This is a genomic window from Dietzia sp. 179-F 9C3 NHS (assembly GCF_045369825.1).
Classification (GTDB): Bacteria; Actinomycetota; Actinomycetes; order Mycobacteriales; family Mycobacteriaceae; genus Dietzia.
The window spans coordinates 1-54,597 of record NZ_JBIQES010000014.1 but is presented as its reverse complement, the minus strand read 5'-3'; the positions used below and the strand labels follow the sequence as shown (position 1 = coordinate 54,597).

The following is a 54,597-nucleotide window of genomic DNA, read 5'->3' as shown; positions in this document are numbered from 1 at the left end:
CAACCCGCTGCGCGGGGCGCCCCACACCGCCGAGAGCGTCTCCGCCGACGAGTGGGAGCACGCCTACCCGCGTAGCGTGGCCGGCTATCCGCTCGGTTCGTCGTGGCGGCCCAAGGTGTGGCCCGCGGTGCGCCGGATCGACGGTGCCTACGGCGACCGCAACCTCGTGTGCTCGTGTCCGCCGCCGGAGGCGTTCGAGTAGGGCCTCCGGCCTCGGGCCGCGGATCGTGTCGTACCCCTGTGCCATGGTGCGGGGCATGACGACGATCGGAGCACGACCAGTCCCGGCCCTGCCCGCGGCCTGCCTCGAGTGGTGTCGCGCCCAGCCCCCGGCGCTGCTGGTGGCGGACGAGTACGTGGAGGTCGACCTCGACCTGTGGAACCTCCGCCTGGCGGAGCGGGGGATCGACCTCCGCCTGCGCGCGGGCGGACCGGACGGCGGGGTCGTCGAATCCGGGCGCGGCTTCCTGCGTCGCAGCGACCTGTGGGCCGCCGGCCGGCGTGCCCGGGGCAGCCTCGAGGAGTCGGTGATCGCTCTGTACATGTGCGCCGCCTGGCTCGCCGGGCACCCGCAGCGGTCCGGGATCCGGCGTGGCCTGCCGGACTTCCGGGTCCCCGAACGTGACCGGCCCGCATGGCACTCGGTGTCCGCACACGGGTTCCCGCTCGTCCTGCACGACGTGGTGGATTGGCTGGACTCCCCGTCGGACGCGATGAGCCTGCTCCGCAACGGGGCGCCGCACGGCTGCGTCGGTCGTGGGGTGCCCGACCTCGGCTACCCGCTGGCGTCGCTGTACCTGTCGTCCCTGGCCATGGCGTGGTCGGAGGAGGAGATCGTCCCCGTCGACCCGGCGGGCCTGGCCTCACTCGTCCACGCGGGCTGGACCGAGGTGGAGTCGATCGCGCGGATGACGCCGCGCCGGTACGAGCGCTACCTCGACGTCGTCTCGACGTGGGCGCGGCACGCGGCGGTTGACCCGCTCGTCGTGGAGATGTGGTTGGTGCGGGACTGGCACGACCGGCGGTGCGGCGACGTCCCGGCCGACGGCACCGGCGCCGACTCGCCGCCAGGCGGGACCCGGCGGCGCTGAGCGCCGCGAGCGGCTAGGGTCCGCCTCATGGAACCCCGCAGCCTGACCGTCCCCGTCGACGTGGGCACGCTGGACGTGCTCGACTGGTCCCCGGACGCGGCGCCCCGCGCGACGGTGCTGGCGCTGCATGGCTTCCCCGAGACCCCGTGGGCGTGGGGCCCGGTCGCCGAGCGGCTCGTGCCCCGCGGGGTGCGTGTGGTGGCGCCCGCACAGCGCGGATACTCGCCGGGCGCCAGGCCCGCCGGGGTGGACGCCTACGCTTTGGAACACCTCGGTGCCGATGCGCTCGAGGTTCTCGACCGCCTGGGCCTTGACGGCGCGCACGTCGCCGGCCACGACTGGGGCGCCTCGGTGGCGTGGTGGCTCGCGGTGCACCACCCGGGCAGGGTGGAGGCGCTCACGGCCGTCTCGGTGCCGCACCTGACCGCCTTTGCCGACGCGATCCTCACCGACCCGGTCCAGCAGGAAAAGTCCGCGTACTTCGGGCTCTTCCGGCAGGAGGGCCGTGCCGAGGACGTCCTCCTGGAGGAGGGGGCGCACCGCCTGAGGGCGCTGTTCGGCGAGGATGTGCCCGCGTACCTCGTCGACGCTCACCTCGCGGTCCTCGGCAACCGGGACACGCTCACCGCGGCGCTCAACTGGTACCGGGCGATGCGTCGCAGCGACCTGCCGGACGTCACCGTGCCCACTACTTACGTGTGGGGCGAGGAGGACATGGCGATCGGCAGGACGGCAGCGGAAGGCTGCGCTGCCCGCGTCGCGGGCGACTACCGCTACGTCGCCCTGCCCGGCGTGGGCCACTGGGTGCCCGAGCAGGCCGCGGACGCGGTGGCAGAGGAGATCCTCGCGCGTATCGGCTGACCGGCCCGCGCGGGATCGAGATCCTCCGTGGTGGCGGTGGGGTAGGGGCACGTCGCGACCTGGGTGGGCCGGAGCGCGACGAGGCGTCGGCGGCGCCGGAGGAGGGGGCGGGGCACAACCCGGGCCGGTACCGCGCGCTACCTCCGCAGCTCGCGCTTGAGCAGCTTGCCCGACTGGTTCCGAGGGAGCTCGTCCACGAACACGATCCGCTTGGGCACCTTGAACGGTGCGAGGTGACCCCGGGTACCGTCGATGATCTCCGCCTCCGTGGCCTCGGCGCCGTCCTTGAGCACGACCACCGCGGTGACGGCCTCGATCCACTTGTCGTCCGGGGTGCCGATCACCGCGACCTCGGCGACGCGCTCATCCTGGTAGACGGCGTCCTCGACCTCGCGGGAGGCGACGAGTACGCCGCCGGTGTTGATGACGTCCTTGATCCTGTCGACGACCTCGATGTAGCCCTCGTCGTCCTGCACCACGAGATCCCCGGAGTGGAACCAGCCGTCGCGGAAGGCCTCCTCGGTGGCCTCGGGCTTGTTCCAGTAGCCGCGGCACAGCTGCGGGGAGCGGTAGACGATCTCTCCGCGCTCGCCCGGCGCGACCTCGGCGCCGGTCTCGTCCACGACCCGGGTCTCGACGAAGAACGCGGCCCGGCCGGCGCTCGCGGGGCGCGCATCGTGCTCCTCGGGCCGCAGGACGCAGGCCAGCGGCCCGATCTCGGACTGCCCGAAGCAGTTGTAGAAGCCGAGCTCCGGGTACCGGCCACGGAGCCGCTGGAGCACGGTCACCGGCATGATCGATGCGCCGTACTGCGCCTTGCGCAGGCTCGACAGGTCCCGGGTCTCCAGGTCCGGGTGCGAGGCCAGCGGGACCCACACGGTGGGGGCGAGGAAGAGCGACCCGATCCGGTCGGCCTCGACCCTCCGGAGGATCTCAGGGATGTCGGGCGCGGCCATGAGGTGCACCGTCGCTCCGAGGGACAGGTACGGCAGCGCGAACACGTGCATCGCCGCCGAGTGGTAGAGCGGCATCGTCACCAGCGGCTCGTCGTCCGCGGCGAGGTCCAGGGTGAGGATGCAGCTCACGTACTCGTGTACGAGCGCCGAGTGGGTCATCATGGCGCCCTTGGGGCGGGACGTGGTGCCCGAGGTGTAGAGGAGCTGCGCCAGCGCGTCGCCGTCCGCGGGGGAGGTCACGGACTCACCCTCGACGGGGGACAGGGCGATGTCGAGGATGCTGTCGCCCGCCGGGGCGTCGCTGGGCGGCAGGAGGTCGATGGACTCGATCCCCGGCAGGCGCTCGACGACGGGGTCGAGTGTGGTGCGCTGCGCCGGGTCCACGAGGACGAGCGAGGCACCCGAGTCGGTGAGGAGGTACTCGAGCTCCTCGCCGGTGAGGGCGTAGTTGACGGGAACGTGGGTGTAGCCGGCGCGGGAGACGCTGAGAAACGCGACGAGGTAGGCGTCGGAGTTCACGCCGTACGCGGCCACCCGGGAGCCGTCCTCGAGGCCCAGGTCGCGGATCGCGGCGGCCACCCTGTCGACGGCCGCGTCCAGCTCGGCGTAGGTCCACCGGCGGCCTGCGAAGGTGAGCGCGGTGCGCTCCGGGAAACGGGCCGCGCTCCGGCGCAGCACGGCGTCGACGGTGCCGCCGCGCGTCGCGGGGGCGGGGCCGGTATGAGGGGTAGACGTCATGGGTCCACCCTAGGGGTCCGCGTCCTCCGGGGCCTCCGCCCGGCGGATCGCGAGGATGTCCGGGGGGACGGCGCCGTCCCGGTCGCGCGGGGTCCAGTGCTCGCCCGGCACCCATTGCGAGCCGCAGCCGCGGCAGGCGAACATCGCCTCGCCGCGGCGCTCGACCGGGGTGCGGTGCCACGAGCACAGGTCCCGGCACGGGCGCACGCGCAGCGGAGCCAGGTCGACGCGGGTCGTGGTGTCGCGGGAACGGGTCGGGCGGAAGAGCGTCATGTCCCGCCCCAGGGTAGTGCCCGGCGCGTCTACGGTGGAGCCATGGCACCCCCCGCACCTGCCGCGGCGTTGCTCAGCCTCAAGGTGAGGCTGGCCGACGCCCGGCCCCCTGTCTGGCGCAGGCTCGAGGTGGCGGGGGACCTCACGGTGGAGGACCTCGTCGACGTGCTCCTCGCGGCCATGGGCTGGCACAACCTGCACCGCCACCGGATCATCGTGCTGCCCGACGGCGACGGGGCCACGGACGGCGAGCCGGGTCCGAACGACGAGTGGGCGGTGCCCGTGGCTGACCTGCTCGGACGCGTGGGCGACCGGATCGACTTCCGATACGACCTGGTCGCGCGGTGGGACCACGAGGTCGAGACGACGGCCGTGGAAGCCCTTCCCCCGGACCATCCGGGGGCGACGCTGCGGGACGGGCGCGGGCCCTGCCCCGTCGACGTCGAACCCGGGAAGGCCCCGACCGGCGAGCCGCGGCGGTTCCGGGTGGCGGAGCGGGACGCCGCGGTGCGGGCCGCGATCCACCTGCCGCACGGTCGCCGGGACATCGCCCGGCGTGAGGCGGAGATCATGGCCTGGTTCGTCCGTTGGGTGGGCAGCGGCCGCGCGCTCACGATGTCCGGTCGGCTCACCAAGTCGGCCGTGACCGAGATCCTCGTCGCCCGCCGCTGGACAGACCCCGGGCACACTGCGGGCGCGCACCGGCCGGTCGGCGTCCCGGAGGCGCTGGCCTACCCGGTGCTCGTGCTGGATTCCCGTGCCCGGGCGCTCGGCCTGGTGGAGGGACAGGCGGACCGGCTCGTCGCCACGGTGAAAGGGCGGGAGCTGGTGGACGACGCCGACCGGCTCGCCGAGGAGATCGTCCGCGCCTACCCGCGATCGGTGCTCTGGGGCAGCGCCCCGCGGGGCTGGAGCGCGCGGCGATGAGGGCGTGCCCCTGCGGCAGCGGACGCGGCCTGGACGCCTGTTGTGGTCCGCTGGTGCTGGACGGCCTTCCCGCGGAAACCGCGGAGGCGCTGATGCGGTCCCGGTACACGGCCTTCGTCCTCGGCGAGACCGAGCACCTGTGGCGGACGTGGCACCCGCGGACCAGGCCTGCGACCGTGGACAGCGGCGGCGTGACGTGGACGGGTCTGCGGGTACTCGAGGTGTCCGGCGGCGGCCCGGACGAGGCGACCGGAGTCGTGGAGTTCGAGGCCCGCTTCACCGTCGACGGCGCCGCGGACGTGCACCGCGAGCGGTCGACGTTCGAACGCCGGGGCGGGCGCTGGACCTACGTGACGGGTTGAGTCGACGTCGCCTGCGGGTCCGCCGGCTGGCGGGTGACGGTCAACGAACCGATCGTCCCCGGTGTCACCAGCTCGATGCGGCCGACGCGGGAGCCGGGCGGCATGGTCCACGCGACCATGCCGCGGACCTCTTCACCGGGGGTGGCCATGACCGATCGGATGAGCGGGTCCTCGACTGTGCCGGCGGGGTTGTCGATCCGCTCGAGCTGGCGCCCTGAGGGGTCGAAGGCCCGGAGGTCGGAGGGCTCGATGACGGGCTGGCCGGAGGCCTGGACGGCGCGCACGTCCACCGCCACCACGGTGTCGGAGTAGACCGACGAGGGCACGATCCGGAGGTTGGAGACGGTGACGGTGGCGTCCCAGCCGTCCCCGGTCACCGGGAAGGGGCGGTCGAACTGCTGGGAGGTTGCCACGGGCCCCGAGGCCGTCGTGGTGGGGACGGCGGTGCCGGGCCCCTCGTCCTCGGACGAACACGCGGCAAGCGACAGCGCTAGGGCCGCGATCACGGCGGCGGGGGCGGCGCGACGCATGAGGTACTCCTCGGGGGCACACGGGCAGGTGCCGGGGCCGTCCCGGCGGTGCCAGATTACTGCTCGGGTGACCCGCGCTCGTCCGCGGCACGCAGGTCGGACCAGCGTTTCCCGGACACCCTGCGGGCCAGGTCCTGGTCGACGTCGTCGAGTTCGGCCGCCATCTCGATGAGCTGGATCTTGAAGTTGACGGGGACGAACACGCGGTCGACGAGCTCCGACTCCGCGTAGATCGTCTCGCCGTCGAACACGTACCGGCACCACAGGGAGTCCCGGTTGAGGATCGCCACTTCGGTCTCCGCGGCGGCGACGTCCCGCACCGACGAGACCAGTGGGCTGCGGAAGATCACGAGGGGAAGCGAGCGGTGGACGCGGACGAAGAGCAGCGCGCTCCCCGCGGGGACGGCGAACACGTCGTGCTCGTCGGCGGGGACGTCCCGCTCGTAGATCTCGGCCAGCGCGGTCCCCACGGCCCGGGTGGCCTCGTCGGGGCTGCCGATGGGCAGGGCGACGAAGTCCGGGTGCTCCGGAGGGGACGCGTCGGGGGTCGCACGCTCGGGCCGGGTGGGGCCCGTCGCGTCGTGGAGGAACACGGGGTGCGGGATGCCGAAGACGCGCTCGAGGGTCGCCGCGACGAGGCGTGCTGCCTCGTCCGCCGCCCCGGTGCGGACCCGGACGTGCGGACCCACGGTGTCCTCCGCAGGGCCCTCCCACCCCAGCGCGCCCAGGTGGGCCAGGCGCGTGGGGCGGAGCCCGTCCCCGTCCTCCTGCCCTCCGGAGATCTCGACGCGGACGGTCCCCGGATCTGTCACGGTGAACCGCACGAACGGGGTGCGCGAGGAGGGTGAGCCGAGTACGGGGACGGCGATGTCGAACGTGCCGCCCGGCGCCAGTTCGCGCATCAGCTCAGCGAGGTGGGCGGCGAAGCGGTCCCACCCGGCGGCGATCGACGCGTCGACGTCGAACTCGTACTGCGGCATGCCTCGCAGTCAACCACCGGTCCGCGGGCCCGTCAGGCGTTCGCGCGTCGCCGGCCTGCGCCGCCCCCGTCGTGCTGCGCACGTCCGGGGGCATCGTGCGTCCCGTGGGGACGGGCGCGGCTCAGCGGTCGCTGCTCGGGCGCCCCGCATCGTGGTCGGCCCAGTAGTCGTCCGAGCCGTCGAACAGCACACGCAGGCGCCCGTCCCGCTCCACCACCTCGGGTTCGATCGGCGAGATGCGGGGCTCGGCGGCCATCGCCGACGCGACGTCCGGGAACCCGGCGAGGTGGGTGAGCTGTACCCATGTGGGCGGCAGCAGCATCGAGCGACCGGCGCGGAAGTCGGCGAGCAGATCCACCGGCCGCGCCCACATGGTGAGGTCCACCTCGGAGGTGAGGTCGTCCGCCTCCTGCCCCTCGGGCAGGGCGGCCAGGAAGAAGCGGGTGTCGTACCGCTTGGGCTCGACTTCCGGGGTGATCCAGTGGTCGAAGGGGCGCAGCCGGCCCGCCGCGAGGGAGAGATCGGCCTCGGCGAGGAACTCGCTGAACGCCAGGCGGTGCGCCTCCAGGTCCTCGCGGCGCGCGTGGTAGCGGCCGACGTCGGCGACCGGTGCGCCGTCGAGGTGATCGGCGAGCAGGACGCCGCACTCCTCGAACGTCTCGCGGGCCGCGGCGCAGACCAGCCGTCGGGCCCGGTCGACGTCGCAGTCGAGCCGCTCGGCCCACCACTCGGGGGCGGGCCCGGTCCAGGCGACGTCCGGGTCGTCGTCGGCGGCGTCAACCCCGCCGCCGGGGAACACCGTCATGCCCCCCGCGAACGCCATGCCACGCACGCGGCGCACCGCGAACACCTCGGGTCCACGGTCGGTGTCGCGGAGAACCATCACGGTGGAGGCGTCCTTGACGGGCTTCGGGGAGGGGTGGGGCTGTCCGGTCATGAGGGACAGTCTGGCGCGGCGGACGCGGGAGCTGGACCGCGGGGTGGCGCAACCGCCCCGATCAGGGGACAGGGCCGACGTCCGGGAGCACGCCGTGCAGGACCCGGTGGACGTGCCCGCGCAGCCCCGCCCGATGGTCCCGCTCCGCGTCCGCGGCGATCCCGGCCCGGACCAGCTCCATGTAGATCACGTCGAAGACGGTCTGGGCCGGCTCGTCGAGCGCGGCCTCGTCGACCCCGTCGCCGGCGTGGCGGGCGAGGACGAGCGCGATGAGGTCCCGCAGCCCCGTGAGGATGCGCAGGGCCTCGGTCCGGTGGGGCCCCCGCTCACCGAAGAGGGTCTCCCGGTGGTAGGCCACGACGTTCTCGGGCTGACGCTTGAGGGCGAGGATCACCGGGTCGCAGAGGACGAGCAGGTCCTCCACCGGATCGCCGGTGTCCGGCACCGCGTCGAACATGGGGCGGAAGTCGTTGTTGGCCACCATGCACAGCAGCTCGCCCTTGGACTGGGCGTAGCGGAACAGGGTGCCGGTGCCGACGTCCGCCAGTCGCGCGACCTCCTGGGTGGTGACCGAGGAGAACCCGCGGGTCGAGAAGAGCTCGCGGGCCGCGGCCTCGATGCGGCGTCGCTTGTCGGCCTTGTTGCGCTCGCGGCGGCCCGGCTCCCGGACCGCGGACGCGTCGGAGGTGGTCACGAGAACCATTCGGTCGGTTTGCCGGCCCACAGCAGGAGCGTGAAGACCACGGCCACCACGACGAGGGTGACGAGCAGCGCCACGACCGGGGAGCGCACGGCGAACGCCAGGAGGCGCTCCGGCAGCGTGCGCGGTGCCTCCCCACCGGGCGCCAGGCGCCACGGGCCGTCGAGCAGGCCCCGACGCTCCACCGACCGCTCGAAGGGCACGGTGGCGTAGGGGATGACGGCCGAGGCCAGGCCGAGGATGCCGGTGCCGGCGGACCACTTCTTGTCCGTCCACACCGCCAGCGTGGCCACCACGTAGCAGAGGAACACGAAGCCGTGGATGCTACCGCCGACGAGTGTGGCCCACTCCAGGCCGAACCCGTACTTGCCGATCATGCCGAGGATCAGCAGGGTCCAGGTGACGACCTCGGCAAAGGCGAGTCGCAGATAGAGCGTGCGGGGTGACACGGGGTTCTCCTCGAGGCTGTTCTCGGTGTTCGTACTCCGGCGGCCATGGTACGGGCGACGGATCGCGGGAGGTCCGGGACCTCCGGCCCGGTCAGCCGGACAGGGTGAGAGAGGCGAAGCGGACCTCGCCGGCGTCGTCGCTGGCCGCCAGGTCCACGACGCCCTCCACGGCCCAGCCGTGGTCACCGTCCGGGTCCTCGAGTACCTGCCGCACGCGCCAGGTTCCGGGCTCCACTCCGTCGCCGGTCTCGGTGACGGTGAACAGTGCGGGGCCGCGGGCGGACGGACCGGTCCCGATCGCGTCGTACTCGTCCCAGTACGGGTCGATCTCGGCGTCCCAGTCCGGGTGGTCGGGCACGTCGGCGTCCAGTTCCACGAGGCGCTCGATGTCCTCCCGGGCCAGCAGCTCCACTCGCCGGAACATGGCGTTGCGGACCATCACCCGGAACGCCCGGTGGTTGGCGGTCACCGGTCTCGAGGTGCCCGCCGACTCGCCGAACGCCAGCTCGGCGACCCGCTCGGGGGTGGTGTCGGGGTCGGTGAGGACCTCCCACTCGTCGAGCAGGCTGGAATCGACCTGGCGGACCAGCTCGCCGAGCCACTCCACGAGGTCGTCGAACTCCTCGGTCCGCAGGTCGGCCGGCACGGTCTGGCGCAGCGCGCGGTAGGCGTCGGTGAGATAGCGCAGGACCGCACCTTCGGAACGGCCGAGCCCGTAGGCGGAGACGAGGTCGGAGAACGTCATACCGCGCTCGACCATCTCGCGCACCACGGACTTGGGGGATGGCTCGAACTCCGACACCCACGGGTGGCCGGCGCGGTAGGCGTCGTAGGCGTCGGCGAGGAGGTCGTCCAGCGGCTTGGGCCAGGTGATGCCCTCGATGATCTCCATCCGCTCCGAGTACTCGACGCCGTCGGCCTTGAGCGCCCCGATCGCCTCGCCCCGGGCCTGGCGCTGCTGGGCGTAGAGGACCGGCCGCGGGTCGTCGAGGACCGCCTCGATCACCGACACCAGGTCCAGTGTGGGGGTGGGAGAGTCCGGGTCGAGGACCTCCATCGCGGCGAGCGCGAACGGGGAGAGGGGCTGGTTGAGCGCGAAGTCCCGCTGAAGGTCGACGACGAGGCGGACGTGTCTCCCCTCGTCGTCGGGCTCGGAGAGCCGCTCCACGATCCCGGCGGTCTCCAGGCCGCGGAACAGCTCGATCGCACGCAGGACGTGGTGCCGGGTCCGGGCCCGAGTCTCGTGCGAGCCGAGCAGCAGGTGTCGCATGTGGTCATAGCAGTTCCCGGGCCGCGAGATCACGTTGAGCAGCATCGCGTTGCTCACCTCGAACCGGCTGGTGAGTTGCTCGGGCCGGGCGTCGACGAGCTTGTCGAAGGTGGCGCGGGACCAGTTGACGAACCCTTCCGGGGGCTTCTTCTTGGCGAGCCTGGCCTTCTTCTTGGGGTTGGCGGCGACCTTGGCCGCGGCCTTGGCGTTCTCGATCTCGTGCTCGGGGGCCTGAACCACCACCAGACCCTCGGTGTCGAATCCGGCGCGACCGGCGCGGCCGGCGATCTGGTGGAACTCGCGGGCGCGCAGGACCCGCTGGCGGCGCCCGTCGAACTTGGTGAGTCCGGTGAACAGCACGGTGCGGATGGGCACGTTGATCCCCACCCCGAGCGTGTCTGTACCGCAGATGACGGTGAGGAGGCCGTCCTGCGCGAGGCGTTCGACGAGTCGCCGGTACTTGGGAAGCATGCCGGCGTGGTGGACGCCGATGCCGTGCAGGAGGAGCTTGCGCAGTGTGCGACCGAAGGCGGTGGTGAAGCGGAACGCCCCGATCTCCTCGGAGATCGCCGCCTTGCGTTCCCTGGTGGCCACGGCCAGCGACGTGAGCGCCTGCGCCTGTTCCAGGGCGGCGGCCTGGGTGAAGTGGACGATGTAGACGGGCGCCTTTCCGTCCCGGACGAGTAGTTCGACGGACTCGTGGACCCCGGTGAGGACGTAGTCGAAGCTCAGCGGCACGGGTCGCTCCGAGCCGCCCACGTAGGTGCACTCGCGCCCGGTGCGGGTGCGCAGGTCCTCGAGCAGCCAGTCCACGTCGCCGAGCGTGGCGGACATGAGTAGGAACTGTGTGTCGGGCAGCTCGATGAGCGGCACCTGCCAGGCCCAGCCACGGTCCGGCTCGGAGTAGTAGTGGAACTCGTCCATCACCACCTGGCCGATGTCCGCGGCCGCGCCCTCGCGCAGGGCGATGTTGGCCACGATCTCGGCGGTGGCGCAGACGATCGGGGCGTCGGCGTTGACCGCGGCGTCGCCGGTGAGCATGCCCACGTTCTCGGCGCCGAACACCTCGCACAGGGCGAAGAACTTCTCGCTGACGAGTGCCTTGATGGGGGCGGTGTAGTAGCTGCGGCGCCCTGTGGCCATCGCGGCGAAGTGGGCGCCGAGCGCGACGAGCGACTTGCCGGAACCGGTGGGGGTGGCCAGGACGACGTGGCTGCCGGTCGCGACTTCGAGGACCGCTTCCTCCTGCGCGGGATAGAGGGTCAGCCCGCGTTCGCCGGCCCAGGCGACGAACGCATCGAACACCGCCTCGTCGAGGAGGTCGGACGGGACGTCGTCGAGGTCGGCGAGGAGATCGGGCAGCTGCACCCGGCCGAGCCTAGTCGTCCTGCTCGTCTCCGGACTGTTCGGCGAGGAAGCGCTCGAACTCGGCGCCGATCTCCTCTCCGGACGGCAGCGGCTTGCCGCCCGGGGTGAGCGAGTCGGAGCCGTGGTGGGACTCCATGAACTGGTCGTACTGCTTCTCCATCATCTCCACGGCCGTCCGGATCTCCGGGCTGTCCGCGATCTGGGCCGTGACCTGCTCGGTGAAGTCCTCGGCGGCGGACTCGAGCTCGCCCGTGGGCAGGTCCAGACCGGAGACCTTCGCCACGTCCCCGACCAGGCCGAGGACGGCCGCGGGGTATGGGGTCTGGGAGAGGTACTGCGGCACGTGGACGGTGAAGCCCAGGGACGGGATCCCGTGCTCGGACATGCGTAGCTCGAGCAGCGAACCGGCGTTGCCCGGGACCGAGAACTCGCCCGGCCAGGCGGAGAAGCCGCGGATGAGGTCTACGTCGCTCGAGTGCGCGCTGGACTGGGTGGGCCGGGTGTGCGGCACCCCGAGCGGCAGGGAGCCGAGTCCGACGGACATCCGTACGCCGAACGTCCCGCACAGGTCGATGACCGACTCGGTGAAGCGGTCCCAGCGCAGGTCCGGTTCGAGGCCGGAGAGCAGGAGGAACGGCGTTCCGGAGGAGTCCTCGATCTTGTGGATCTGGATCCGGGGCTCGGTGTAGCCGGCGAAGTGGTCGAACGAGTAGCGCAGGCGCGGGCGGCGCGACCGGTAGTCGACCAGCTCGTCCGCATCGAACTCCACGAGCAGCTGCGCGTCGAGCGAGTCCCGGAGGTGGCTGGTGGTGCCCTGGACGGCGTGCCCGGCGTCCGAGAAGCCCTCGAGGCCGTGCACGAGCACCGGTCCCTCGCTCGACGCGGACCGCAGGTCGGGGAGGGGTTCGATGAGGCGATAGAGGTCGCTGTGCCTGGCCATGTCGGCTCCTTTCGTCACGTCCCGGGTTCCGGGCCGCCGAGGGGGCCTTCGGTCGTGGATTCGACCCGGGGTCTCACCCACTCCACAACGATAACGAGGTCCGGATGATTCCCACAGACCGCCGGGCCACTCCACAGGAGAGGGTCGCGAGCGGCCGTCGGGGCGGATCAACGTGTCAGCGGTGCCCGAGGGTGGAGACCGGTGCACGGCACCCGCGGACCGGGGCCAGAGGGGGCGGCGGACGCGCGACGAGGGGGAGCGAGATGGACGCGATCGACGAGGGGTACGACGGCGGAGCGCGGGAGACGGTGGTGATCCGGTCCCCGGAGGACCTCATCGCGTCGGTGCCGTCAATGATCGGCTTCACGCCTGGCAGCGGGTCGGTGGTCGTGGTGTGCGGGGAACGCGCGGGGGGCCGGACGGGGCCCGTCGTCCGGCTCGACGCCCACGGAATGCTCGGGATCGACGACGGGTTCGGGCCGGTCGGGACGATCGACGAGGGGCCCGCGCGGGGGATGGCGGCCTATTGCCGCCGAGAGGGCGTGCGGGACGCCCACCTGGTCGTCGTCCACGAGAACTGCGCGGACGACCCCGTGGCCGAGCGACAGGCCGCGGACGCGGCCGACGCGTTCGAGTACTGGCTCGGGTGTGCGGGCACCGAGATCAAGGGTGCGTTCGGGGTGGGCGGGTTCGCCCGCGGCGCCCGCTGGGTGGACCTCCGGGGCCTGGCCGGTGGTACCCAAGGCGACCCCGACGCCTCGGAGATCGCGGCCCGGCACGCGGTGGGCGGCCGTGTCCGCGCCGCGGACCGGGCCGAGATCGAGGCGCTGTACGCCGACCGGGACCCCGACGCCTGCGACATCGACCCCCACCCCGGCGGCGCTCCGCTCGTCGGCGGGAAGCGGGCCGTGCGTCGAGCCGTCGCACTGCACGACGAGACGGCCCTGGCGATGTCGACGGGCGACGAGGCCGGCGGCGGGGTCGACGACGAGGTCCTCGCCGAGGTGGGGACCTCGCTGCGCGACATCGCGGTTCGGGACGCCGTCTACGAGCACCTCGCCGGGGCCCCGCTCACCGTTCACGACGGGCGCCGGTCCCTGTGGTGGGCGTTGGCCCGTCGGAGGCCGGCCCCTGAGCGGGCGAGGGGCCTCCTGCTCCTGGGGGCCGCGGCCTACTTCGCCGGCAGTGGGGTGCACGCCCGTGCAGCGCTCGACGCGGCCGTCGAGGCGGATCCCCACGACGGCCTGGCGCCGCTGCTACTCGAGGGTCTGGACCGCGGCATCTCGCCGGACGACATCCGCGGTCTCGCGGTGGCGTGACCACACGCCACCGCGAGACCGCGGGCCGCGGGGACGGCGTGTGGGCTCCGCGGGGCGCCGGTGGATCAGGCGAGGGCGGAGTGCGCGCGGGCGCCGAGGGCGGAGGTAAAGGCCCAGGCGTCTTCGACGACCGTACGCAGGTCGTTCCGCGACGGCCGCCAGCCGAGCTCCCGGACGGCCTTCTCGCTGGAAGCGACGAGCACCGCCGGGTCGCCGGCGCGGCGCGGGGCTACGACGTCGGGGATCGGGTGCCCGGTGACCTCCCGGCACACGTCGATCACCTCGCGCACCGAGAAGCCCTCGCCACTGCCGAGGTTGAGGATCCGGTGGACCCCGGGACGGTTGGACTCGAGTGCGAGGAGGTGCGCGTCGGCCAGGTCCGCGACATGGATGTAGTCGCGGACGCAGGTGCCGTCCGGGGTGGGCCAGTCGTCGCCGAACACCTTGATGTCCGACCGGTGGCCGAGCGCCACCTGGAGTACGAGCGGGATGAGGTGGGTCTCGACGACCCGGTTCTCCCCTGCGGTGCCGTACGCGCCGGCCACGTTGAAGTAGCGCAGGCTCGTGGCCGCGAGGTCGTGGGCCACCGCGTACGAGGTGATGGCGTGGTCGATCGCCAGCTTGGTGGCGCCGTAGGTGTTGGTGGGCCGGGTGGGCATGTCCTCGGTGATGGGGACCTGCTCGGGCTCGCCGTAGGTGGCGGCGGTGGAGGAGAAGACGAGGTTGGTCACGCCCGCGGCCCGCATCGCGTCGAGCAGCGCGAGCGAGGTGACGACGTTGTCCTGCCAGTACTCCTCGGGCCGCTCGACGGACTCGCCCACGAGCGAGCGGGCCGCGAAGTGCAGGACCCCGTCGAACGACGGGTCCAGCACCTGGCCCGCCAGTCGCGCCACGTCGCCCTCGACGAACGTCGCGCCCACCGGGACCCCGTCCCGGTTGCCGGTGGACAGGTCGTCGAGCACCACGACCTCGTGCCCGCGCTCGAGCAGCACAGTGGCGCACACCCCGCCGACGTAGCCGGCGCCCCCGGTGACGAGGAGCTTCATGAGAGGATCTCCACCTGGATTGCGTGGGCGCGGTCACCGTCGACCTCGACGATCGCGCCGTCGGTGGAGGTGAGCTCGACGAGGTGGCCGCGGCGCGTGGCGGTGACGACCCCATGCGGCTCCACGCCCACGGCGCGGAACTCGGAGATGAGCTCCTCGTCCACCTGGACGTTCTCGCCCAGGGCACGGATCCGGACATCGCGCGGCGTCTCGTCGTCGAGCTCGGACAGCCGGATGAGGTCGGCGGTGACGGCGGAAGTGGGTGCGTAACCGATCCGGTCCAGGCCGGGGATCGGGTTTCCGTACGGAGACGTGGTGGGGTCGGCGAGCACCTCGACGAGGCGCCGCTCGACGTCGTCGCTCATGACGTGCTCCCATCGGCAGGCCTCGGCGTGCACCTTCTCGAGCTCCAGTCCGATGACGTCCACGAGGAGCCGCTCGGCGAGCCGGTGCTTGCGCATCACGTCCACGGCGAGCTCACGGCCGGCCTCGGTGAGCTGCAGATGCCGGTCAACGGCGACTCGGACCAGGCCGTCGCGTTCCATTCGGGCGACCGTCTGGCTCACGGTGGGGCCGCTCTGCTCGAGGCGCTCGGCGATCCGCGCCCGGAGGGGGATGACGCCCTCCTCCTCGAGCTCGTAGATCGTGCGGAGGTACATCTCGGTGGTGTCCACCAGGTCCTTCACGTTTCGTCCTCCACGTCGGGTCGACACTCGCGCTAGTCGCCGGAACCCCGGCATCTCGCGCCGATCCTACCGGCGGCCCTCGAAACGGGGTGCCAGGTGCGGATTCCCGCGGCGTCGGACCGCCCCGCCGCGTAGCGTCGCGGGTGACGCACACCACGTGTCGCACGTGGGGGAGCGCCGGGCACGGCCCGGCAGGACGGGAGGGCGGAGATGGCCGCGATCAGGGACGGCGTACCGGCGGCCGTGGTGTGGAGCCCGTCGCTGCTGGAGTACCGCCACTCCGCAGAGCACCCGATGAGCCCCCGCCGGCTGGATCTGACGATGTCGCTGGCCACCGAGCTGGGCGTGCTGGACGGCGTGGAGATGCTCGACCCGGGTAGCGCCACCGACGAGGAGCTGCTGAGAGTCCACACCACCCGGTACCTCGACGCGGTCAAGGCGGCCGGGGACCTGCCGCCGGGGGAGCACTTCGGGATGAGTCACGGCCTGGGGACGGCCGACAACCCGACGTTCCCCGCGATGCACGAGGCCAGCGCCGCGGTGGCGGGCGGCACCCTGACGGCCGCCCGGGCCATCGCGAGCGGCGCCGCCACGCGGGCGATCTCGGTGGCCGGCGGCATGCACCACGCCATGCCTGCCGCCGCCGCGGGCTTCTGTGTGTACAACGACGCGGCGGTCGCGATCAGCTGGCTGCTCGACAACGGCTACGAGCGCATCGCGTACGTGGACATCGACGTCCACCACGGCGACGGGGTGCAGACGGCGTTCTACGAGGACCCCCGGGTCCTCACCGTCTCCCTCCACCAGCACCCGGCCACGCTCTGGCCCTCGACCGGCTGGGCCTCTGAGACGGGCGTGGGCCGGGCCGAGGGGACCTCCGTGAACCTGGCCTTCCTACCCGCCGTCACCGACGAGCTCTGGCTCCGCGGGTTCCACGCGGTGGTGCCCGGCGTCCTGCGGGCGTTCGAACCGCAGATCATCGTCCTGCAGGCCGGCTGTGACTCCCACCGGGAGGATCCGCTCGCCGACCTCTCGCTCACCGTCGACGGCCACCGCGCCTCCTACCTGGAGATGATCACGCTCGCCGACGAGATCTGCGAGGGCCGGATCATCGCGATCGGCGGCGGGGGATACGAGTTGGTGCGGGTGGTGCCCCGGTCCTGGACCCACCTGCTCTCCGTGATGCTCGGCGACCCGGTGCACCCGTCCACGCCGGTCCCGGACGAGTGGAAGGCGGTGGCGTCGCGCCTCACCGTCCCCGACCGCGTGCCGCAGTCGATGGGCGACGGTGGCGACGTCACGTACACCGCGTGGGAGCCGGCGGGCGCCGACCGCGGCGTGGAGATCGATCGTTCGCTTGCCCGCCTGGACCAGTCGATCCTCGACACGCGCCGATCCGTCTATCCCCTGCTCGGGCTCGACCCCGACGATCCGCGAGACTGAGAGCCGGGCACCGCGACCCCGCCCCTGCCGAGACGAGTCCGACGAAAGGGCACCCATGCCGGAGCACGGAGACGAGATCCCCGACGCCGTCGACGACGGGACCACCGATACCGCCGTCGATCCGCCGGAACACGCGTCCACAGACACCACCGTGGACACCTATCCGGAGGGGTACCCGCACGAATGGGCGGCCGACGTTCTCGGCTCGGACGGACGCGCCGTCCGGATCCGCCCGATCCTGCCCTCCGACGCGGAGAAGATATCCCGGTTCCACACCTCGCTCTCTGAGCGGACCCGCTACCTGCGCTACTTCGGCTCCCACGACGTCCTCACGGACCGGGAGCTGCGCCACATGACCCACGTGGACTACCGCGACCGGATGGCGTTCGTCGCCGAGCTCGGCTCTGAGATCATCGGCATATCGCTGTACGAGCGGCTGCCCTCGAGCACCAACGCCGAGGTCGCGTTCACGATCTCGGACCAGCACCAGGGCCGGGGGCTCGGCTCGATCTTCCTCGAGCACCTCGCCGGGGCGGCCGCGGAGTGCGGCATCGACCACTTCGAGGCCGAGGTGCTCTCGGAGAACCGCTCGATGATCCAGGTGTTCCGCCGCGCCGGCTACGAGATCTCGCGGTCGTTCGACGGCTCGACCCTGCACCTGGAGTTCGCGATCGACCCCACCGAGGCGCTCACCAACGTGCGCAACTCGCGGGAGACCGCCGCCGAGGCCCGCAGCGTGGCCCGCGTCCTCACCCCGGGCTCGGTGGCTGTCATCGGCGCCTCGGACCAGGTGGGCAAGATCGGCCACACGGTGCTGCGCAACCTCATCGGAAACGGGTTCACCGGGCCCGTGTACCCCGTCAACGCGGACGCCACCTCCGTCCAGTCCGTCCGGGCCTACGCGAGTGTGCGCGACATCCCGGACCCGGTCGACCTCGCCGTCGTCGCCGTCCCCGCCGCCTCGATGTCCGAGGTCCTGGACGACTGCCTCACCAAGGGCGTGTCGACGCTCGTCGTGATCTCGGCGGGCTTCTCCGACGTAGGCAGCGAGGGCGTGGTGTCCGAGCGCCGGCTCGTGAGCGCGGCCCGGGCCCACGGCATGCGCGTCGTGGGGCCCAACGCGCTCGGCGTGATCAACACCTCGACCGACGTCCAGCTCAACGCCACCCTCGCCGAGGTCGTCCCCGGGCCCGGACGCGCCGGGTTCTTCTGCCAGTCCGGCGCGCTCGGCATCACGATCCTCGCGGCCGCAGCGCGGCGCGGGCTCGGACTGTCGACCTTCGTCTCCGCAGGCAACCGCGCCGACGTCTCCGGCAACGACCTGCTCCAGTACTGGGACACCGACACCAGCACCGAGGTGGTCCTGCTCTACCTGGAGAGCTTCGGTAACGCGCGCAAGTTCTCCCGCATCGCACGGAGGGTGGCGCGCAACAAGCCGGTGATCGTGGTGCGCCGCGCCGCGGACGACATCGACTCCGGGGTGCAGGGTCTGACAGGCGCCGCGATCCGTGGCCTGTTCCGCGACTCCGGACTCATCCAGGTGGACTCGATCACCGACATGTTCGACACGGCCTCGCTGCTCGCGCACCAGCCGCTCCCCGCGGGACGGCGTCTGGCGATCGTCGGCAACTCGACGGCGGTGGCCCGACTGGGCGCGGACTCCGCCCGACTGCAGGGCTTCACCGTGACGCACACCCTGGACCTCGGCGCGGCGGCCGACCCCGAGAAGTTCCGCACGGCGATCGCCGACGCCCTGGCCCGCGACGAGGTGGACTCGGTGCTCACGGTATTCGTGCCCCCGGTCGCCACCGAGCCGGACGCCTACGCCGAGGCGATACGCGCCGCGGCCGCCGACTGCTCCAAGCCGGTGGTGAGTACGTTCCTCGCCGGGGAGGGGCTGCCGGAGGGGCTCATCGTCTCCGACGAGTCGGGGGAAGCGCTGCGCGGTTCCATCCCCTCCTACCCGTACCCCGAGCGGGCGGTGTCGGCGCTCGTGCGGGCGCGGACCTACGCCGAGTGGCTGGACCGCCCCGCCGAGGAGCCGATGGAGTTCGACGACATCGATCGCGGCCGGGCCCGCGAGCTCGTCGACTCGTTGTGCCACTCCAACCTGGGCGCCGAGTCCTTCGAGCTCACGCAGGGGCAGGTCCGGGCGCTGCTGGAGTGCTACGGCATCGGGATCGTCGATTACCGCGTGGTCACCGACGCCGGGCAGGCCGTCATGGCGGCCGAAGAGCTCGGCTACCCGGTGGCGGTCAAGGCGATGGGCGAGCAGTGGCGGACGCGCAGCGACCAGTCCGGGGTTCGGCTCGACCTGACGGACGGCGGCCACGTGCGCCGGGCGTTCGACGACCTCAAGGGGGCCACCGACTCCGCCTCGCTGCACGTGCAGAAGATGGCGACCAAGGGCGTGGCCGCGACGATCCGGGTGGCGGACCACCCGATCTTCGGCTCGCTCATCTCGTTCGGCCTGTCGGGGATGCTCTCGGACCTGCTGGCCGACCGCGCCTTCAGCACGTTGCCGGTCTCGCGTACCGAGGCCGAGGCCCTGCTGGACCGCCCCCGGGCGGCCCCGATCCTCGGCGGCTATGCCGGCGACACCCCGGTGGACCGCGACGCGCTCGTTGACCTCATGGGCCGCATGTCGTGCCTGGTCGAGGACATCCCCGAGCTGCGGCGGCTGTCCATCGACCCGGCGCTCGCCGCCCCTGACGGGGTCGCGGTGCTCTTCGCCCAGGTCGATCTGGGGCCGCAGCCCCGCCGCAGCGTCGACGCCGGCCCGCGGCGCTTGCGCTAGGCGCGCTCCCAGAGCTCGGCCCGGCCGAACGACGCCGGCCCGGGACCCCTCTCTCGTGGGAGGGAACCCGGGCCGGCGACGTCGGGGCGCGTGGGGGAGGCGCTCAGTCGGCGTACGAGCGGAGCTTGTCGGCGCGGCGGCCCTCGCGGAGCTTGGCCATGACCTCGCGCTCGATCTGGCGGACGCGCTCACGGGAGAGTCCGAAGCGCTTGCCGATCTGGTCGAGGGTGCGCGGCTGGCCGTCGTCGAGGCCGAAGCGCAGGGTGATGACCTGCTGCTCGCGCTCCTCGAGGGTGGCGAGCACGGCCCGGACGTCGGAGTGCATGACGTTGGAGACGACCGTGTTCTCGGCGCTGATCGCCTCGGCGTCCTCGATGAAGTCGCCCAGGGGCGCCTCCTCGTCGGCGCCGACCGGCATGTCCAGGCTCACCGGGTCCCTCGAGTGGTCGAGCAGCTCCTCGATCTTGTGGGCCGGGATACCCGACTCCTCGGCGAGCTCCTCGAGCGTGGCCTCGCGCCCCAGCTGCTGGTGCAGCTCGCGCTTGATCCGGGCGAGCTTGTTGACCTGCTCGACCAGGTGCACGGGGAGGCGGATGGTGCGGGACTGGTCTGCCATGCCGCGGGTGATGGCCTGACGGATCCACCACGTGGCGTAGGTCGAGAACTTGAAGCCCTTGGCGTAGTCGAACTTCTCCATGGCCCGGATGAGCCCGAGGTTGCCCTCTTGGATGAGGTCGAGCAGTGGCATCCCGCGGCCCGTGTAGCGCTTGGCCAGCGAGACGACCAGGCGGAGGTTGGCCTCGAGCAGGTGGGCGCGGGCGGCTTCGCCCTCCGCGACGACCACCTTGAGGTCCGCCTTGCGTACGGGACCGATACGCTTGCGGGTGGCCAGGAGGTGCTTGGCGTAGAGGCCGGCCTCGATCCGCTTGGAGAGTTCGACCTCCTGCTCCGCATTGAGCAGGGCGGTCTTGCCGATCCCGTTGAGGTAGACGCGCACCAGGTCCGCGCTCGGGCCCTGACCGTCCGTATCCGCCTCCGTCCGTCGGTCCGATCGGGTGGTGGCTGACGTCATGTCTCCTCCTCCTGCCGCTCCCGGGAGCACCGGGCGGGCGTTCGGTCGTGGGTGGGCGGATCCCCGGCGTGGCCGGGTGGCGGTCACGTACGTGTACAACGGCCCGGGGCGTCGGAATGTTCCCGGGACCATGAGATCGGTCACAGGGTGCGACCTGCGGCGATGGATCAGATGGTCTGAGAAGTCACTGAGAGGTGCGGGGTGCGGGAGAACGGGTCTCGACGAGGACGGTGAACGGGCCGTCGCCCACCGAGTGCACGCGCATCATCGCGCCGAAGACGCCGGTGGCCACCTCCAGCCCGCGGCCACGCAGCCCGTCGACGACGGCCGCGACAAGAGGCTCGGCCGTCTCGGGCCGGGCCGCGCGAGTCCACGACGGGCGTCGGCCCTTGGCGGTGGAGCCCATCAGGGTGAACTGGCTGACGACGAGGACCGGCGCACCGATGTCGACGGCCCCCACCTCGTCCCGCAGGATCCGCAGCTCGGCGATCTTGCGCACCATCGTCGCGACGTCGGCCTCGTCGTCGTCCACCGACACCCCGAGCAACACGAGCAGCCCCGGGCGGTCCAGGGCGCCCACCACCTCGCCGTTGACGGTCACTGACGCCTCGGTGACCCGGGAGATCACGGCGCGCACGCTCAGACCTCCCCTTCGGGCGCGCCCGCGGCGGCGTGGGGCGGCACCAGTCCGGGGACCCCGGCGGGGACCACGACGCCGTGGAGGAACAGGTCGGCGACCACCCGTCGCATGGCCGGGGCCAGGGCGTCAGGGTCCAGGCCCGCGCCGGCCGCCGCGAGCACGACGAGGTCCTCCAGCGGCAGCGCGCCCATCCGGGCGCCGCGCAGGACCGTCGCGGTGAGGTCGTCGATCTCGTGCCGCCACCGGGCGCCCGTGACGCGCTCGACCACCACAGTGCGGCCCGACCCGGGGTCGTCCGCGCCCGGCGCCAGCGACTCCGAGACGTGCAGCCGGACGTCGGGGGAGAGGGTGAACACGGTGGCGTCGAGGGCCTGGGCCTCGCCGTCGTGCTGGTCGGCCGCCCCGCGCAGCCACGCGGTGCGGGCGAAGTGCGCCTCGGCCTCGTCGCCGAGACCGGAGTCGAAGGGATGGGTGAGGTCCTCGCAGAGCACCGACGACGGGCCGTCGATCCGCCGGAGGTAGACGTAGCCGAAGCCGACCCCCGCCACCTCGTGCTCGGCGAAGTGGTCGAGCCACGCGTCGGCGGCACGCGCCGTGGCCTCGTCCCGCGGGTCCATCCCCTCGTCGGTGAGCCACGTCCACACGTAGAGCTCGGGGTCCGAGACGTCACGCCGCAGGATCCACGCCTCCACGCCCTCGGCCGGCACCCAGGACGCCACGCGCGAGCGCCAGTCCACCCCCGCCTGCTCGACCCACGACGCGAGTATGACCGCGGTCCCCCCGGGCGCGAGGTGCTCCGGCGCACCGGCGACGACGGTGCGGCTCGCCCCGTCGAGGTGCAGGCCGGACTCCCGGTAGGAGTGCCCCACCTCGGCCGGGCCCACGACGAACGGGGGGTTGGCGACGATCCGGTCGAAGAGCCGCCCGGCCACCGGCTCGTACCAGGGGCCGGCGAGCAGCTCGGCCTCCAGCCCGTTGACGGCGAGGGTGGCGGCCGCCAGGTCGAGGCACCGGGGGGTGATGTCCGTCCCGGTCGCGGACCGGGCGGTGGCCAGCGCGTGGACCAGCTGGACCCCGCACCCGGTGCCGAGGTCGAGGACCGAGACTGCAGGTGTCGTGGGTGTGATCGACAGCAGCGAGAGGGTCGCCTGGCCCACCCCGAGCACGTGATCCGGGCGGGTGGTGGTGTGGACCATCGACCCGTCGGCATCCGAGAACACCCACCGGGTCCCGTGGCCGGAGTCCACGGGGCGCAGGTCGAGAGGGGACCGCAGCCCGGGTGAGCCGTCGGCGGTCGCCGCGCGGGCCCAGAGCCCGGCGGCTACGCCGCCGTCGACCGGCACGTCGGCGAGCACCGCCGTCACGGCCGGCTCGGGCAGCACGTCGCCGAGCACGAACAGGCGGACGAGCAGGCCGACGGGACCGGCATCGACGGCCGCCCGGCGCAGCGCCGGGGCGTCGGAGCGGCCGAGCGCGGCGATCGCGGCCGGGCCGAGGGCGCGCTCGACACCGGGCACGGTGTAGTCGTGCCGCCGGAACGCCGCAGCGAGGTCGGGGGCGAGGTCGACGAGAGTGGGGGAGGGTGTCACCGGCGGGGCTCACTCCCGTCGGTGCCGCCCCGGTCGGCGTCCGGGGCGTCGGTGGTCGGCGCCGCCGGTTCGGTCGGCTCGTCGGTCGGCCGCGTGGCCCCCGTGACGCCCGGCGGCAGGGCGATCTGCGTGTTCCGCGAGATCGCGCCCGCCACATAGCGATTGCGATGCTCTTTGGGCAGTGGCGGCCGGTCGTTGGCGCCGATCACGGCGATCCACGGGATGGGGATCGAGCCCACGACGATCGCGAACGCGATCCACGGGTTGTTCCAGAGGTACATGGCCCCGGCCGCGAGGAACAGCGCCGGGATCCGGATGCTCATGAGGAGGAAGTAGCGACTCTTCCGTGCCGCGAGCTCGTCCTGATAGGAGGCGCGGGCACCGGTGATGACGACGGGCCTCGACGTGTCGTCGGAGTCCGACGACCGCCTGCGCAGAAAGCCGCGTGCCATGCACCACACGGTACTCCCGTCGGTGGCCGGCCCGGGAGGGGCGCCTCCCCCGGCGACGCCCCTCCCCGGGGGTTGGCACCCGGGCCATGAGGTGCGGCATCATGAAGGGGTGAGCACCACCCGGACCAAGACCATCGAGCGTCCCGAGGTCACCACGACTGACGAGACGCAGGACGACGCGCCCAAGTTCTTCCACTACGTGGACAAGAGCAAGATCGCCGAGAGCGCGGTCATGGGCACCTACGTCATCGCCCTGTGCGGCGAGGTGTTTCCGGTGACCCGCTCGGCGAAGCCCGGATCGCCGGTGTGCCCGGAGTGCAAGCGCGTCTACGAGACCCTGAAGCCTGGTGAGTGACCCCGGAGCGGTCCCGGGCCTCACGGAGACGACCGCAGACCAGACCGCCGGGTCCGCCCCCGCCGCCGGGGGCGCGCCGCTGCGCGCCTGGCAGCGGACCGCGCTGCGCAAGTACCTCATGGCCCGGCCGAGGGACTTCCTCGCCGTGGCCACCCCCGGCGCCGGCAAGACCACGTTCGGCCTACGCGTGGCCTCCGAGCTGCTGGCCGACCGGACGGTCGACGCCGTGACGGTGGTCGCCCCCACCGAGCACCTCAAGTACCAGTGGGCGGCCGCGGCCGCCCGGTCGGGGATCCTCCTCGACCCCGAGTTCTCCAACTCCTCGGGCGCCCTCGCCCCCGAGTTCCACGGCGTGGTGGTGACGTACGCCCAGGTCGCCTCGCACCCGTTCAAGCACCGGCAGCGCACCGTCGCCCGCCGGACCCTCGTGATCCTCGACGAGATCCACCACGGCGGCGACGCCAAGAGCTGGGGCGACGGCATCCGGGAGGCGTTCGAGGACGCCGAACGCCGCCTCTCGCTCACCGGCACCCCGTTCCGGTCGGACGACAGCCCGATCCCGTTCGTCACCTACGAGCCCGACGGCCAGGGCCACCAGCGTTCAAAGGCCGACCACACCTACGGCTACGCCGACGCGCTCGCCGACGGCGTGGTCCGGCCGGTGGTGTTTCTCGCGTACTCCGGAGAAGCCCGCTGGCGCACCAACGCCGGCGAGGAGTTCTCCGCGCGCCTCGGCGAACCGCTCAGCGCCGACCAGACCTCGCGCGCGTGGCGGGTCGCACTGGACCCGCACGGTGACTGGATGCCCGCCGTCCTGCAGGCCGCGCACACCCGGCTCCAGCAGATCCGCGCCGGCGGGGTGCCGGACGCCGGCGGACTGGTGATCGCCACCGACCAGGAGCGCGCTCGGGAGTACGCCGCGTTGCTCACCGAGATCACCGGGCGAGCCCCCGTCGTCGTCCTCTCCGACGACCCCACCGCCTCGAGCCGCATCGGCACCTTCTCCGGATCCACCGACGAGTGGATGGTCGCGGTCCGCATGGTCTCCGAGGGCGTGGACGTGCCGCGCCTGTGCGTGGGCGTGTACGCCACCAGCGCCTCGACCCCGTTGTACTTCGCCCAGGCCATCGGCCGCTTCGTGCGCTCGCGTCGGCCCGGGGAGACCGCCTCGGTCTTCCTGCCCTCGGCCCCCGTGCTGCTGCAGCTCGCCTCGCAGATGGAGGTCCAACGCGACCACGTCCTGGGCAAGCCGCACCGCGAGGACGGCCTCGAGGACGAACTGCTCGCGCAGGCCAATCAGCAGCAGGACGAGCCGGACACCGCCGACGACGAGGAGAAGGGTTTCCACTCCCTGGGCGCCGACGCCGAGCTCGACCAGATCGTCTACGAGGGCTCCTCCTACGGCACCGCGACGTTCGCGGGCAGCGATGAAGAAGCCGACTACATCGGCCTGCCCGGGCTCCTGGGGGCCGACGACGTCAAAGCACTCCTGCGCCAGCGGGAGAAGGAGCAGGTCAAGCGGGCTTCCGCCGAGGCCTCCGCAGCGCCTGGATCCGTGGCCGTGGTGGGCGCCGACCCGGCGATGGCCGGCACCACGCTGCCCGGCAACGCCGCCGGACCGGGCGCGCACGCCGGTGCCGCGGGCGCCTCGTCGGAGGCGGCCGCCGAGCGGGTGGCGAGCGCCGCCGAACTCAAGGCGCTGCGCCGCGACCTCAACACGCTCGTGTCGGTGTACTCAGGCCGGCTGGGCAAATCGCACGGCGCGATCCACACGCAGCTGCGCAACGCCTGCGGCGGCCCTCCGGTGCCGATGGCCTCGGCGGACCAGATCCGGGAGCGGATCTCCCTGCTGCGCAGCTGGTAACGGGTGTGCGGTGTGTCTCTCGTGATCACGAGAGACACACCGCACACCGGCGCGGAGCGCCCTCTTCTAGTCGAGGTAGTCGCGTAGGACCTGCGAGCGCGACGGGTGACGCAGCTTCGACATGGTCTTGGACTCGATCTGGCGGATGCGCTCGCGTGTGACGCCGTAGACCTGGCCGATCTCGTCGAGAGTGCGTGGCATGCCGTCGGTGAGACCGAACCGCAGGCGTACGACGCCGGCCTCACGCTCGGAGAGCGTGTCGAGCACGGAGCGGAGCTGGTCCTGCAGGAGCGTGAAGCTCACCGCGTCCACGGCCACCACGGCCTCGGAGTCCTCGATGAAGTCGCCGAGCTGGCTGTCGCCCTCGTCGCCGATGGTCTGGTCGAGCGAGATGGGCTCCCGGGCGTACTGCTGGATCTCCAGCACCTTCTCCGGGGTGATGTCCATCTCCTTGGCCAGCTCCTCCGGGGTGGGCTCGCGGCCCAGGTCCTGGAGCAACTCGCGCTGGATACGTCCGAGCTTGTTGATGACCTCCACCATGTGCACCGGGATACGGATGGTGCGGGCCTGGTCGGCCATGGCGCGGGTGATGGCCTGGCGGATCCACCACGTGGCGTACGTGGAGAACTTGTAGCCCTTGGTGTAGTCGAACTTCTCGACCGCGCGGATGAGACCGAGGTTGCCCTCCTGGATGAGGTCCAGGAACGCCATGCCACGACCGGTGTAGCGCTTGGCCAGCGACACCACGAGGCGAAGGTTGGCCTCGAGGAGGTGGTTCTTGGCGCGGACGCCGTCCCGCTCGATCCAGCGGAAGTCGCGTCGCTGCGCGGTGGTGAGCTTCTCGCCACGCTCGGCGACCTGCGCCATGTGCCAGGTGGCGTAGAGCCCCGCCTCGATGCGCTTGGCCAGCTCCACCTCCTCCTCGGCGTTGAGGAGCGCGACCTTGCCGATCTGCTTGAGGTAGGCGCGGACCGAGTCGGCCGAGGCGGTGAGCTCGGCGTCCTTGCGCGCCTGGCGCAGGGCCTCGGACTCCTCCTCGTCCCAGACGAAGTCGCCGGAGGCCTTGTCCTTGGCGGACGGCTCCTCCTCGGTCTCCTCGTCGGCCTCGGGATCCTCGACGGCCTCCGCCTCGGCCTCGACCTCGGTGGCCTCGGCCTCGACGTCCTCGAGCTCCGTGGTGTCGGGCTCGGTGTCGAAGGTCTCGGGCTCGGCGGCGTCGTCCGCCTGCGTCTCGTCGACGGGGGCCTCGGTGGCCTTGCTCGCGGTCTTCTTGGCCGGGGTCTTCTTGGCGGCCGTCTTCTTGGCCGCGGTCTTCTTGGCAGCGGTTTTCTTGGCCGCGGTCTTCTTGGCAGCGGTTTTCTTGGCGGCCGTCTTCTTGGCAGCGGTTTTCTTGGCGGCCGTCTTCTTGGCGGGGGCCCGGCCCGTGACCTCGGTCTCCGCCGGATCCCCGGCCGTCGCGGAATCCGACTTGGTGGTCTTCGTGGCTGCCACAAACGCCCCTTCACAACCGGTGACTCGATGGAGACGGGGAGAGCTACCGCGCCGTCACTCGGCGCATGGGCCGTCCGCCGTGCGGCACCGGGCCCATCCCCGGCCGGAGCGTGAGCCCGGCCTGTGCCATTGTAACGAGGAACGCGCCGGGAGGTCGCATCCGGCGGGGACCGGCAGGGGTTAGCCGCGGTGCCGGGAGAGCACCTCGCCGAGGTCGAGCAAGCCGGCGTCGGCGGCGGCGTACGTCGCCGCCCCGATGATCCCCGCGTCGTTGAGGCGGACCGCCGCGAGCACGGGGGTCCGGTTTTCCAGCAGGGGAAACCACTCGTCGGCTGCCTCACTCACCCCGCCGCCGAGGACGAAGGCGCGGGGCCACAGCAGGTCCTCGATGTTGCGCAGGACGTTGGAGACGTGGGGGGCCCACTCGGCGAAGCTCAGCTCGTCGCGGGCGCGCACGGACGCCGAGGCCAGGTGCTCGGTCTCGTCGAACCCGCGCCCCGCGATGTCCTCCACCATGAGGTGGCCGAACTCGGTGTTGGGGATGAGTCGTCCGTCGAAGAGCAACGCCGAACCGATGCCGGTACCAAAGGTGAGGAGGATGACGAGGCCGTCGAGTCCCGCCGCCGCGCCGAACTGCACCTCGGTCAGCCCGGCCGCGTCGGCGTCGTTGAGCATCACCACGCGCCGACCCGGCAGGTGGCGTTCGAAGAGGTCCACCACGGCGCAGCCGATCCACGAGGTGTCGATGTTGTGGGCGATACGCGCCACCCCCTCGTGGATGACGCTGGGCAGCGCCACGCCCACCGGACCGTCGGCGCCGAGCTCGTCGACCATCTCCCGGATGGTCTCGGCGATGGCGTCCGGCGTGGCCGGCTGCGGCGTGTCACGGACCAGTCGGTCGCCGATGAGCTCGCCGCGCTCGAGGTCGACCAGTCCCGCCTTGATCCCGGTCCCGCCGACGTCGACGCCCACCCCTGTCCGGGCGCCGTGCGCGGGTTCGGGTGTGGCAGGGGTGGCGGTGGTCATCTCGGCTCCCACGGGGTTCGCTGGATCAGTCACTACGGTGGCGGTGAGGGCATCGACCGCCGGGCCGCGAGGGCGCCGGACGGCTCGGCGTCAGCGTATCCGCCCGCGCCCGCGGGTGGCCCGGGCCACACGGGTGATGACGACGAAGGGATCGACATGACGGACGGCACGATCGCGCGGGGCGCAGAGGGCTCGGGGCCGCGGAGGTCGACGGCCGGGTGGTGGCCGGGGCCGTGCACAACATCGTCACGGGCGAGACCTGGTCTGCGGGCCGTGGTGGGGGAGCGACGCTCGAGCGCCCGGACGGGGCCGTCGTCGACCTGGCGGCATCCGGGTGCCGAGACCTCGCCATGGCGCTGGTGGGTACCGGCTTCGCCTACGACGCCGCGATCCGTGCCGAACAGGGGGCCGTCGTCGCCGCCCTGCTGCCCCGCGTGCGGGACATCCGCCGCTGTGGTTCCGCTGCGCTGGACCTGTGCATGGTCGCCACCGGGCGCCTCGACGCCTATTACGAACGGGGTCTCAAGCCGTGGGACCACGCGGCGGGCGCGCTCATCGCTGAGGAGGCCGGCGCCGTCGTCGCCTCGTCCTCCGACGACGCGGTGCCGACGACGGCCGCGGCCCCCGGCGTCGTCGCCGGCTTCCTCGCCGCACTGGGGGAGTGCGGAGGACTCAGCAGCTGACCGCGCGCGCGGTCTCGAGGTCCGTCGCGGACGGCTGGCGGCCCACCTTGAGTTCGTCCAGCGCGCCGACGGCGGCTGAGGAGTCCGTCAGCCGGGAGAAGATGGTGCCGAGCACCAGGTCCACGGTCTCGTCCTCGCGGCCGTCGGAGACCAACTGCATGCAGGGTGCCACCAGCGAGACTGAGCGCGCGGCGGCCCGTCCGTTCTCGCCGAAGCGGATCTGGCCGTGGCAGTCCAGTTCCTGACCGTAGATCGGGTCGTTCCCGGTCGCGTCGGCTCCGGCGGGACTGAACCCGCGCTCGGCGAGCTGGGCGGCGACCGCGCCGGCCTGGCCGACCTCGCCGTTGGCGTTGAGCACGCGGACCCGGGTGTCGCCGAGTAGCGCCGGTTCCGTGTCGTCGAGGGCGGTCGCCGGCTGCTCTTCCAGGCCGGCGCCCGCGGCGGTCTCGGTGATCGGGCACGCGGCGGCCCTGGTCGCCTCGTCGGAGCCGGACAGCGCCACGGTCCAGACGATGCCTCCGATCACGAGCGCCGCCACCACGAGCAGGACGTACGGGGTGGCCAGCCGACGCATCCCGCGCGGAGGGCTGGCACCGGGCCTGGCCTGGCTGCTGAGGTGGGTGACCATTGGGGTCCTTCCTGCGTGCGTGGTGGGCGCGGTCCACGCGTGGGGTCCACCGCCCCACTGTAGGCCTACCGGCCCCCGCGAACGGGTGGGGACACGACCCACGGTCGGGTGTGACACACCCGTGAGCATCCGCTACTATGCGGGCGCCGGTCGGTCAAGAACCGACTAGTACGCCCTCGTCACCAGACCGCAGAAATGAGACTCATGGCAACCGACTACGACGCCCCCCGCCGGACCGAGGCCGACGAGCTCGCCGGTGATTCGCTGGAGGAGCTCAAGGCCCGACGGGCCGAAGGCGCCACCGGCGAGGTCGACGTGGACGAGACCGATACCGCCGAGTCGTACGAGCTCCCCGGGGCGGACCTGTCCGGCGAGGAACTGTCGGTGCGGGTGGTCCCCGAGCAGGAGAACGAGTTCACCTGTGCCGAGTGCTTCCTCGTCCACCACCGCAGCCGCTTCGCCGAGATGCGCGACGGGATGCCCGTCTGCGTGGACTGCGCGGGCTGACGGGTCCAGCGCGGTCCTCGGGTCAGGTGTAGTCGTTGTCCGGGAGGGCGGCGGCGAGCCCCTCGGGGTCGCGGGTGCTGATGAGCCAATAGGGCGTCGGATCCTGCGGGTCGTCGAGGACGACGATCACCATCGCGGGCACGTAGCCGCGGTGGACCACGTAGGCCTCGGGATCGAGCTGGCGCCCCATGGCCGCCTGCTTGGCCGTCGCGGGCACGACCGCCGTCCGGGAGATCGCGTCGAAGGGCAGGCGGGCGCGGCCCGCGTAGAGCGTCCCGCCGCCCTGGCCGTCGGCCTCGACCTCGATCCGCTCCGAGCCCACGGTCACGAAGAGCCACGCGAGCAGCAGCGGGAGTACCACGACGAGGAGCCAGAGCCACCACTGGGCGCCCACGATGACGGCTTGGGCCGCCACGATGGCGGTGACGGCGACGAGGACGATCCACCACCACACCGGCACCCGGAGCCGTTCGGAGTGGACGAGCCGCGGAGCGCGGTCGGGGGACGGTCGGAGATCCTCATCGGTCACGCAGACAAGACTATCGAGAACCCGGCCAGGGCTCAGAAGGAGGGCGCAGAGGTGAACGACTACTGGACGGGTGGTGACCCGGGGACGGGTGTCCTGCGGGTACGGAGGCTCGACCCGGGGCTGCCGCTCCCGGTCCGGGCCCACGCCGGCGACGCCGGCATCGATCTGCACGCTGCGGAGGACGTGGTCCTGGAACCCGGGCACCGGGCGCTGGTCGGCACCGGGCTGGCCGTCGCCGTCCCCCACGGTTACGTGGGCCTCGTGCACCCCCGTTCCGGGCTCGCGGCGCGGGCGGGGATCTCGGTGGTCAACGCCCCCGGCACCGTGGACGCCGGCTACCGGGGGGAGATCAAGGTCAACCTCGTCAACCTCGACCCGAACGAGGCGTTCCATGTCGAGCGCGGGGACCGGATCGCCCAACTGCTCGTCCAGCGCGTCGAGCTGTGGGACGTGGTGGAGGTGGACCGACTCGACGAGACCGACCGGGGCGCCGGCGGGCACGGGTCCACGGGCGGCCACCGTCGACTGACCGGCCCCGGCCACTGAGTGGTTCGGTAGCGTCGACGTCGTCGGCCCCGGTCGGGGCCGGAGCGTACGCGGAGAGGACTCGAGCATGTTCAGACGCAAGAAGTCGGTGACGGGTGACCGCGACGCCGCCTCCTCCCTGGACGTGGTGGACACCTCGGCACCGATGGAGGGGCCCCACGACCGGTCCGTGGTCGACGACCTGGCGGGCTACTACGGCGAGCTGGGCTTCGGCCACATCGACCTCGGATCCCTCGTGATCGGAGTGCCGCGCGGCCGGGACCTCAACGTGGCCCTGGACCAGCAGGGCCGTCCAGAATTCCACGTGGTCACCCAGGTGTCCCGCGTGATCCCGCGCGCCTTCGCCGCGCCCAAGACGGCCGGGCAGTGGCGGACCATGGTCACGGAGATGAGGGACCAACTGGAACAGCAGGGCGCCGACGCGTCGATCGTGGACGGGCCGTGGGGCCGCGAACTCGTCGCCGAGCTGCCCAACGCGACGTTCCGGGCGATCGGGGTCGACGGTGCCCGGTGGACCGCGGAGATCCGGGTCATGAGCACGCCGGATCTGGCCGACCAGGCCGCGGAGGAGGGCCGGGAGGTCTTCCGTCACCTACTGGTCAACCGTGGCGAGGGGCCGATGCCTGCCCGCGAGCAGCTGCCGCTCACGGTGCCGGACGAGATCCAGAATGCTCTCGCGCAGGCCCAGTCGCAGCTCGCGGCCCAGCAGCAGGCGCAGGCCTACCAGCAGCAGATGGCGGCCGGGGGAGCGTCGGCCGGGGCGGGGCAGCCGCCCGCCCAGCAGCAGCCGACGCCGCAGCAGCCCGCGCCGCAGGCCCAGCAACAGGTACCTCAGGCTGCGCCCGACCGGCCGCGACGCGACGGTAGCGCGATGGACCGGCTCCGCGGCGACGACGACCTGTAGGCCGCGCCTCACCGCGAAGGGGAGACAGACGTGCCGAGTCCCGGGTTCCTGAGCAGGATGACGGCCCGGCTCACCAAATCGCCGGACGATCTCGACGCCGTGGACCTGGCCGATCGGGTCCGGAGCACGGGGTGTTGCCGCGTTGCCGATGCACGCCGGGGCGACCTGGTCACCCTGACCGGCCGGATCCGCACCGTACAGTCGGGGGGCGGCGAGGACTGCCTGGGCGTGACGGCCGAGGTGTTCGACGGGACCGGCGCGCTCGATGTGTGCTGGCTCGGAAGACGGTCCCTGCCGGGGATCGACACGGGCCGGTTCCTCGTCCTCACCGGACGGGTCGGGACGAGGGCCGGCCACAAGATCATGTTCAATCCCCGCTACGTGCTCCTCGAGGGGCCACCGGGCGGCGATCCCGAGGAGAAGCGTGGAAGAGTCTGACCCGACCACGGGGGCAAGCGCCGAGAAGAAGGCGTGGCCCGCACGGAAGTCGGCATTCGGGGATCCGGACGCCTCCCTGCTCGAGCAGATGGGAGGTGTGCGGGGGTTGGTGTTCTCGTCCGTCCCCGTCCTCGCCTTTGTCCCCGTCAACGCGATCTGGGGTCTCGACGTGGCGATCTGGTCGGCGCTGGGTGTGGCCACCGCCATGTTGCTGTGGTCGCTGGTGCGGCGGGATAACCCGCAGCCGGCGATCTCCGGCTTCCTCGGCGTGGCCATCTGTGTGTTCATCGCGTGGCGCACGGGCAGCGCGAAGGGCTACTTCCTCTACGGGATCATCACGCAGGCCGTGTACGGTGCCGCGTTCGCCGTGTCGGCGCTGGCCCGCTGGCCACTTGTCGGTGTGATCTGGGGATTCCTCGACGGAAAGGGGATGGCCTGGCGGCGGATCCCGGCGGCGCGGCGGTGGTACGCCGTGGCCACGTGGTTCTGGGCGGCGCTGTTCGGCCTCCGCGCGGCCCTGCAGTACGCGCTCTACCTCAACAACGAGGTCAACTGGCTGGGCGCCGCACGTATCGGCATGGGCTGGCCGCTTGCTCTGGTGGCGTTCGCCGGCACGATCTGGGCGGTCCGCAAGGGGATGCAGTACGAGTCGGACCCGGAAAGGACCGAGGAGGCCCCCACCGGGTCCGACCGCTGAGTCCTCTCAGTACCCCTGCTGGGGCATCGTTGCGGGATCCGTGGTGGCCCGCCGCGAGAAGTCGCTGGGCCCGGTGATGACGCGGTAGGCGTACGTAGAGGCGAGGGTGGCCACCGGGATCGCGACGAAGAGGCCCACGAAGAGGGCGAGGGCTCCGGCGATCACGATGAGGACGTTGAGGGCGGCCAGGGCCAGGAGGTTGCCGCCGTCGGATTTGATCGCGTTGAAGCTGGACTTCATGGCATCGGTCGCGGTCATGTTGCGGTCGATGACGAAGAGGTCGGTCCAGTAGAGGAAGAAGCTCACCACGAGTGCGCCGATGAGCAGCGCAAAGAGACCGACGAAGACGGCGATGCCCACGAGGATCGCGGCGACGACGAACCAGCCGAAGTTGTGCAGCTTGAAGAAGTCGCCGATCGACGGCTTGTGCCCGTCCACCTCGAGCAGGGCTCCGCGGATTGTGACGGCCTGGACAAGGAGACCGACGACGAACGAGATCAGGGTGCTCACGATGCCGAGCTGATTGGTGGTGGTCTCCAGCGTCTCGGGATCGAACTCGATCGGCTGTCCCAGAAAGCTCGTCGCCCCGCTCGCGAGGAGGGAGATGAGGACGATGAGTATCCACGGAAGCGGATTGCCGGTGAACAGGCGCCACGCGGCCCCGACCACCTCGGGCGCCGAGATCCTGCCGCGCTGCGAGAGCTGACCGGGCGGCATGGGCTCGCCGTAGCCGGGGTTCGGGTAAGAGGCGCCGTAGCTCCCGTAGCCGTACGGTTCTCCGTGGGGCTGCGCGCCGTACGAGGAGCCGCCGTAGGGCTGCTCCCCATACGACTGCTCGCCGTAGCCCCCGTAGCCCCGGTCGCCGTGATAGCCGTGGTGCTGGTCGGGCCGGTCGGTGCGGTCGCCGTCTCCGTTGGTCATGTGCTCCTCCTCGATGTCGGGCACGCGAGTGGGCGGATCGCCCCACGCTCGTCACCGAATCTACGTGTGTCGCACCGGATCGGGGGCGGGGTGGTGCCTCGGGGTCGCCCCTTGGTGGTGACGTGACGACGGGACCCCGCCGACGAAGGCGTCGGCGGGGTCCCGGGATTCAGCGTGGCCGTAGCCTGGATGTCAGATGGCGGCGTCGATCTCGACGGCCTGCGCGACACCGGCGACGGTGGCGGCGATCTTGACGGCCTCCCAGGCCTGCTCCTTGGTGACGCCCTCCTTGCGGATGACGTCGTCGTGGGCGGCGGTGCAGTTCTCGCACCCGTTGATGGTGGACACGGCCATCGACCACATCTCGAAGTCGGCCTTCTCCACGCCCGGGTTGGCGATGATGTTCATCCGCAGGCCCATGCGGACCTGGGTGTAGTCGTCACCGAGGAACTCCTTGGCCCGGTAGGCCACGTTGTTCATGCCCATGATGGTGGCGGCGCCCAGCGCGGCGTTGAACGCCTCGTCCGACAGGTGCTCGCGCGCCTCGTCGGCGATCTCGGAGAGAACGGTGGCCGACTTGGTGGCGGCGGCACAGGCCAGGAAGGTGCCCCAGAGCTGCTGCTCGGACAGCTCGGTGGAACGCGCCAGGGACCCGAGGTTGAGCTTGAGATCCTTGGCGAACTCCGGGAGACCGGACTTCAGGTTCTCGATGCTCACTTGATGCCCTCCTGCAGCATTTCCATCTTGTTGAGGTTCTTGGTCGGGTCGTTCTTCTGCCAGTTACAGGCGCAGACCTCGGACGACTGGAGGGCGTCGAGGACGCGGAGGACCTCGTCCACGTTGCGGCCGACGGCGTCCGGGGTCACGGAGACGAACTGGATCACGTTGTCCGGGTCCACGATGAAGGTGGCGCGGTCGGCCACGCCGTCGGCGTTCTCCACACCGAGCTCACGGATGAGTTCGTGCTTGATGTCCGAGAGCAGCGGGAACGGGACGGTCTTGAGCTCATCGTTGGTCGCGCGCCAGTTGAAGTGCGCGAACTCGTTGTCGATCGAGCCACCGAGGATCTGGGTGTCGCGGTCCTGGAATTCCTCGTCGAGCTTGCCGAAGGCGGCGATCTCGGTGGGGCAGACGAAGGTGAAGTCCTTCGGGTAGAAGAAGATCACGCGCCACTTGCCCGGGTAGGACTGGTTGGTGACGGTCTCGAAGTAGTCCTCCGGCTGCTGGGCGTTGACCTCCTTGAGGTCACCTCCCTTGAGCGCGGTGAGCTCGAAATCGGGGAACTGGTCTCCGATGGTGAGAATGGCCATGTGATCCTCCTGGATTGGGGCTCGTAAGGACGTACATTCACGAGTATGCCAACCTCCCAGTGAAAGGGAAAGCCTTTGAGACAATTGTCACTTATAGCTATGGTTGAATAATGCTTGCTCGACTTCGCCTATGGACTGCCCTAGTCTCATAGGTATGCCCGATCAGAGGTTCGTCCCGAGTGTGACGCAGCTACGGGTGTTCCTGGCCGTCGCGGAGCGACTCCACTTCCGGAGCGCGGCAGCGGACCTCGGGCTCAGCCAGCCGTCGCTCTCCCAGGCCCTCGCCACCCTGGAGGAGGGGCTCGGCCTGCGGCTCGTCGAGCGGAACACGCGGAGTGTGCTGGTGACCCCGGCCGGCGAGCGACTGCTGCCCTACGCACGGGCCGGGGTGGCCGCGATGGACGCCGTCACGGACGCGGCCGCCGGGAGTAGCGGGCCCCTGTTCGGGCCCCTGCGGATCGGCGTGATTCCCACCGCCGCCCCCTACCTCCTGCCCGGACTCCTCCCCGCGCTCGCCGAGAACTTCCCGGACCTGCGGCCCCGCATCGTCGAGGACCAGACGTCCCGCCTACTTGACGGGCTGCGTTCGGGCTCGGTGGATCTGGCCGTCCTGGCGCTGCCCGCGGACACCGCCGGAATCGAGGAGATCCCGCTCTATCACGAACCCTTCGCCCTCCTACTTCCGGCGGAGCACGAACTGGTGGGCCGGGACGACCTGCCGCTGGACATCCTGGGGGAGGTGCCGCTGTTGCTGCTCGACGAGGGCCACTGCCTCCGGGGCCAGACCCTGGACCTCTGCCGGCAGGTCTCCGCCCGGGTCCTGGGCCGGGGCGACACCCGCGCGGCTTCGCTCACCACAGCCGTCCGGTGTGTCGCCGGGGGGCTGGGAGTGACGCTCGTCCCCGAGTCGGCCGTGGAGTCCGAGTCCCGGGACCCCGGGATCGGTGTCGCCCGGTTCGCCGAGCCCCGACCCGGGAGGACGATGGGGCTCGTGCTGCGGTCCGCGACCTCCGGCGACGAGGCCTACGCCGAGTTCGGTCGCATCGTGGCCGAGGTCGCCGAGCGGACGTTCGGCGCGACCCCCGTCTGATCGTCTCCGTGCGATGCCCCGGAAGACCAGGCGTCCACCCGGGCCGCCGCCGCGAGGTAGCGGCGCCTCAGGGCGGAGGATCGTGCGATCCACCGGCGCTGGAACGCCACGAACGTCGCCCGTCCGGCCGGGGTCTCGACCGGGATCGGCTCGAGTCCCCACCGCGACAGGTCGTAGGGGGAGGAGCGCATGTCGATCTCGCGGGCGTCGAACGCCGCGGTGAGCGCGTCCACGAGCAGCTCGCCGGGAGCGCCCGCCTCCATCGCCGCGACCCACGCGTAGACGTCCATCCCGGCGTGCAGGCACGCCGGCTGTTCCCGGTGCGGCTGGTCGTCCCGGGTGAGCAGGTGCGCGTTGAGCGGGGCGGCGGGTTCGGTGAAGAACCGGAAGGCGTCGAAATGCGTGCAGCGCAGCGTGGAGGCGTGGACCACCTCGTCGATGCGTTCGTGCGACAGGCGTAGTGGAACAGTTCCGTGACGGATCTCCTTTCCTCTGGTTCCGTAGAGCATCGCCCACTCGTGGAGACCGAAGCAGCCCGTGGCGCCCGGTCGGCTCAGCGTGGCCTCGGCGATGCGACGGTTCCGTTCGAGGCGCTCTCCGCCGCGGGAGAGCACCGAGTCGGCGTCCACGACGAGCCCGGCCCGTCCATCGACCTGCGCGTGCCGGTAGTGCCTCCAGGTCCTGCGTTCGGTGCGGTGCGCCCCCTCGAGGAGCAGGCCGGGCCCCGGGTGCCACCGCCCGGCTGTGCTCACGCTGGTGCGGTAGTAGGTGAAGAGGAAGTCGACGACGGGGTGGGGCTCGCCGCGCCGGCGACGCTCGAGGTGGTCGGTCGTCAGCGCGTCGACGGCGGCGCGGTGCCGACGTGCCCAGGCGGTCCAGATCTCCTCGGGTACCACCGCCGGTGCCGGATGCCCGCCCGCGGTCACGACCGGTGCTTCCTCTTGGGCCGGTGGTCCCGGGACCGTGCGGGCCGCCGGCTGCGGGCGGGGGGCGCGGGCTCACGCCGACGGCGAGGCCGGTCGATCTCGGGGCCGAAGGCAGCGGTGAGCCGCTCGCCTGCGGACCGATCCGCAGGGTTGACGACCTCGACCGTCATGCCGGCCTCGGTGGCCTGGGCGCGGACGCGCGCCACCTCGTGTGGCCGGACGAGCGCCGCGACGACACCGGTGGCCGCATCCCCGCGGCCGGTCCGCCCCGATCGGTGGACGAGGTCGGCGACCGAGTGCGGTGGGCCCACGTGGACGACGTGCCCGATCGCGGCGAGGTCGAGGCCACGTCCGGCGAGGTCTGTGGTCACAAGCACCCGTGCTGCCCCGGACGTCAGCTCGGCGAACGCGCTCGCGCGCCGGGTCGGCGAGGCCGAGCCGTCCACGCCGGAGGCGGGGACGCCGGTGGCGGCGATCGCCGCTCGGAGTGGCTCGACGGCGTCGCGGCGGGGGACGAAGAACAGTGCGCGCCGACACCGCGAGGCGAGCGTGGCGGCAAAAGCGTCCGGGTCAGCGGTGGCCACCACGACCAGGCGTCGGGGCGGCCCGGAGGTGGTGGACGACGCCGCACCGTCCGCGGCCGTGGGCGAGGGAATGGTCACGCGGTGGACGGCGAGGCCGGGCCGGCGTCCGCGCATGTCCTCCACGACCGCGTCGTCCGCGGTTGCGGTGGTCGCCAGCAGGGTGGCGCCCTCCCACGCGGCGAGGAGCATCGCGGTCTGGTCCGCGAAGGACGGGCCGAGGAGCTGATCCACCTCGTCCAGGACCACGACCGTGGCGTCGGTGGCGGTGAGCGCCCCGCCCCTGAGGAGGTCGGCGAGGCGCCCGGGTGTCCCGACGGCGACGTCGACCGGGGCGACGAGGGCGCGGCGGTCGCGTGACAGCGGTTGCCCCCCGACGAAGGAGGCCACCCTCAGGCCGGCGCCGGCGCAGACCTCGGCGACGACCTCGGCGCACTGCGCGGCGAGCTCGCGGGTGGGGGCCACGACGAGCGCCCGGGGCCGCCCTGGCACGCTCGGGGAGCCCGCGAGTCGGTGGGCGACGGCGACGGCGAACACCAGGGACTTGCCTGAGCCGGTCGGCGCCACCGCGAGCAGGTCCCGGCCGCCCACGGCGTCCCCGAGCGCGGCCGCCTGGATGTCGCTCGGTGGGCCGGAGACCAGCGACGAGACCGCGTGCCGGATCGGGACGGACACCCCCAGTGCGGCGAGGGCCTCGTCCATGTCGGCGGGGCGGGGGCCGCTCAGACCTCGACCTCCGAGCGATCACCGCTCCACAGGGTGTGGAAGCTGCCCTCCCGGTCGGTACGTCGGTAGGTGTGCGCGCCGAAGTAGTCGCGTTGACCCTGGATGAGCGCGGCCGGCAGGCGTTCGGTGCGCAGGCCGTCGTAGTAGGCCAGTGCGGCGGCGAAGCCGGGGACGGGGATGCCGACGGTGACGGCCTCGGCGACCACTCGACGCCAGCTCTCCACACAGTCCGCGAGGGCGTCGGCGAAGTACGGCGCGGCGAGGAGGGTCGGCAGCTCCGGGTCGGCGGCGTACGCCTCACGGATCCGGTCGAGGAACGTGGCGCGGATGATGCACCCGCCGCGCCAGATCGTCGCCAGCGCGCCGCGGTCGATGTCCCAGCCGTACTCGGTGGCGGCCGCGGTGATCTGGTCGAATCCCTGGGCGTAGGCGATGACCTTGGACGCGTAGAGCGCGCGACGCACGTCCTCGATGAACGAGTCCGGGTCGACGCCGTCGGTCCGGAGTGCGAACTCCGGCAACGCGCGACCCGCGCGACGCTGTGGGGTCGAGCTCGACAGCGCGCGGGCGAAGACGGCCTCGGCGATGCCGGTGACGGGCACGCCCAGGTCGAGTGCGGACTTGACGGTCCAGCGGCCGGTGCCCTTCTGGCCGGCCTCGTCCACGATCACGTCGACGAGAGGCTGCCCGGTGGCGGCGTCGACCTGCGCGAGTACCTCGGCGGTGATCTCGATGAGATACGAGTCCAGTTCGCCGGTGTTCCACTCGCGGAACACCTCCGCCATCGCGGGGGGCTCGATGGCGACCAGGCCGCGGAGCAGATGGTAGGCCTCGCCGATGAGCTGCATGTCGGCGTACTCGATGCCGTTGTGCACCATTTTGACGAAGTGCCCGGAGCCGTCGTCGCCGATGTGGGTGCAGCAGGGCGTGTCGTCGACCTTCGCGGAGATGTCCTCGAGCATCGGGCCCACGACCTCGTAGCTCGAGGCCGGGCCGCCGGGCATGATCGACGGGCCCTCGAGGGCACCCTCCTCACCTCCGGAGATCCCGGCGCCGATAAAGCGGATGCCGCGCTCGGCCATGGCCTTCTCGCGCCGGATCGTGTCGGTGTAGAGGGAGTTGCCGCCGTCGATGATGATGTCGCCGGGATCGAAGGCGTCGGCGAGGGCCTCGATCACCGCGTCGGTCGGGCCGCCGGCCTGCACCATGACGAGCGCGCGACGCGGGGTGCGGAGGGCGGCGGCGAACTCTGCCACGGTCTCGGTGCGGACGAACGTGCCCTCGTGTCCGTGCTCGGCGAGCAGGGCGTCCGTTTTTCCGCCCGAGCGGTTGTGCACGGCGACGGTGTATCCGTGTCGGGCGAAGTTGCGGGCGATGTTCGAGCCCATGACGGCGAGGCCGGTGACCCCGATGTCCGCGGTTCCGGTGGTGTCGGTGGTCGGCTGCCCGTCGGCACGCTCAGTACTCATGCGTGCCAGCCTAGTCGACCGCCCACGCGGCTGAGGACCTGCGGGGATGCCCGCCCGGGGGGAGGGATTCAGGGCCCGGCGGGACGTAAAGTTGCTGATACGACATGTGTGTCCCGAGTGCACATATTGGGAAAATTGCCCGTGCCACCTTGGTTCACGGGTGCGATGTGTTGTATCACTGAATACCGGAACGGGAGTACGGCGCCGACCACGATTCAGGGGACACGCATCGTGGCGGGGCGCCCGATCCGGCCGGTGGGGACCGTCTCGAGGGGGGACGGGCCGGCCAGTGCTCCGGGTGCGACACCAGGTGTCGTGCGGGGCACCACATGGGGGGAGGGGACCCACGCATGACCAGCTCCACGCAGGGCGAGACGACGGCAGCGGTGTCGGTGTTCGACGAGACGGTGGGGGTCCTCGCCGGGCTCCGCCCGGGGTATCCGAAGTTCTACTCGCTCGCGGACCTGTCCACGCAGTCCCGGCGGCGCTGGGTACCGCTGGAGCGCGCCGTCAGCGGCGGCCGCGTCGAATTGATGTTCCGCAACTACTTCGCCGAGTCCGGCGATCTCCGCTTCGCCACCTACCTGGTGGCCGACGCGTTCGCCCACGGCGTGCTCGGGCGGGCGGTGGCGAGCTTCGTCACCACGGGCCGGGTGTGGGACACGGGTGCGGAGAACCTCGCCGTACGGACCGATATCGAGGGCGGCCTGGACTGGGCGGGGGTCCGCGACACCACGTTGCGCGTCCTGCCGGGGGACCCGGCGGCCCCGGCGCCCGGGACCGTTGTTCTGCCGTGCGAGGAGGCGCTCGCCTACTGGCTCGCCTGCCGGTCCCGCGCGACGCTGGCGCCCGTGTTCGATCGACTGTCCGAGGTGAGCACCTGCGACGTGGACACCCTCTGGTCGACGGTCGGGGAGTGCGTCCTCGGTGCCGCGACGATCGTGCCGACCTTCGCGGCAACGAGCCCGGAGGTGGGATATCGCAGGGGGCAGTACGTCCTCAAGGCGCTTCACGACGCGGGGTTGGCGGTCCGGACGCGCAGCGCGCTGCCACGGACGCCCGGCTCGGGCCCGATCCCGGTGCGCGACCGTGGGTGGCGGTCCGTCCGCTGACCTGTGTTGCGGCCCGTCGTCTGGCCGGCGCCCGGTAGCGTCGGTAGCCGAGGAGCCCGGACGGTCCGGGCCGCGGAGGAAGTGATCCGATGTCAGACGACGTGATGGCGCAGATCCGGGCGCACCAGAAGCAGGGTTTCGGCAACGTCGTCGGGATCGAGTACGTCGAGGTGGGCCCGGATCGGGTCGTCGTGACGGTCCCGGTCGAGCCACACCTGCACCAGCCGCACGGGATCGTGCACGGAGGCGTCCACTGTGCGATCGTCGAGGAGGTCGCCAGCGTCGCCGGATCGGTGTGGCTCGGCGGAGACGGCAGGGTCGTCGGCGTCAACAACTCCACGGACTTCCTCCGCGCCGTCACCGAGGGCACCCTCACGGCGACTGGTACACCTGTTCACCGGGGGCGCACCCAGCAGCTGTGGCGCGTGGAGATCACCGACGCCTCCGGGCGCACGGCCGCGGTTGGCCAGGTCCGTCTGGCGAACCTGGAGCCGCCCGCCCCCCGCGAGGGCTGAGCGCGGGCGCCCGTCAGTCGCGGGCGGTGGTGGCGCTCGGCGCCGGTGCGTCTCCGGCGTCCTCCGGCGGGCCCTGCACGGGTTCCGAGGCCGACGCCGCTTCCATCGCTGACCTGAGCGCGGCGGCCTCGTCGGCCTGGACCCGTTCGATTGCCTGGCGCGCGTACACCCACTGCTTGGTGGAGGTGAGCTGCGAGCGGTGGTCGCCGCCCACGTGCATGCCCCACGAGAAGAGCGCGGTGAGGCGGTTCTTGAAGCCGATGAGATAGGCGAGGTGCACGACGAGCCACATCACCCAGGCGATGAAGCCGGCGAGCTCGAAGTTGCCGACCTTGACCACCGCGCTGAAGCGCGACACCGTGGCCATCGAGCCCTTGTCGAAGTACTTGAACGGTTTGCGCTGGTCCGGCGTCTGGCCCTTCTCGACTCCGGCGATGATCTGCCGGGCCGCGTACTTGCCGCCCTGGATGGCGACCTGGGCCACGCCGGGCAGGTTGTCGAGGGCCATCATGTCGCCCACCACGAAGATGTCCGGGTGGCCGGACAAGGAGAGGTCCTTCTGCACCAGGACTCGGCCGGCCCGGTCCACCTCGGCGCCCGTCTGGTCGGCGAGCATCTTGCCCAGCGGGCTGGCCTGGACGCCGGCGGACCAGATCTTGCAGGAGCCGTCGATGCGGCGGACGGAGCCGTCCGGGTCCTTGACCTCGATGCCGTGGTAATCCACGTCGGTCACCATGGCGTTGAGCTGGATCTCGACACCCATCTTCTCGAGCCGGGCGCGGGCCGCGTTGCCGAGCTTGTTGCCGAACGGCGGGAGCACCGCGGGCGCGGCGTCGAGGAGGATCACCCGGGCTGAGGCGGGGTCGATGCGTCGGAAGCTGTTCTTGAGCGTGATCTGTGCCAACTCGGCGACCTGGCCCGCCATCTCGACGCCGGTCGGTCCGGCGCCCACGATGATGAAGGTGAGCAGTCGGCGTCGTTCCTCCTCGTCGTTGCTCACCTCGGCCTGCTCGAAGCAGCCGAGAATACGCGAGCGCAGCTCGAGGGCGTCGTCAACCGTCTTCATGCCGGGAGCCCAGCGCTCGAAGTGGTCGTTGCCGAAGTAGGACTGGTTGGCACCGGCGGCCACGATCAGGCTGTCGTACTCGAGGTCGAAGCCGATGTGACCCGCCGTCGCGTGGAGCTTCTTGGCCTCGACGTCAATCTTGTCGACGTCGCCGAGCACGCACGTCGCGTTCTCCTGGTCACGGAGGATGAGCCGGGTCGGCGGGGCGATCTCGCCGACCGAGAGGATGCCGGTGGCGACCTGGTACAGCAGTGGCTGGAACAGATGGTGCCCGGTCTTGGCGACCAGCGTCACGTCCACGTCTTTGCCGTCGAACTCCTGGGCCGCGAACAGGCCGCCGAACCCGGAGCCGATGATGACGACGCGGTGCCGGCGGGCTGTCGATGCGGTCTCGCTGACCTGGTCGAATGCGGGCTCGGTCATAGGGGCTCCTGGTGAGGGTGCGTATGTCGTGACCGTCTCAGGTTCGTCGGCCACGGCCAGCGCGCGTGGCGCGCGGGCACGAGTCCCCAGGATAGAGCGTCCCAAGGGTCACTCGCACGCGGAGCCGGTCGGAGGTGGTGGGCGACACCCCCCGCCGCGCCTGACGGGCACGGGCCCCGGTCGGCGGTACCGTCCACCTCACGTGGCCCGAGAGGAGGGGACCGGTGGTCCGACTCGAACCCCAGACCGTCGATCTGGAGCGCTGGCCCGGTCTCGCCGATCCGGACGGGATCGGCGGCCAGGCGGCCGGTGACGTGGCGCAGGCCCTTCGTCGGTCGGCCCGGGAGCTCGGGGTGCGGATCGACTACCCGGACTCGTCGGCGGCGGGGGAGTTCGACGCCCCGGTGCGGATCGTCCTGGCGGAGCCGGAGCACTTCTGGGCCCGTCTGGCCGCGGGTGGCGTGGTGGGCCTCGGCGAGTCGTTCATGGCGGGGGAGTGGACGTCCTGCGACCTGCGGTCGGCGATCGCGGCGCTGGCGCCGTGGATCGCCGCCAACGCCGACTGCGCGCATCCCGGGGAGAGGGCCTACGGCCGTGAGGGCCGGGCACCGTCCGTCGTGCCCCGCCGCCGGGGACGCCCGGGGCCGGTCGAGCTCGAGGACGCGGTGCCCGGCGCGCTCACCTCGCTCTACACGGACGAGACGATGTCGACGTCCGGCGCGGTGTTCGCCTCCGGCGCCCGGACGCGGTCGCGACTGGACGACGGCACCGATCTCGTCCATCTGGACGCGCCGGCTCCGCCACCGCGCCGGTCCGACCTCGGCGACGCCCAGCGCCGCGCCGCGGACACCCTGCTCGCGCTCGCGGGGGTCGCGGACGGCTCCCGGACCTACGTGGCCACGCCGGGCTGGGGGGAGCTGCCCATGCGGGCTGCGGAGCGCGGCGCCCACGTGCGGACCTCCACCACCTCCACGGAGCGGTTGGCCGCACTGGGCTCGCGGTTCGCCGCCGCGGACCTCTGCGAGGAGATCGCCCTCTCGCTCGGTGGGCCGACCGACGTCGGGGGCAGCCTCGACGCGGTGGTGGCCGTGGAGCCGGCTTCGACCTCGGGGATGGCGGGGCTCACGGCGGTGCTCGACGTGGCCGTCGAGCACCTCTCCCCCGGGGGCCGGATGGCACTGGCGACGCCGGTCGCCCCGGCGCGTCCCGTCCCCGCGGTGGTGGAGCTGTCCGCGTGGCGGTCGTTGTACGTGTCCGAGGCGGGTCCCCCGATGGCGTGGCCGGACCTCGTGGAGGCCGTCTCCCGGCGACGCCGCCTGCGTTTGAAGGGTCGCGTCGAGGCCACCGCGCATCACGCGGAGACCGTGCGCCTGTGGTCGGAGACGTTCGCCCACAGGGGGCGTGACGCGGCCGCGCTCGGGTTCGACGCGGTCTACCGGCGGATGTGGGCGTTCCACCTCGCCGCCCTGGAGGCGGGGTTGAGACGGGGATGGATGCAATCGGTGCAGGTCGTTGCCGTCGCCGACTGACACCTGTCCCGTTGAGTCGGGTGCTCCTGACCTCGTACTATCGCCCCCATGCCCAACCTCCTCACCCCGGTCGCGATCTGGGTCGGTCGTCTCGACGCCGCGCGCGAGAACTCTCATCTCGTTGTCTCCCTCGACCGGCGGCTCAGCAAGGCGACCCGGGGGAGGGTGCCGCTCCTGCGGATCGCGGGTCTGCCCACGCTCATGCTGCACGTGCCCGGCCGCAAGAGCCGCGTCGAGCGCAGCACGCCACTGCTGTGCGCGTCGTGGCGAAACGGGTTCGTGATCGTCGGCTCCAACTGGGGCGATGCCAAGGCGCCGGTGTGGGTCCATAACCTCCGCGCCGCCGGCGAGGGTGAGGTCGCTATGTCCGTGCACGGCGTACGGCTCAAGGTGGACGTGCGCGAGATCGCGGACGCCGACCGGTCGTCGGCGTGGCGTGCCGCGGTCCGGACGTGGCCCAACTACGAGATCTACGCGAGCCGGACCACCCGGCAGCTGCCGATCTTCCACCTCACCCCGCGGCTCTGAACCCGGGGGCAGAACAGGCTATCGAGAAGCGCCCTGGGCTGTTCGATCCGTGCGGTGAGCGCGTCTTCGTGGGGGCCCACCAGAAAGACCCACTCGCGCATCGGCTCGTCATCCCGCGTCCGCCCCGGGCCGCCGGCCCACCATGTTGAGGGCGGTAGCGGTGAGGACCGGGTCGCCGTCCTGGTTGAGCAGGGTGGCCTTCGTGGTGAGCACCCCGCGGTCAGGCTTGCTCCGAGAGGGCCGGACCTCGACGGTCTCGCAGATCAGCGTGAGCCGGTCGCCCGGGCGCAGGGGTCGCACCCAGCGCAGTTCGTCGATCCCGGGGGAGGCCAGGCTGGCGTTGGCCGTGAGGTAGTTGTCCGCGAAGAGCCGCATCATGAGCGCGGCGGTCTGCCAGCCACTGGCGATGAGGCCACCGAACGGGCCGGTTGCCGCGGCCTCGGGGTCGGTGTGGATGCTCTGCGGGTCGTACCGCCGCGCGAACTCCATGATCTCCTCGCCGTCGACCGACTCCTCGCCGAAGCGGTAGCGGGCTCCGGGCGTGTAGTCGTCGAGGTACCGGTCGTCGATCGGGGTGCTGAAGGTGTCGAACTGCTCGTCGCTCATGGGGGAGAGTCAACCCCACCGGTCGCGGCGTCGCACGGAATCGGCGGGCCGGGGTGCGCCGCTGTGTACGATCCGGTTAATCACGATTCGCTCAATCAGGGAGAGGGCCATGGCCTATTTCGAGCGGCTCGGGCCGGCGAGCTTCCACCCGACCGAGAACACCAGCGGCGCCTGGGATCTGTCGATGCAGCACATCGGTCCCGCGTTGGGGCTGTTGACGCACGCGGTCGAGCAGGACCTCGCGGCGCGGCGGGACGACCCGATGGTGATCTCGCGCCTGTCCTACGACCTGCTCGGCGTGGTGCCCATGGACGTCGTCGACGTGCAGGTGAGCGTGCTGCGGCCGGGCCGGACCATCGAGCTGGTCGAAGCCACCTACGGGCATGGCGACCGGCCGGCGATCCGGCTGCGTGCCTGGCTGCAGCAGCCGCGCGACTCCTCCGCGGTGGCCGGCGACGGCTTCGACCCGCTGCCGCCGCCGTCGGAGATGGAGCCCTGGGACCCCACCACCCTCTGGCAGGGCGGTTACCTGGCCTCGGCCGAGGTGCGTCGCGACTATGACCGGCCGGGCCGGGCGCGGTACTGGGTGCGGACCGATGTGCCGCTTCTCGCGGGGGAAGACCTCAGCCCGCTGGCGCGTGCAGTGGGGCTGTTCGACATCGCCAACGGCATGGCCGTGCGCGAGTCCCCGGCGGACGTCGAGTATCCCAACATCGACCTCACCGCGCCCCTGGTGCGCGAGCCGCACGGGGAGTGGGTGGGCTTCGACACGCGGGTGACCTTCGGCGCGGGCGGGCTCGGGCTCACCCACAGCATCCTGCACGACGAAGTCGGACCACTGGGCTCGGTGGCGCAGACACTGACGGTCCGGACCTGACCGCTACAGCTGTCGTAGGTAGCAGAGGAGATCGGAGCCCGAGTCGGGGTCGGAGCCCGAGAATCCGTGACGGGCGTAGAAGCGGCGGGCGTCGGCGTCCTCGGTCGCCACGATGAGGTGGATCTCCCGGGCGCCCCTGGCCGCGCACTCGGATCGAGCCCGGTAAATCAGTGCGGTGCCGATCCCACGCGAGCGCTGGTCGGGGCGTACGTAGAGTTCCTCCAGCTGGGCGAGCGGCCCGTCCCGGTAGGGGGTTGGGCGCAGGGTGATCAGCCCGAACCCCACGTCGTCCCCGTCCCCGGTGGTGTCGCAGGCGATGACGGCGAGGACGTCGTCCCCGGCGAGCAGGCCTGCGAACCGGGTGCCGAGCTGCGCCACCTCCGGAACCGGGCGGTCGAACTCGGTGTTGAACGCGTGGAGGAGCCGACCGAGCGACGGCGCGTCGTCGACGCCCGCCAGGCGCACCGGCGCGGTGGCTCTCCGCCGCCGGTCACGATGCCGACCCGAGGTCGGCGACGAGCCGTTCGGCCAACACGCGGGAGGACTGCGGGTTCTGTCCCGTGTAGACGGCGCGGTCGACCACGACGTGCGGCTGCAGGGGGAGCAGGGCCCTGGAGTACTCGATCCCGGCCTCCCGGAGCCGGTCCTCGAGCAGCCACGGGGCCTTCTTGGCCAGCCCGTTGAGAGCCTCCTCGCGGTTGGACAGACCGGTCATGCGGTAGCCGGCAAACGGAGAGGCCTCCCGCCCGTCGGAGGCGGCGAGGATCGCGGCGGGGGCGTGGCACAGCATGGCGAGCGGACGTCCCGCGGCGAGCCGGTCAGCGAGGAGCCGACCGGACGTCTTGTCGTAGGCCAGGTCCTCGATCGGGCCGTGGCCGCCCGGGTAGAAGACCAGGTCGTAGGTGGCGTGGTCGACGGTCTCCAGGTCGACGGGGGCATCAAGTACCGGTGCGAGCTCGGTGAGAGCCTCCTTGATCCGCCGGGTCTTGGGCGGCAGGCCCCCGAAAAGTCCGAGGCTGGTCTGGTCGACGGTGGGCGGGGTGCCGCCGGGCGTGGCGACGGTGACGTCCCAGCCGGCCTTCCGGAAGACCTCGTACGGGGCGAGGAACTCCTCGGCCCAAAAGCCCGTGGGGTGACGCGAGCCGTCCTTGAGGGTCCAGTGGTCGGACGCGGTCAGGATCATGAGAACGGCAGTCATGGGCGCGAGGGTACGGGCATGGACGCCGCGCGCAACTGCTGTCGGTTCATCCAGCCTGGCGCCCGGGTCCGGGTGGTGGCTCCGAGACCGCACCCCGGACGGCCCGGTCGAGGACATGGAGCGACACCGGATCGGTGAGGTGCTCGGCCCGGAGGAGGAGAGCGCCGGGCAAGGTGACGACGCAATGGCGCACGGTCGTCACGGCGACGTCGTCCCGCCGACCCCAGAGGCCGTCGGCGAGGTCGGCGAGGTGACCGCTCAGACGGGCGTGGAATCCGCGTAGGAGAGCGCGCCCCTCGTCGTCGAGGCGGGGGGTGAGGAGTTCGTCGGTGCGGGTAGACAGGAGGAGTCGGGCGCCGTCCGGGTCCGACTCCGCGAACGCTGCGGGGGTGAGAGCGGCCGCGACGAGCGCCTCGATCGCGCCGGTGTCGGCCCGCGCCCGGTCGATCCTGTCCTCGAGGAGTGAGAGGTACGCTTTCGCCTCCAGTGCCCATACCCGGGCCAGCAGGCCATCGCGGGAGCCGAAGGCGTGGTAAAGGGCGCCGTTCGAGGCGCCCGAGGATGCACCGAGTCCACGGATGGTCACGCCCGCGGGACCGCGGGCGACCCAGAGGGCCCTGGCGTGTCCGAGCAGCCCGTCGAGATCGTGGCGGCGGGGGCGTCCCATCGGCTTCGTCAGACGGGCCCGTGGCCGCGGAGCGCGGCGAGCGCCCCCTCGAACATTCTCGCCTTGATCGTGCCCAGCGTCGCCCGGTCCTTGCCGATGAGGTCGCGAACGACGCCGGCGGCGGTCTCCTGCAGATCGTCGAGATCGGCCGTGGCGTCAACGATGCCGATCCTCTCGGCGTCCACCCCGCCGAAGCGGCGTCCGGTGGTCATGGAGGCGAGCGCCGCGGCCGGGGTCAGCTTGCTCAGGATGAGCGCGTTCATCCCGGGCGTGAACGGGATGCGGATGTCAACCTCCGGGAAGCAGAAGTATCCGCGGTCGGACCTCATGACGCGATAGTCGTGAGCCATGGCGAGCATCGCACCGGCACCGAAGGCGTGACCGTTGACCGCGGCCACCGTCGGGACGGGCAGGGTGAGTACCCGTGCGAAAAGTGTGTGGACCCGCTCGACATACTCGTCGTGACGGTCGAAGTTCTCCCTCAGCCATTCGAGATCCAGGCCATTGGAGAAGAATTTCCCGCCGCCGATCGTGACGAGCGCCGTGGGCTCGGCCGAGGACTCGAGGTCGTCCAGTGCGGACTCGACCGATTCGAGCCAGTCGGGGGAGAAGCGGTTCTCGTCGTCGCCGAGGTGAAGGGTCCGGAGAGGCCCCTCGGCGGAGAGGGTCACCATGGTGGTACTCCTTTGCTCGAGAGTGCGATACGGGCACGATAACAGAGCGGCGCTCCATAACAGTCGTGTGCGCCGCACCGCCGGAACGGTGCGGGCGCCCTGGGCCTCGTGCCAGGATTGCCCCGGCCCGGAGCACGAGCACGGTGAGCAGCGCGATCGCGATGTTCTGACACATCACCGCCCGCGGCGGGTCTCACTCGGCGCCGATGAGCGGCTCTACGTAGGAGCGGATGTCCTGCGTGGGCAAGCCGCGCGGGTGGAGCTCCCGGACCCGGTCGAGGGTGGCCAGCGCGATGTCGAGGTGGATCTGCTTGGAGCGGGCGTAGAACTCGGCGGCGGCGCCGGCCAGCTTGGGGGCGGCGTGCATCGGCTTGTCCGAGACGCACAGGAGGGTGGCGTTGGGGATGCGGTACCGGAAGCCGTTGGCGGCGACGGTGGCGGACTCCATGTCCACCGCCACGCAGCGGGCGGTCCGCATGTCTGCAAGGGGCTGCTGCTGGTTGAGCTCCCAGTTGCGGTCGGCGGTGGTGTACACCGTGCCCATGCGGAACTCGGAACCCCGTGCCTCGAGTTCCTCGATAAGCAGGCGGTTGAGGCGGGCCGTCGGTACGACGGGGATGGTGGTGGGCAGGACCTCGTCCAAAACGTGGTCCTTGCGGAGGAACCCCGTCGCCACCACGTAGTCGCCGATCCGTTGACGGTTCCGCAGGCCGCCGCAGTGCCCGATCATCATCATGGTGTCGGGGCGGAGCACGGCGACGTGGTCGGTGGCGGTCTTGGCGTTGGAGGGGCCCACTCCGATGTTGATCAGGGTGACGCCGCTGCTGTCCGGGGCGGGTGCGTGGTAGGCGGGCATCTGGACGTCGTCGCGGTGGGGGCGCTCGGCGTCGGGGAAGCGTTCGAGGAAGGCCTCGACGTGCATGCGGTAGTTGGTGAACAGGACGTGGCGCTGGAACGACTCCGCCGGCGTCCCGGTGTAGTGGGCCAGACGGTCCAGGGAGAGAGCCATCCGTTCGGGGCCGAAGAGGAACAGCTTCTTGGCGCGTAGGTCGAACCGCTGCTCGTCCACGGCGTCGAAGAACAGGGGATCGTCGAAGCCCAGTGCCTGCCGGGACGGGGCGACGGTGATCTGCGCGCCGAGTTTGAGCAGAGCCTTGAGCTCGCGGGCGAGGTACCAGTCGATCGCCGCGGGGCGCGCCATCTCGCCGACGATGATCGGGTTGTGGTCCGACCAGGGGCGGACCACCTCGATTCGCGGATAGCGACCGGAGGCGTCGATCTCGATGAGCGCTTCCAGCAGCCGCGCGGCCGCCTTCCGGCGGGCCTTCTTGCCCTTGGGGTCGTTCTTGTCGCCGGTGAGGTCCGCTCCCGCGATCGTGATCTCGGCCATGGCATCCTGTCTACCGCGCGGAGGCGGCCCTCGGCGGAGAGGTTCGTCACCGTTCAACTCGTCCGCGGAAGCACCGCCACCTCGTCGCCGACCCGGACGGTACCGGACCCGTCCGGGATGAGGTGCCGGGCGAACCACGTCTTCCCGTCCCGCCGGCGGTGACGCGCGAGGGTGCGCAGGGGGTCCGGTCCCTTGGCGAGGGTCGTGGGGTCGATCGTCGTCATGACGCACCGGTCGACGCTCCGCACCACCCGGCACTCGACCGGGCCGAGTCTCACGCGGGACCAGGAATCCTCGGCGAAGGGCTCGTCGCCGTCCACCACGATGTTCGGCCGGAATCGTGACATCGGGAGGGGAGTGTCGCCGCCGATCCATTCGTTGAGCCGTGCGAGGGACGCCTCGGTGGCGAGGGTCACGGGGTAGCTGTCGGGGAACGCGGCGTGGTCGTGCGCGGAGGCGAGGGCGGGATCGAGCCTCCGGAGCGACGGGTCGTGACACCAGACCAGTCGGAGGTCCGCACGGCCGACGACGGAACGGATCCACTCGTGGGCGTCCGGCGCGGCCAGAGTGGCCGTCATCCGGTGCCGGCGGAACATCGTGACCCGGAGCGGCGGGCCGGTCGGCGCGGTGACGTCGAGCGGTGGATGGCCGTCCGCGCCGAGACGCAGGTCCGCGGTGACCGCGGGGTCGGTGACGGGCGTGTCGGCGACGACCCGGAACAACTCGGGCAGCGTCCGGGCCGTGACGGCCTCACCGTCGCCGTCCACGACCATCCATCGCCGGTCCCCGCGGAGACCTCCGGGATCGAGCGGCGCCGCGGACACCGGACGGATCGCTCCGCTCTTGACGGGGTGGAGGTTGATCGCCGTGATCCGCATGGGGCAGAGGGTAGTCATCGTGGTGTACCCGGGGGCCGCACACGACACTGCTTACTGATCAGGTGCCGGGTTCTGAGGTGTCGAGTTCCCAGTGGGGTTGGGGTCCGGGGGCGCAGATACGGCCAGTTCACGGGCGCCAGCCCGGGACGAAGATCGGCTGCGGCTCTGTACTCGCCAACCGCAAGTCCGCACCTGCCCGGACTTCAGTGGGTAATAACGGAAACGCGTAACGATACCCGTTCCCGAGTGCTGCGTAGGCGGATCTGGACCGTTCGATGACGGACGATTGCATACCATCCGACCTCGGCGCCGAGAAGCGTCAGCGTTGGCACCCGCGGCCAACTCCGCAGGTCGAAGTCGATCAGCGGCCGGGTTCCTGGTGGAGTTCGGGGTAGGCACTCCAGGTGGCGCCGCTGATGAATGCGTGACGCTCGGTTGTCTGAGCTCTGTATCCGAACTGGGTTGCCGCGATCGCCGGGGGAATGCTGCGGACCAGCTCGCGCATGGCGCTGTTGCGTGCGCCTCGAAGGTCGATCCCGTTGTCGCGGAGCTTGCCCATCAGTGACTGCGGGTTGATGTGATGACCTGCAGTGACTCCGGGAAATAGCCACTGGGATGTTCGGTTGGCGGCGGTGGTCATGTTGGGGCGATGCTCGATGAGCGCGATCACTGGGTCGGCGAGCGGATGCGGGAGTGCTACCTCGGCGTCGGCGAAGCGGATCCACAGGCCGCCGCTGTCGTCGGTTCTCAGTGCGTCCAGTCGGATTGCGGCGATGCGCGAAACTGGTTGCGCGCAGATCAGCAGCAGGACGGTGGCGGCTTTGACCCACACCGGGGTCTCTCGCCGTTCCAGAATCGTGGCCAATTGGGCGTAGCGCTCATCGTCGCTGGTCATGGGACTGGTTCGGGCCCGTCGGTGGGGGAACGCGAGGTGGGCGGCTATGTGTTGGTGCGTGATGCACCACTTGACGAACATCCTGGCGGTGCTGCGGGTGGTCGGCCCAGTAGCGAGCCAGGTGTCGATATCGGACTGTGTCGCCGCCTCCAGCGCAGTGTTACGGGTGTAGAGCCAGTTGACGAAGTCGATCGCCACGGTGATCTCCTGTTTGGCGTTGGCGATCGGCCCGTTCTCCAGGGGTTGGCGCTGCGCGCGGGCGCGGAGGTTGCGCAGGTGGTGCCAGGTGGAGAATCCGGTGATGACCTGCTGCGATTGGTGGATTGGAGTGGAGGCGAGCTTCTTCTCGAGCCAGTTGGTGAAGCGGTCGAGGTTGCGGTCATAGGGTGCGAGGATTCCGCAGCTGATGAACAGGTCCCGTAGATGACGTGCGGTGCGTTCAGCGGGGTAGTGGGCGAAGGTGTCGTGACTGATGGGCACGCGGTGTTGCGCGAACCCGTCCAAGAGCTGGCGAACGTCGGGATTGCGCAGCCAGATGAGCGCACTGCGGGGATGGTCCTGGCTGGTCAGCGCGTCGAGTAGTGGTCGCAGCTCGGTCGAGACCAGTCCGGTGTCGGCGGTGGTGAGCAGGGCGGTCAGGTCGTCGGTGAGGCAGCATCGGGCGCAGAGTCCTCGGCGGTGGGGTTCGTCTTGATCGCCGCAGCGGGTGCAGGTCAGTCGGGGGTCGTCGATTCCTGCGCAGTCGGTGCAGATGGCCTCATCGTCGGCGAGGCCGGGTAGCAGTCGATCCGGCGTCAGGCAGCGCGGACACGTTCCGCGTCGGCGGGTGGCCTGTTGGTAGCAACGGCGGCAGACGAAGCCCTCGGGCCAACGCACGCCGCGATGCTGGCGTTCGTCGTCGCACCGTGTGCAGTGGTACTTCGATGTGTCAGCCATGGGGGTGCCACCTGGGGTGCCGTTTACGCCGGTGGGCCGGGTCGGTGGATGTGGGCCCGTTTCGGGCGCAGCGGCCCATCAGTTGCGGGGGAGGCGTCGGTGGCGGTTCGCCGCGAGGGTGCGGTGTCGACCCGGAAGTCGCAGAGATCTTCGACGCTGCAGTCCAGAACGTGGCACAGGGCGCCGAGTAGGGCCAGGGGCAGCCGGTCCGGGGTGCGTCCGAGTAGGCGGTAGAGCTGCGAGGCGGAGAGCTCGATGCCGACCTCGTGTAGCGGGGTGATCAGGTCAGACAGGTTGTGCATGTCCCGGGCGGTCATGACTTGGCGTAGTCGCCACTGGTAGGCGATCCGGTGCTTCATGTCTCGGTCGTCCTTTCGGGCAGACGGTCAGCTGCGGCGCGTAGGGCGGCGGCCACGACGCGGCTGCGGTAGTCGGGGGAGACGAAGGTGTAGAGCGAGGTGGTCGAGGCGTACTCGTGTCCGACCTGTTCTTGGATGAAGCGGGTGTCGTAGCCGGACTCGACCAGCAGCGTGACGTAGCTGCGGCGCAGGGAGTGAAAGTCCAGTCCGGGGTCGGTCAGGCCGGCTGTGTCACAGAGGTCGGCGAAGCTGTGGGACAGTGCCCCGTTCGAAATCCGTTCGGATCGTTCGGTTGGAAATAATGCGGTCCCGGTGGTGCGGTCGAAACTGGGGCGCCCCTGGTCGATCCACTGCTCGAGGCAGTCGATCACCCACGCGGTCTCCGGGACGGTCAGTACGCCGCGTCGTTTGGCGGGGGATCCTTTGCCGGGCTTGCCGTATCGGACGTAGCAGACCCCGAATCGGCCGAACTGCCGTGCCCGCGGATTCGGTCCGAAGTCTGTCAGGTCCAGCATGCGTACTTCGTTGCGGCGCAGCCCCCAGGCGTAGGCGACCTTGGTGATCGTGGCGGTTCGCAGCGCCACCATCGCTCCCTTCGTGCCGACCTCATAGCGGCGGGTGACCTGCTCGTCCGCGGTATCGCACAGGTCCTGCAGTTCGTCGGTGGTGTACGCCCGTTTGCGTGGGTCGCCGGGGCCCTCGTGGACGTGGCGGGCCGAGTTGGCCTCGGTAATGATCTGTACGGGATGCGTGGCGAACCGGTCCTGGCATTGCTCGGCCCACTCGTAGGCCGGGTCGAGCAGGTAGTCCATGAAGTGCCGCAGCGC

At 71.5% G+C, this 54,597-nt stretch carries 57 protein-coding genes and 1 pseudogene (1 of these 58 only partly in view); 22 read left to right on the top strand and 36 right to left on the bottom strand.

The window, feature by feature from the left end:
- The 3 genes in view from gcvP to ACH0BZ_RS14400 are tightly spaced (at most 55 nt apart) and all read left to right on the top strand, a layout consistent with a single transcriptional unit that may run on beyond the window.
- Positions 1–202: the 3' end of an aminomethyl-transferring glycine dehydrogenase gene (gene gcvP / locus ACH0BZ_RS14410; RefSeq protein WP_406899308.1), read on the top strand. Its footprint begins 2,687 nt before the window's first position; only the last 202 of its 2,889 coding nucleotides appear in the window; its start codon lies off the left edge, out of view; its stop codon occupies positions 200–202.
- Positions 203–257: 55 nt separating this feature from the next.
- A complete protein-coding gene (locus ACH0BZ_RS14405) occupies positions 258–1,091 on the top strand; it encodes a hypothetical protein (protein ID WP_406899307.1) in 834 nt (277 codons plus the stop codon).
- Between the two features lie 27 nt (positions 1,092–1,118).
- Entirely contained in the window at positions 1,119–1,952 is an 834-nt protein-coding gene (locus ACH0BZ_RS14400) for an alpha/beta fold hydrolase (RefSeq protein WP_406899305.1), read from the top strand.
- A gap of 137 nt (positions 1,953–2,089) precedes the next feature.
- On the opposite strand, the gene ACH0BZ_RS14395 is transcribed toward ACH0BZ_RS14400, so the two are convergent.
- Together ACH0BZ_RS14395 and ACH0BZ_RS14390 are read right to left on the bottom strand one after the other, a co-directional pair.
- Positions 2,090–3,646 (bottom strand): fatty acyl-CoA synthetase, encoded by a 1,557-nt coding sequence (locus ACH0BZ_RS14395; protein ID WP_406899304.1) that lies wholly within the window; start codon positions 3,644–3,646, stop codon positions 2,090–2,092.
- A 9-nt stretch (positions 3,647–3,655) separates the two neighbouring features.
- A complete protein-coding gene (locus ACH0BZ_RS14390; RefSeq protein ID WP_406899303.1) occupies positions 3,656–3,919 on the bottom strand; it encodes a hypothetical protein in 264 nt (87 codons plus the stop codon).
- A 42-nt stretch (positions 3,920–3,961) separates the two neighbouring features.
- On the opposite strand from ACH0BZ_RS14390, the gene ACH0BZ_RS14385 reads away from it, so the two are divergent.
- Complete coding sequence (locus ACH0BZ_RS14385) at positions 3,962–4,846, top strand: plasmid pRiA4b ORF-3 family protein (protein ID WP_406899302.1); 885 nt, start codon at positions 3,962–3,964, stop codon at positions 4,844–4,846.
- Entirely contained in the window at positions 4,843–5,208 is a 366-nt protein-coding gene (locus ACH0BZ_RS14380) for a YchJ family protein (RefSeq protein ID WP_406899301.1), read from the top strand. The genes ACH0BZ_RS14385 and ACH0BZ_RS14380 overlap by 4 nt, the downstream gene beginning before the upstream one ends.
- Here the strand turns inward: ACH0BZ_RS14380 and ACH0BZ_RS14375 are convergent.
- From ACH0BZ_RS14375 to ACH0BZ_RS14345, 7 genes are all read right to left on the bottom strand, one after another.
- The gene (locus tag ACH0BZ_RS14375; protein WP_406899300.1) at positions 5,193–5,738 is read right to left on the bottom strand and encodes a hypothetical protein; all 546 of its coding nucleotides are present in this window, start codon (positions 5,736–5,738) and stop codon (positions 5,193–5,195) included. The two genes, ACH0BZ_RS14380 and ACH0BZ_RS14375, sit on opposite strands and share 16 nt — an antisense overlap.
- Before the next feature lie 56 nt (positions 5,739–5,794).
- Positions 5,795–6,718, bottom strand: coding sequence for a T3SS (YopN, CesT) and YbjN peptide-binding chaperone 1 (locus ACH0BZ_RS14370; protein WP_406899298.1), 924 nt, complete (start codon positions 6,716–6,718; stop codon positions 5,795–5,797).
- 121 nt (positions 6,719–6,839) lie between these two features.
- Complete coding sequence (locus tag ACH0BZ_RS14365; RefSeq protein WP_406899297.1) at positions 6,840–7,655, bottom strand: NUDIX hydrolase; 816 nt, start codon at positions 7,653–7,655, stop codon at positions 6,840–6,842.
- Between the two features lie 61 nt (positions 7,656–7,716).
- On the bottom strand, positions 7,717–8,349 hold the full coding sequence (locus ACH0BZ_RS14360; RefSeq protein WP_406899295.1) for a TetR/AcrR family transcriptional regulator: 633 nt from the start codon (positions 8,347–8,349) through the stop codon (positions 7,717–7,719).
- Positions 8,346–8,804: a DUF3817 domain-containing protein gene (locus tag ACH0BZ_RS14355; protein ID WP_406899294.1), complete on the bottom strand. Its 459-nt coding sequence runs from the start codon at positions 8,802–8,804 to the stop codon at positions 8,346–8,348. The genes ACH0BZ_RS14360 and ACH0BZ_RS14355 overlap by 4 nt, the downstream gene beginning before the upstream one ends.
- A gap of 91 nt (positions 8,805–8,895) precedes the next feature.
- A complete protein-coding gene (locus tag ACH0BZ_RS14350) occupies positions 8,896–11,442 on the bottom strand; it encodes a DEAD/DEAH box helicase (protein WP_406899293.1) in 2,547 nt (848 codons plus the stop codon).
- Between the two features lie 10 nt (positions 11,443–11,452).
- Positions 11,453–12,382, bottom strand: a complete 930-nt coding sequence (locus tag ACH0BZ_RS14345) for a proteasome assembly chaperone family protein (protein WP_406899291.1) — start codon at positions 12,380–12,382, stop codon at positions 11,453–11,455.
- Positions 12,383–12,645: 263 nt separating this feature from the next.
- Between ACH0BZ_RS14345 and ACH0BZ_RS14340 the strand changes: the two genes are divergently transcribed.
- On the top strand, positions 12,646–13,701 hold the full coding sequence (locus tag ACH0BZ_RS14340) for a DUF4192 domain-containing protein (RefSeq protein WP_406899290.1): 1,056 nt from the start codon (positions 12,646–12,648) through the stop codon (positions 13,699–13,701).
- Positions 13,702–13,766: 65 nt separating this feature from the next.
- On the opposite strand, the gene galE is transcribed toward ACH0BZ_RS14340, so the two are convergent.
- Together galE and ACH0BZ_RS14330 are read right to left on the bottom strand one after the other, a co-directional pair.
- Entirely contained in the window at positions 13,767–14,747 is a 981-nt protein-coding gene (gene galE / locus ACH0BZ_RS14335; RefSeq protein ID WP_406899288.1) for a UDP-glucose 4-epimerase GalE, read from the bottom strand.
- Positions 14,744–15,433, bottom strand: coding sequence for an iron dependent repressor, metal binding and dimerization domain protein (locus ACH0BZ_RS14330; protein ID WP_406899287.1), 690 nt, complete (start codon positions 15,431–15,433; stop codon positions 14,744–14,746). Before ACH0BZ_RS14330 ends, galE begins: the two co-directional genes overlap by 4 nt.
- A gap of 210 nt (positions 15,434–15,643) precedes the next feature.
- Between ACH0BZ_RS14330 and ACH0BZ_RS14325 the strand changes: the two genes are divergently transcribed.
- Both ACH0BZ_RS14325 and ACH0BZ_RS14320 read left to right on the top strand, forming a co-directional pair.
- The gene (locus tag ACH0BZ_RS14325; RefSeq protein ID WP_406899285.1) at positions 15,644–16,876 is read left to right on the top strand and encodes an acetoin utilization protein AcuC; all 1,233 of its coding nucleotides are present in this window, start codon (positions 15,644–15,646) and stop codon (positions 16,874–16,876) included.
- Positions 16,877–16,931: 55 nt separating this feature from the next.
- Complete coding sequence (locus tag ACH0BZ_RS14320) at positions 16,932–19,673, top strand: GNAT family N-acetyltransferase (protein ID WP_406899283.1); 2,742 nt, start codon at positions 16,932–16,934, stop codon at positions 19,671–19,673.
- A gap of 103 nt (positions 19,674–19,776) precedes the next feature.
- Here ACH0BZ_RS14320 and ACH0BZ_RS14315 read toward each other — a convergent pair whose 3' ends face one another.
- The 4 genes from ACH0BZ_RS14315 to ACH0BZ_RS14300 all read right to left on the bottom strand — a co-directional run bounded on the left by ACH0BZ_RS14315 (position 19,777) and on the right by ACH0BZ_RS14300 (position 23,426).
- On the bottom strand, positions 19,777–20,745 hold the full coding sequence (locus ACH0BZ_RS14315; protein WP_406899282.1) for a sigma-70 family RNA polymerase sigma factor: 969 nt from the start codon (positions 20,743–20,745) through the stop codon (positions 19,777–19,779).
- 184 nt (positions 20,746–20,929) lie between these two features.
- Positions 20,930–21,382, bottom strand: coding sequence for a D-aminoacyl-tRNA deacylase (gene dtd / locus ACH0BZ_RS14310; RefSeq protein WP_406899280.1), 453 nt, complete (start codon positions 21,380–21,382; stop codon positions 20,930–20,932).
- Between the two features lie 2 nt (positions 21,383–21,384).
- Positions 21,385–22,974, bottom strand: coding sequence for a methyltransferase (locus tag ACH0BZ_RS14305; protein WP_406899278.1), 1,590 nt, complete (start codon positions 22,972–22,974; stop codon positions 21,385–21,387).
- Positions 22,971–23,426 (bottom strand): DUF3099 domain-containing protein, encoded by a 456-nt coding sequence (locus tag ACH0BZ_RS14300; protein ID WP_406899277.1) that lies wholly within the window; start codon positions 23,424–23,426, stop codon positions 22,971–22,973. The genes ACH0BZ_RS14305 and ACH0BZ_RS14300 overlap by 4 nt, the downstream gene beginning before the upstream one ends.
- Positions 23,427–23,535: 109 nt before the next feature.
- Here ACH0BZ_RS14300 and ACH0BZ_RS14295 point away from each other — a divergent pair, with 109 nt between their 5' ends.
- Complete coding sequence (locus tag ACH0BZ_RS14295; RefSeq protein WP_406899276.1) at positions 23,536–23,781, top strand: DUF3039 domain-containing protein; 246 nt, start codon at positions 23,536–23,538, stop codon at positions 23,779–23,781.
- Positions 23,774–25,645 carry a DEAD/DEAH box helicase gene (locus ACH0BZ_RS14290; protein WP_406899274.1) on the top strand — a complete coding sequence of 624 codons (1,872 nt, stop codon included), beginning with the start codon at positions 23,774–23,776 and terminating at the stop codon, positions 25,643–25,645. Before ACH0BZ_RS14295 ends, ACH0BZ_RS14290 begins: the two co-directional genes overlap by 8 nt.
- Before the next feature lie 66 nt (positions 25,646–25,711).
- Here the strand turns inward: ACH0BZ_RS14290 and ACH0BZ_RS14285 are convergent, their stop codons facing one another.
- Positions 25,712–27,136, bottom strand: a complete 1,425-nt coding sequence (locus tag ACH0BZ_RS14285) for an RNA polymerase sigma factor (RefSeq protein ID WP_406899272.1) — start codon at positions 27,134–27,136, stop codon at positions 25,712–25,714.
- 180 nt (positions 27,137–27,316) lie between these two features.
- Positions 27,317–28,162: a polyphosphate--glucose phosphotransferase gene (gene ppgK, locus ACH0BZ_RS14280; protein WP_406899270.1), complete on the bottom strand. Its 846-nt coding sequence runs from the start codon at positions 28,160–28,162 to the stop codon at positions 27,317–27,319.
- 206 nt (positions 28,163–28,368) lie between these two features.
- On the opposite strand from ppgK, the pseudogene ACH0BZ_RS14275 reads away from it, so the two are divergent.
- Positions 28,369–28,845: pseudogene (locus ACH0BZ_RS14275) on the top strand (inositol monophosphatase family protein); the annotation flags it as partial.
- Here the strand turns inward: ACH0BZ_RS14275 and cei are convergent.
- The gene (gene cei / locus ACH0BZ_RS14270; protein WP_406899268.1) at positions 28,835–29,473 is read right to left on the bottom strand and encodes an envelope integrity protein Cei; all 639 of its coding nucleotides are present in this window, start codon (positions 29,471–29,473) and stop codon (positions 28,835–28,837) included. The pseudogene ACH0BZ_RS14275 and the gene cei sit on opposite strands and share 11 nt — an antisense overlap.
- Positions 29,474–29,677: 204 nt before the next feature.
- On the opposite strand from cei, the gene ACH0BZ_RS14265 reads away from it, so the two are divergent.
- The gene (locus tag ACH0BZ_RS14265; protein ID WP_406899266.1) at positions 29,678–29,980 is read left to right on the top strand and encodes a DUF4193 domain-containing protein; all 303 of its coding nucleotides are present in this window, start codon (positions 29,678–29,680) and stop codon (positions 29,978–29,980) included.
- Between the two features lie 22 nt (positions 29,981–30,002).
- Here ACH0BZ_RS14265 and ACH0BZ_RS14260 read toward each other — a convergent pair whose 3' ends face one another.
- Positions 30,003–30,509 carry a DUF3093 domain-containing protein gene (locus tag ACH0BZ_RS14260; RefSeq protein ID WP_406899264.1) on the bottom strand — a complete coding sequence of 169 codons (507 nt, stop codon included), beginning with the start codon at positions 30,507–30,509 and terminating at the stop codon, positions 30,003–30,005.
- A 51-nt stretch (positions 30,510–30,560) separates the two neighbouring features.
- Here ACH0BZ_RS14260 and dut point away from each other — a divergent pair, with 51 nt between their 5' ends.
- The 4 genes from dut (at position 30,561) to ACH0BZ_RS14240 (ending at position 33,094) form a co-directional block, all read left to right on the top strand.
- Entirely contained in the window at positions 30,561–31,055 is a 495-nt protein-coding gene (dut, locus tag ACH0BZ_RS14255; protein ID WP_406899262.1) for a dUTP diphosphatase, read from the top strand.
- Positions 31,056–31,122: 67 nt separating this feature from the next.
- Entirely contained in the window at positions 31,123–31,959 is an 837-nt protein-coding gene (locus ACH0BZ_RS14250; RefSeq protein WP_406899260.1) for a DUF3710 domain-containing protein, read from the top strand.
- A gap of 30 nt (positions 31,960–31,989) precedes the next feature.
- The gene (locus tag ACH0BZ_RS14245) at positions 31,990–32,397 is read left to right on the top strand and encodes a hypothetical protein (protein ID WP_406899259.1); all 408 of its coding nucleotides are present in this window, start codon (positions 31,990–31,992) and stop codon (positions 32,395–32,397) included.
- Positions 32,384–33,094 carry a DUF3159 domain-containing protein gene (locus ACH0BZ_RS14240; protein WP_406899258.1) on the top strand — a complete coding sequence of 237 codons (711 nt, stop codon included), beginning with the start codon at positions 32,384–32,386 and terminating at the stop codon, positions 33,092–33,094. The genes ACH0BZ_RS14245 and ACH0BZ_RS14240 overlap by 14 nt, the downstream gene beginning before the upstream one ends.
- A gap of 6 nt (positions 33,095–33,100) precedes the next feature.
- On the opposite strand, the gene ACH0BZ_RS14235 is transcribed toward ACH0BZ_RS14240, so the two are convergent.
- The 3 genes from ACH0BZ_RS14235 to ACH0BZ_RS14225 form a co-directional block, all read right to left on the bottom strand.
- A complete protein-coding gene (locus tag ACH0BZ_RS14235; protein WP_406899256.1) occupies positions 33,101–34,015 on the bottom strand; it encodes a hypothetical protein in 915 nt (304 codons plus the stop codon).
- Positions 34,016–34,207: 192 nt separating this feature from the next.
- Positions 34,208–34,732, bottom strand: a complete 525-nt coding sequence (locus ACH0BZ_RS14230) for a carboxymuconolactone decarboxylase family protein (protein ID WP_406899254.1) — start codon at positions 34,730–34,732, stop codon at positions 34,208–34,210.
- Entirely contained in the window at positions 34,729–35,325 is a 597-nt protein-coding gene (locus ACH0BZ_RS14225) for a peroxiredoxin (RefSeq protein ID WP_406899253.1), read from the bottom strand. The genes ACH0BZ_RS14230 and ACH0BZ_RS14225 overlap by 4 nt, the downstream gene beginning before the upstream one ends.
- 154 nt (positions 35,326–35,479) lie before the next feature.
- Here ACH0BZ_RS14225 and ACH0BZ_RS14220 point away from each other — a divergent pair, with 154 nt between their 5' ends.
- Complete coding sequence (locus ACH0BZ_RS14220) at positions 35,480–36,415, top strand: hydrogen peroxide-inducible genes activator (protein WP_406899252.1); 936 nt, start codon at positions 35,480–35,482, stop codon at positions 36,413–36,415.
- Here ACH0BZ_RS14220 and ACH0BZ_RS14215 read toward each other — a convergent pair.
- The 3 genes from ACH0BZ_RS14215 to gndA are packed head-to-tail and all read right to left on the bottom strand — an operon-like array spanning position 36,349 to position 40,117.
- Positions 36,349–37,341 carry a hypothetical protein gene (locus ACH0BZ_RS14215; protein WP_406899250.1) on the bottom strand — a complete coding sequence of 331 codons (993 nt, stop codon included), beginning with the start codon at positions 37,339–37,341 and terminating at the stop codon, positions 36,349–36,351. The genes ACH0BZ_RS14220 and ACH0BZ_RS14215 overlap by 67 nt on opposite strands.
- Positions 37,338–38,624, bottom strand: a complete 1,287-nt coding sequence (locus ACH0BZ_RS14210) for a DEAD/DEAH box helicase (RefSeq protein ID WP_406899249.1) — start codon at positions 38,622–38,624, stop codon at positions 37,338–37,340. Before ACH0BZ_RS14210 ends, ACH0BZ_RS14215 begins: the two co-directional genes overlap by 4 nt.
- 20 nt (positions 38,625–38,644) lie before the next feature.
- Positions 38,645–40,117, bottom strand: a complete 1,473-nt coding sequence (gene gndA / locus ACH0BZ_RS14205) for an NADP-dependent phosphogluconate dehydrogenase (protein ID WP_406899247.1) — start codon at positions 40,115–40,117, stop codon at positions 38,645–38,647.
- A 350-nt stretch (positions 40,118–40,467) separates the two neighbouring features.
- Here gndA and ACH0BZ_RS14200 point away from each other — a divergent pair, with 350 nt between their 5' ends.
- Both ACH0BZ_RS14200 and ACH0BZ_RS14195 read left to right on the top strand, forming a co-directional pair.
- Positions 40,468–41,229 carry a hypothetical protein gene (locus ACH0BZ_RS14200; protein WP_406899245.1) on the top strand — a complete coding sequence of 254 codons (762 nt, stop codon included), beginning with the start codon at positions 40,468–40,470 and terminating at the stop codon, positions 41,227–41,229.
- Positions 41,230–41,318: 89 nt separating this feature from the next.
- Positions 41,319–41,744: a PaaI family thioesterase gene (locus ACH0BZ_RS14195; RefSeq protein WP_406899244.1), complete on the top strand. Its 426-nt coding sequence runs from the start codon at positions 41,319–41,321 to the stop codon at positions 41,742–41,744.
- 13 nt (positions 41,745–41,757) lie between these two features.
- On the opposite strand, the gene ACH0BZ_RS14190 is transcribed toward ACH0BZ_RS14195, so the two are convergent.
- A complete protein-coding gene (locus ACH0BZ_RS14190) occupies positions 41,758–43,233 on the bottom strand; it encodes an NAD(P)/FAD-dependent oxidoreductase (protein ID WP_406899243.1) in 1,476 nt (491 codons plus the stop codon).
- A gap of 224 nt (positions 43,234–43,457) precedes the next feature.
- Between ACH0BZ_RS14190 and ACH0BZ_RS14185 the strand changes: the two genes are divergently transcribed.
- Complete coding sequence (locus tag ACH0BZ_RS14185) at positions 43,458–44,762, top strand: class I SAM-dependent methyltransferase (protein WP_406899242.1); 1,305 nt, start codon at positions 43,458–43,460, stop codon at positions 44,760–44,762.
- Between the two features lie 48 nt (positions 44,763–44,810).
- Positions 44,811–45,290 (top strand): nitroreductase family deazaflavin-dependent oxidoreductase, encoded by a 480-nt coding sequence (locus tag ACH0BZ_RS14180; RefSeq protein WP_406899240.1) that lies wholly within the window; start codon positions 44,811–44,813, stop codon positions 45,288–45,290.
- A gap of 108 nt (positions 45,291–45,398) precedes the next feature.
- Here the strand turns inward: ACH0BZ_RS14180 and ACH0BZ_RS14175 are convergent, their stop codons facing one another.
- Positions 45,399–45,896: a MaoC family dehydratase gene (locus ACH0BZ_RS14175; protein ID WP_406899238.1), complete on the bottom strand. Its 498-nt coding sequence runs from the start codon at positions 45,894–45,896 to the stop codon at positions 45,399–45,401.
- 109 nt (positions 45,897–46,005) lie between these two features.
- Here ACH0BZ_RS14175 and ACH0BZ_RS14170 point away from each other — a divergent pair, with 109 nt between their 5' ends.
- Positions 46,006–46,773 (top strand): thioesterase family protein, encoded by a 768-nt coding sequence (locus ACH0BZ_RS14170; protein ID WP_406899237.1) that lies wholly within the window; start codon positions 46,006–46,008, stop codon positions 46,771–46,773.
- A gap of 3 nt (positions 46,774–46,776) precedes the next feature.
- Here the strand turns inward: ACH0BZ_RS14170 and ACH0BZ_RS14165 are convergent, their stop codons facing one another.
- The 9 genes from ACH0BZ_RS14165 to ACH0BZ_RS14125 form a co-directional block, all read right to left on the bottom strand.
- Positions 46,777–47,238 carry an N-acetyltransferase family protein gene (locus ACH0BZ_RS14165; protein WP_406899235.1) on the bottom strand — a complete coding sequence of 154 codons (462 nt, stop codon included), beginning with the start codon at positions 47,236–47,238 and terminating at the stop codon, positions 46,777–46,779.
- Between the two features lie 25 nt (positions 47,239–47,263).
- Positions 47,264–47,971 (bottom strand): type 1 glutamine amidotransferase domain-containing protein, encoded by a 708-nt coding sequence (locus tag ACH0BZ_RS14160; RefSeq protein WP_406899234.1) that lies wholly within the window; start codon positions 47,969–47,971, stop codon positions 47,264–47,266.
- 46 nt (positions 47,972–48,017) lie between these two features.
- Positions 48,018–48,638, bottom strand: a complete 621-nt coding sequence (locus tag ACH0BZ_RS14155; protein ID WP_406899232.1) for a TetR/AcrR family transcriptional regulator — start codon at positions 48,636–48,638, stop codon at positions 48,018–48,020.
- Positions 48,639–48,646: 8 nt separating this feature from the next.
- Positions 48,647–49,312 (bottom strand): enoyl-CoA hydratase-related protein, encoded by a 666-nt coding sequence (locus tag ACH0BZ_RS14150; RefSeq protein WP_406899231.1) that lies wholly within the window; start codon positions 49,310–49,312, stop codon positions 48,647–48,649.
- 193 nt (positions 49,313–49,505) lie between these two features.
- Positions 49,506–50,702, bottom strand: coding sequence for a hypothetical protein (locus ACH0BZ_RS14145; protein WP_406899230.1), 1,197 nt, complete (start codon positions 50,700–50,702; stop codon positions 49,506–49,508).
- Between the two features lie 53 nt (positions 50,703–50,755).
- Positions 50,756–51,580, bottom strand: a complete 825-nt coding sequence (locus tag ACH0BZ_RS14140) for an MOSC domain-containing protein (protein WP_406899229.1) — start codon at positions 51,578–51,580, stop codon at positions 50,756–50,758.
- Between the two features lie 361 nt (positions 51,581–51,941).
- On the bottom strand, positions 51,942–53,411 hold the full coding sequence (locus ACH0BZ_RS14135) for a hypothetical protein (RefSeq protein WP_406899228.1): 1,470 nt from the start codon (positions 53,409–53,411) through the stop codon (positions 51,942–51,944).
- Between the two features lie 23 nt (positions 53,412–53,434).
- A complete protein-coding gene (locus tag ACH0BZ_RS14130; protein ID WP_182642486.1) occupies positions 53,435–53,770 on the bottom strand; it encodes a helix-turn-helix transcriptional regulator in 336 nt (111 codons plus the stop codon).
- Positions 53,767–54,597, bottom strand: an 831-nt coding sequence (locus tag ACH0BZ_RS14125; protein ID WP_406899227.1) for a tyrosine-type recombinase/integrase, incomplete at its 5' end; no start/stop codon positions are given. The genes ACH0BZ_RS14125 and ACH0BZ_RS14130, both read right to left, overlap by 4 nt.

Excerpts from the sequence above, each read along its gene's own strand:
- ACH0BZ_RS14405 (WP_406899307.1), top strand. The coding sequence starts at position 258 with ATGACGACGATCGGAGCACGACCAGTCCCGGCCCTGCCCGCGGCCTGC.
- ACH0BZ_RS14400 (WP_406899305.1), top strand. The coding sequence starts at position 1,119 with ATGGAACCCCGCAGCCTGACCGTCCCCGTCGACGTGGGCACGCTGGAC.
- ACH0BZ_RS14395 (WP_406899304.1), bottom strand. The coding sequence starts at position 3,646 with ATGACGTCTACCCCTCATACCGGCCCCGCCCCCGCGACGCGCGGCGGC.
- ACH0BZ_RS14390 (WP_406899303.1), bottom strand. The coding sequence starts at position 3,919 with ATGACGCTCTTCCGCCCGACCCGTTCCCGCGACACCACGACCCGCGTC.
- ACH0BZ_RS14385 (WP_406899302.1), top strand. The coding sequence starts at position 3,962 with ATGGCACCCCCCGCACCTGCCGCGGCGTTGCTCAGCCTCAAGGTGAGG.
- ACH0BZ_RS14380 (WP_406899301.1), top strand. The coding sequence starts at position 4,843 with ATGAGGGCGTGCCCCTGCGGCAGCGGACGCGGCCTGGACGCCTGTTGT.
- ACH0BZ_RS14375 (WP_406899300.1), bottom strand. The coding sequence starts at position 5,738 with ATGCGTCGCGCCGCCCCCGCCGCCGTGATCGCGGCCCTAGCGCTGTCG.
- ACH0BZ_RS14370 (WP_406899298.1), bottom strand. The coding sequence starts at position 6,718 with ATGCCGCAGTACGAGTTCGACGTCGACGCGTCGATCGCCGCCGGGTGG.
- ACH0BZ_RS14365 (WP_406899297.1), bottom strand. The coding sequence starts at position 7,655 with ATGACCGGACAGCCCCACCCCTCCCCGAAGCCCGTCAAGGACGCCTCC.
- ACH0BZ_RS14345 (WP_406899291.1), bottom strand. The coding sequence starts at position 12,382 with ATGGCCAGGCACAGCGACCTCTATCGCCTCATCGAACCCCTCCCCGAC.
- ACH0BZ_RS14340 (WP_406899290.1), top strand. The coding sequence starts at position 12,646 with ATGGACGCGATCGACGAGGGGTACGACGGCGGAGCGCGGGAGACGGTG.
- galE (WP_406899288.1), bottom strand. The coding sequence starts at position 14,747 with ATGAAGCTCCTCGTCACCGGGGGCGCCGGCTACGTCGGCGGGGTGTGC.
- ACH0BZ_RS14325 (WP_406899285.1), top strand. The coding sequence starts at position 15,644 with ATGGCCGCGATCAGGGACGGCGTACCGGCGGCCGTGGTGTGGAGCCCG.
- ACH0BZ_RS14320 (WP_406899283.1), top strand. The coding sequence starts at position 16,932 with ATGCCGGAGCACGGAGACGAGATCCCCGACGCCGTCGACGACGGGACC.
- ACH0BZ_RS14315 (WP_406899282.1), bottom strand. The coding sequence starts at position 20,745 with ATGACGTCAGCCACCACCCGATCGGACCGACGGACGGAGGCGGATACG.
- ACH0BZ_RS14300 (WP_406899277.1), bottom strand. The coding sequence starts at position 23,426 with ATGGCACGCGGCTTTCTGCGCAGGCGGTCGTCGGACTCCGACGACACG.
- ppgK (WP_406899270.1), bottom strand. The coding sequence starts at position 28,162 with ATGACCACCGCCACCCCTGCCACACCCGAACCCGCGCACGGCGCCCGG.
- cei (WP_406899268.1), bottom strand. The coding sequence starts at position 29,473 with ATGGTCACCCACCTCAGCAGCCAGGCCAGGCCCGGTGCCAGCCCTCCG.
- ACH0BZ_RS14265 (WP_406899266.1), top strand. The coding sequence starts at position 29,678 with ATGGCAACCGACTACGACGCCCCCCGCCGGACCGAGGCCGACGAGCTC.
- ACH0BZ_RS14250 (WP_406899260.1), top strand. The coding sequence starts at position 31,123 with ATGTTCAGACGCAAGAAGTCGGTGACGGGTGACCGCGACGCCGCCTCC.
- ACH0BZ_RS14235 (WP_406899256.1), bottom strand. The coding sequence starts at position 34,015 with ATGACCAACGGAGACGGCGACCGCACCGACCGGCCCGACCAGCACCAC.
- ACH0BZ_RS14225 (WP_406899253.1), bottom strand. The coding sequence starts at position 35,325 with ATGGCCATTCTCACCATCGGAGACCAGTTCCCCGATTTCGAGCTCACC.
- ACH0BZ_RS14220 (WP_406899252.1), top strand. The coding sequence starts at position 35,480 with ATGCCCGATCAGAGGTTCGTCCCGAGTGTGACGCAGCTACGGGTGTTC.
- ACH0BZ_RS14210 (WP_406899249.1), bottom strand. The coding sequence starts at position 38,624 with ATGGACGAGGCCCTCGCCGCACTGGGGGTGTCCGTCCCGATCCGGCAC.
- gndA (WP_406899247.1), bottom strand. The coding sequence starts at position 40,117 with ATGAGTACTGAGCGTGCCGACGGGCAGCCGACCACCGACACCACCGGA.
- ACH0BZ_RS14200 (WP_406899245.1), top strand. The coding sequence starts at position 40,468 with ATGACCAGCTCCACGCAGGGCGAGACGACGGCAGCGGTGTCGGTGTTC.
- ACH0BZ_RS14195 (WP_406899244.1), top strand. The coding sequence starts at position 41,319 with ATGTCAGACGACGTGATGGCGCAGATCCGGGCGCACCAGAAGCAGGGT.
- ACH0BZ_RS14190 (WP_406899243.1), bottom strand. The coding sequence starts at position 43,233 with ATGACCGAGCCCGCATTCGACCAGGTCAGCGAGACCGCATCGACAGCC.
- ACH0BZ_RS14180 (WP_406899240.1), top strand. The coding sequence starts at position 44,811 with ATGCCCAACCTCCTCACCCCGGTCGCGATCTGGGTCGGTCGTCTCGAC.
- ACH0BZ_RS14175 (WP_406899238.1), bottom strand. The coding sequence starts at position 45,896 with ATGAGCGACGAGCAGTTCGACACCTTCAGCACCCCGATCGACGACCGG.
- ACH0BZ_RS14170 (WP_406899237.1), top strand. The coding sequence starts at position 46,006 with ATGGCCTATTTCGAGCGGCTCGGGCCGGCGAGCTTCCACCCGACCGAG.
- ACH0BZ_RS14160 (WP_406899234.1), bottom strand. The coding sequence starts at position 47,971 with ATGACTGCCGTTCTCATGATCCTGACCGCGTCCGACCACTGGACCCTC.
- ACH0BZ_RS14155 (WP_406899232.1), bottom strand. The coding sequence starts at position 48,638 with ATGGGACGCCCCCGCCGCCACGATCTCGACGGGCTGCTCGGACACGCC.
- ACH0BZ_RS14150 (WP_406899231.1), bottom strand. The coding sequence starts at position 49,312 with ATGGTGACCCTCTCCGCCGAGGGGCCTCTCCGGACCCTTCACCTCGGC.
- ACH0BZ_RS14145 (WP_406899230.1), bottom strand. The coding sequence starts at position 50,702 with ATGGCCGAGATCACGATCGCGGGAGCGGACCTCACCGGCGACAAGAAC.
- ACH0BZ_RS14140 (WP_406899229.1), bottom strand. The coding sequence starts at position 51,580 with ATGCGGATCACGGCGATCAACCTCCACCCCGTCAAGAGCGGAGCGATC.
- ACH0BZ_RS14135 (WP_406899228.1), bottom strand. The coding sequence starts at position 53,411 with ATGGCTGACACATCGAAGTACCACTGCACACGGTGCGACGACGAACGC.
- ACH0BZ_RS14130 (WP_182642486.1), bottom strand. The coding sequence starts at position 53,770 with ATGAAGCACCGGATCGCCTACCAGTGGCGACTACGCCAAGTCATGACC.